Source organism: Enterobacter sp. 725m/11 (genome assembly GCF_011683705.1).
In the GTDB taxonomy this organism is placed as follows: domain Bacteria; phylum Pseudomonadota; class Gammaproteobacteria; order Enterobacterales; family Enterobacteriaceae; genus Enterobacter; species Enterobacter bugandensis.
Genome location: NZ_JAAQOK010000010.1, coordinates 1 through 56,410 on the forward strand (window position 1 = coordinate 1; position 56,410 = coordinate 56,410).

General features: G+C 57.2%; 56 protein-coding genes and 1 pseudogene (1 of these 57 cut by a window edge). 46 read left to right on the forward strand and 11 right to left on the reverse strand.

Features of this window, described 5'->3' with window-relative positions; translation table 11 throughout:
• The first annotated feature begins 264 nt into the window (after positions 1–264).
• The 8 genes from malK to HBA26_RS05940 all read left to right on the forward strand — a co-directional run bounded on the left by malK (position 265) and on the right by HBA26_RS05940 (position 8,408).
• Entirely contained in the window at positions 265–1,374 is a 1,110-nt protein-coding gene (gene malK / locus HBA26_RS05905) for a maltose/maltodextrin ABC transporter ATP-binding protein MalK (protein ID WP_028015130.1), read from the forward strand.
• A 71-nt stretch (positions 1,375–1,445) separates the two neighbouring features.
• Positions 1,446–2,789, forward strand: a complete 1,344-nt coding sequence (locus HBA26_RS05910) for a maltoporin (protein WP_048957455.1) — start codon at positions 1,446–1,448, stop codon at positions 2,787–2,789.
• 113 nt (positions 2,790–2,902) lie between these two features.
• On the forward strand, positions 2,903–3,856 hold the full coding sequence (gene malM / locus HBA26_RS05915) for a maltose operon protein MalM (RefSeq protein WP_126346029.1): 954 nt from the start codon (positions 2,903–2,905) through the stop codon (positions 3,854–3,856).
• A gap of 181 nt (positions 3,857–4,037) precedes the next feature.
• Positions 4,038–4,535, forward strand: a complete 498-nt coding sequence (ubiC, locus tag HBA26_RS05920) for a chorismate lyase (RefSeq protein ID WP_014882105.1) — start codon at positions 4,038–4,040, stop codon at positions 4,533–4,535.
• Positions 4,536–4,547: 12 nt separating this feature from the next.
• Positions 4,548–5,417, forward strand: coding sequence for a 4-hydroxybenzoate octaprenyltransferase (gene ubiA, locus HBA26_RS05925; protein ID WP_028015133.1), 870 nt, complete (start codon positions 4,548–4,550; stop codon positions 5,415–5,417).
• Between the two features lie 200 nt (positions 5,418–5,617).
• Complete coding sequence (locus HBA26_RS05930) at positions 5,618–6,589, forward strand: TRAP transporter substrate-binding protein (protein WP_028015134.1); 972 nt, start codon at positions 5,618–5,620, stop codon at positions 6,587–6,589.
• Positions 6,590–6,601: 12 nt separating this feature from the next.
• Entirely contained in the window at positions 6,602–7,111 is a 510-nt protein-coding gene (locus HBA26_RS05935; protein WP_045260961.1) for a TRAP transporter small permease, read from the forward strand.
• A 10-nt stretch (positions 7,112–7,121) separates the two neighbouring features.
• Positions 7,122–8,408: a TRAP transporter large permease gene (locus tag HBA26_RS05940; protein ID WP_028015136.1), complete on the forward strand. Its 1,287-nt coding sequence runs from the start codon at positions 7,122–7,124 to the stop codon at positions 8,406–8,408.
• A gap of 93 nt (positions 8,409–8,501) precedes the next feature.
• Here the strand turns inward: HBA26_RS05940 and zntA are convergent, their stop codons facing one another.
• Positions 8,502–10,673: a Zn(II)/Cd(II)/Pb(II) translocating P-type ATPase ZntA gene (gene zntA / locus HBA26_RS05945; RefSeq protein ID WP_126346028.1), complete on the reverse strand. Its 2,172-nt coding sequence runs from the start codon at positions 10,671–10,673 to the stop codon at positions 8,502–8,504.
• A 76-nt stretch (positions 10,674–10,749) separates the two neighbouring features.
• Positions 10,750–11,376 carry a lysoplasmalogenase gene (locus HBA26_RS05950; RefSeq protein WP_028015138.1) on the reverse strand — a complete coding sequence of 209 codons (627 nt, stop codon included), beginning with the start codon at positions 11,374–11,376 and terminating at the stop codon, positions 10,750–10,752.
• A 129-nt stretch (positions 11,377–11,505) separates the two neighbouring features.
• Here HBA26_RS05950 and HBA26_RS05955 point away from each other — a divergent pair, with 129 nt between their 5' ends.
• Positions 11,506–11,862, forward strand: coding sequence for a DUF2500 domain-containing protein (locus HBA26_RS05955; protein WP_126346027.1), 357 nt, complete (start codon positions 11,506–11,508; stop codon positions 11,860–11,862).
• Between the two features lie 59 nt (positions 11,863–11,921).
• On the opposite strand, the gene HBA26_RS05960 is transcribed toward HBA26_RS05955, so the two are convergent.
• Both HBA26_RS05960 and rsmD read right to left on the reverse strand, forming a co-directional pair.
• On the reverse strand, positions 11,922–12,203 hold the full coding sequence (locus HBA26_RS05960) for a DUF1145 family protein (RefSeq protein WP_014882110.1): 282 nt from the start codon (positions 12,201–12,203) through the stop codon (positions 11,922–11,924).
• Positions 12,187–12,789 carry a 16S rRNA (guanine(966)-N(2))-methyltransferase gene (gene rsmD / locus HBA26_RS05965; protein WP_028015140.1) on the reverse strand — a complete coding sequence of 201 codons (603 nt, stop codon included), beginning with the start codon at positions 12,787–12,789 and terminating at the stop codon, positions 12,187–12,189. Before rsmD ends, HBA26_RS05960 begins: the two co-directional genes overlap by 17 nt.
• 127 nt (positions 12,790–12,916) lie before the next feature.
• On the opposite strand from rsmD, the gene ftsY reads away from it, so the two are divergent.
• From ftsY to livJ, 6 genes are all read left to right on the forward strand, one after another.
• Complete coding sequence (ftsY, locus tag HBA26_RS05970) at positions 12,917–14,377, forward strand: signal recognition particle-docking protein FtsY (RefSeq protein WP_041911558.1); 1,461 nt, start codon at positions 12,917–12,919, stop codon at positions 14,375–14,377.
• A gap of 2 nt (positions 14,378–14,379) precedes the next feature.
• Positions 14,380–15,051 carry a cell division ATP-binding protein FtsE gene (gene ftsE / locus HBA26_RS05975; protein WP_003861525.1) on the forward strand — a complete coding sequence of 224 codons (672 nt, stop codon included), beginning with the start codon at positions 14,380–14,382 and terminating at the stop codon, positions 15,049–15,051.
• Positions 15,038–16,093, forward strand: a complete 1,056-nt coding sequence (ftsX, locus tag HBA26_RS05980; RefSeq protein WP_028015142.1) for a permease-like cell division protein FtsX — start codon at positions 15,038–15,040, stop codon at positions 16,091–16,093. The genes ftsE and ftsX overlap by 14 nt, the downstream gene beginning before the upstream one ends.
• Before the next feature lie 251 nt (positions 16,094–16,344).
• Complete coding sequence (rpoH, locus tag HBA26_RS05985; protein WP_028015143.1) at positions 16,345–17,202, forward strand: RNA polymerase sigma factor RpoH; 858 nt, start codon at positions 16,345–16,347, stop codon at positions 17,200–17,202.
• 136 nt (positions 17,203–17,338) lie between these two features.
• Positions 17,339–18,604: a 4-aminobutyrate--2-oxoglutarate transaminase gene (locus tag HBA26_RS05990; protein WP_126346026.1), complete on the forward strand. Its 1,266-nt coding sequence runs from the start codon at positions 17,339–17,341 to the stop codon at positions 18,602–18,604.
• A 197-nt stretch (positions 18,605–18,801) separates the two neighbouring features.
• Entirely contained in the window at positions 18,802–19,902 is a 1,101-nt protein-coding gene (gene livJ, locus HBA26_RS05995; protein ID WP_072201786.1) for a branched chain amino acid ABC transporter substrate-binding protein LivJ, read from the forward strand.
• A 177-nt stretch (positions 19,903–20,079) separates the two neighbouring features.
• Here livJ and panM read toward each other — a convergent pair whose 3' ends face one another.
• The gene (panM, locus tag HBA26_RS06000; protein WP_045631384.1) at positions 20,080–20,463 is read right to left on the reverse strand and encodes an aspartate 1-decarboxylase autocleavage activator PanM; all 384 of its coding nucleotides are present in this window, start codon (positions 20,461–20,463) and stop codon (positions 20,080–20,082) included.
• A 424-nt stretch (positions 20,464–20,887) separates the two neighbouring features.
• Here panM and livK point away from each other — a divergent pair, with 424 nt between their 5' ends.
• The 10 genes from livK to ugpQ all read left to right on the forward strand — a co-directional run bounded on the left by livK (position 20,888) and on the right by ugpQ (position 30,930).
• The gene (gene livK / locus HBA26_RS06005) at positions 20,888–21,997 is read left to right on the forward strand and encodes a high-affinity branched-chain amino acid ABC transporter substrate-binding protein LivK (RefSeq protein WP_028015146.1); all 1,110 of its coding nucleotides are present in this window, start codon (positions 20,888–20,890) and stop codon (positions 21,995–21,997) included.
• Between the two features lie 46 nt (positions 21,998–22,043).
• The gene (livH, locus tag HBA26_RS06010) at positions 22,044–22,970 is read left to right on the forward strand and encodes a high-affinity branched-chain amino acid ABC transporter permease LivH (protein WP_028015147.1); all 927 of its coding nucleotides are present in this window, start codon (positions 22,044–22,046) and stop codon (positions 22,968–22,970) included.
• The gene (locus HBA26_RS06015; protein WP_045631383.1) at positions 22,967–24,244 is read left to right on the forward strand and encodes a high-affinity branched-chain amino acid ABC transporter permease LivM; all 1,278 of its coding nucleotides are present in this window, start codon (positions 22,967–22,969) and stop codon (positions 24,242–24,244) included. Before livH ends, HBA26_RS06015 begins: the two co-directional genes overlap by 4 nt.
• Positions 24,241–25,008 (forward strand): high-affinity branched-chain amino acid ABC transporter ATP-binding protein LivG, encoded by a 768-nt coding sequence (livG, locus tag HBA26_RS06020; protein ID WP_028015149.1) that lies wholly within the window; start codon positions 24,241–24,243, stop codon positions 25,006–25,008. The genes HBA26_RS06015 and livG overlap by 4 nt, the downstream gene beginning before the upstream one ends.
• A 1-nt stretch (position 25,009) precedes the next feature.
• Complete coding sequence (gene livF, locus HBA26_RS06025; RefSeq protein WP_008500102.1) at positions 25,010–25,723, forward strand: high-affinity branched-chain amino acid ABC transporter ATP-binding protein LivF; 714 nt, start codon at positions 25,010–25,012, stop codon at positions 25,721–25,723.
• Between the two features lie 245 nt (positions 25,724–25,968).
• Entirely contained in the window at positions 25,969–27,285 is a 1,317-nt protein-coding gene (gene ugpB / locus HBA26_RS06030) for a sn-glycerol-3-phosphate ABC transporter substrate-binding protein UgpB (RefSeq protein WP_041911554.1), read from the forward strand.
• Positions 27,286–27,391: 106 nt separating this feature from the next.
• Positions 27,392–28,279 carry a sn-glycerol-3-phosphate ABC transporter permease UgpA gene (ugpA, locus tag HBA26_RS06035; RefSeq protein WP_047366851.1) on the forward strand — a complete coding sequence of 296 codons (888 nt, stop codon included), beginning with the start codon at positions 27,392–27,394 and terminating at the stop codon, positions 28,277–28,279.
• On the forward strand, positions 28,276–29,121 hold the full coding sequence (gene ugpE / locus HBA26_RS06040) for a sn-glycerol-3-phosphate ABC transporter permease UgpE (protein WP_166720823.1): 846 nt from the start codon (positions 28,276–28,278) through the stop codon (positions 29,119–29,121). The genes ugpA and ugpE overlap by 4 nt, the downstream gene beginning before the upstream one ends.
• Before the next feature lies 1 nt (position 29,122).
• On the forward strand, positions 29,123–30,193 hold the full coding sequence (locus tag HBA26_RS06045) for a sn-glycerol-3-phosphate import ATP-binding protein UgpC (protein WP_063155550.1): 1,071 nt from the start codon (positions 29,123–29,125) through the stop codon (positions 30,191–30,193).
• Positions 30,190–30,930 carry a glycerophosphodiester phosphodiesterase gene (gene ugpQ, locus HBA26_RS06050; protein WP_047366853.1) on the forward strand — a complete coding sequence of 247 codons (741 nt, stop codon included), beginning with the start codon at positions 30,190–30,192 and terminating at the stop codon, positions 30,928–30,930. Before HBA26_RS06045 ends, ugpQ begins: the two co-directional genes overlap by 4 nt.
• Here the strand turns inward: ugpQ and HBA26_RS06055 are convergent.
• A complete protein-coding gene (locus tag HBA26_RS06055; protein ID WP_126346025.1) occupies positions 30,920–31,291 on the reverse strand; it encodes a DUF2756 family protein in 372 nt (123 codons plus the stop codon). The two genes, ugpQ and HBA26_RS06055, sit on opposite strands and share 11 nt — an antisense overlap.
• A gap of 123 nt (positions 31,292–31,414) precedes the next feature.
• Between HBA26_RS06055 and ggt the strand changes: the two genes are divergently transcribed.
• Positions 31,415–33,160, forward strand: coding sequence for a gamma-glutamyltransferase (ggt, locus tag HBA26_RS06060; protein ID WP_072252101.1), 1,746 nt, complete (start codon positions 31,415–31,417; stop codon positions 33,158–33,160).
• A gap of 48 nt (positions 33,161–33,208) precedes the next feature.
• Here ggt and yhhY read toward each other — a convergent pair whose 3' ends face one another.
• A complete protein-coding gene (yhhY, locus tag HBA26_RS06065) occupies positions 33,209–33,697 on the reverse strand; it encodes an N-acetyltransferase (protein WP_028015158.1) in 489 nt (162 codons plus the stop codon).
• 256 nt (positions 33,698–33,953) lie between these two features.
• Here yhhY and HBA26_RS06070 point away from each other — a divergent pair, with 256 nt between their 5' ends.
• The 5 genes from HBA26_RS06070 (at position 33,954) to gntU (ending at position 38,895) form a co-directional block, all read left to right on the forward strand.
• The gene (locus HBA26_RS06070; protein ID WP_126346024.1) at positions 33,954–34,991 is read left to right on the forward strand and encodes an oxidoreductase; all 1,038 of its coding nucleotides are present in this window, start codon (positions 33,954–33,956) and stop codon (positions 34,989–34,991) included.
• Positions 34,992–35,114: 123 nt separating this feature from the next.
• Positions 35,115–35,810 (forward strand): pirin family protein, encoded by a 696-nt coding sequence (locus tag HBA26_RS06075; protein WP_003861565.1) that lies wholly within the window; start codon positions 35,115–35,117, stop codon positions 35,808–35,810.
• A gap of 91 nt (positions 35,811–35,901) precedes the next feature.
• A complete protein-coding gene (gene gntR, locus HBA26_RS06080) occupies positions 35,902–36,897 on the forward strand; it encodes a gluconate operon transcriptional repressor GntR (RefSeq protein ID WP_014882133.1) in 996 nt (331 codons plus the stop codon).
• Between the two features lie 126 nt (positions 36,898–37,023).
• Entirely contained in the window at positions 37,024–37,551 is a 528-nt protein-coding gene (gene gntK / locus HBA26_RS06085) for a gluconokinase (RefSeq protein WP_045260947.1), read from the forward strand.
• 3 nt (positions 37,552–37,554) lie between these two features.
• Positions 37,555–38,895: a gluconate transporter gene (gntU, locus tag HBA26_RS06090; RefSeq protein WP_126346023.1), complete on the forward strand. Its 1,341-nt coding sequence runs from the start codon at positions 37,555–37,557 to the stop codon at positions 38,893–38,895.
• A 106-nt stretch (positions 38,896–39,001) separates the two neighbouring features.
• Here the strand turns inward: gntU and plsB are convergent, their stop codons facing one another.
• Entirely contained in the window at positions 39,002–41,422 is a 2,421-nt protein-coding gene (gene plsB / locus HBA26_RS06095; protein WP_126327281.1) for a glycerol-3-phosphate 1-O-acyltransferase PlsB, read from the reverse strand.
• Positions 41,423–41,576: 154 nt separating this feature from the next.
• Between plsB and HBA26_RS06100 the strand changes: the two genes are divergently transcribed.
• The 5 genes and pseudogenes from HBA26_RS06100 to HBA26_RS06115 all read left to right on the forward strand — a co-directional run bounded on the left by HBA26_RS06100 (position 41,577) and on the right by HBA26_RS06115 (position 44,393).
• Complete coding sequence (locus tag HBA26_RS06100; RefSeq protein ID WP_014830281.1) at positions 41,577–41,945, forward strand: diacylglycerol kinase; 369 nt, start codon at positions 41,577–41,579, stop codon at positions 41,943–41,945.
• Between the two features lie 108 nt (positions 41,946–42,053).
• Positions 42,054–42,662: a transcriptional repressor LexA gene (gene lexA, locus HBA26_RS06105; protein ID WP_028015162.1), complete on the forward strand. Its 609-nt coding sequence runs from the start codon at positions 42,054–42,056 to the stop codon at positions 42,660–42,662.
• Between the two features lie 63 nt (positions 42,663–42,725).
• A complete protein-coding gene (dinF, locus tag HBA26_RS06110; RefSeq protein WP_028015163.1) occupies positions 42,726–44,063 on the forward strand; it encodes an MATE family efflux transporter DinF in 1,338 nt (445 codons plus the stop codon).
• Positions 44,060–44,134, forward strand: a pseudogene (locus HBA26_RS23090) (hypothetical protein); the annotation flags it as partial. The gene dinF and the pseudogene HBA26_RS23090, both read left to right, overlap by 4 nt.
• A gap of 49 nt (positions 44,135–44,183) precedes the next feature.
• Entirely contained in the window at positions 44,184–44,393 is a 210-nt protein-coding gene (locus HBA26_RS06115; protein ID WP_014882139.1) for a CsbD family protein, read from the forward strand.
• A gap of 24 nt (positions 44,394–44,417) precedes the next feature.
• Here HBA26_RS06115 and zur read toward each other — a convergent pair whose 3' ends face one another.
• A complete protein-coding gene (gene zur / locus HBA26_RS06120) occupies positions 44,418–44,954 on the reverse strand; it encodes a zinc uptake transcriptional repressor Zur (RefSeq protein WP_126346022.1) in 537 nt (178 codons plus the stop codon).
• A 115-nt stretch (positions 44,955–45,069) separates the two neighbouring features.
• Here zur and HBA26_RS06125 point away from each other — a divergent pair, with 115 nt between their 5' ends.
• From HBA26_RS06125 to pspG, 4 genes are all read left to right on the forward strand, one after another.
• Positions 45,070–45,558, forward strand: a complete 489-nt coding sequence (locus HBA26_RS06125) for a cupin domain-containing protein (RefSeq protein WP_126346021.1) — start codon at positions 45,070–45,072, stop codon at positions 45,556–45,558.
• A 174-nt stretch (positions 45,559–45,732) separates the two neighbouring features.
• On the forward strand, positions 45,733–47,043 hold the full coding sequence (gene traF / locus HBA26_RS06130) for a conjugal transfer protein TraF (protein WP_041911541.1): 1,311 nt from the start codon (positions 45,733–45,735) through the stop codon (positions 47,041–47,043).
• Between the two features lie 82 nt (positions 47,044–47,125).
• A complete protein-coding gene (gene dusA, locus HBA26_RS06135) occupies positions 47,126–48,121 on the forward strand; it encodes a tRNA dihydrouridine(20/20a) synthase DusA (RefSeq protein ID WP_048959355.1) in 996 nt (331 codons plus the stop codon).
• A gap of 135 nt (positions 48,122–48,256) precedes the next feature.
• Positions 48,257–48,499, forward strand: coding sequence for an envelope stress response protein PspG (gene pspG / locus HBA26_RS06140; RefSeq protein WP_028015168.1), 243 nt, complete (start codon positions 48,257–48,259; stop codon positions 48,497–48,499).
• A 184-nt stretch (positions 48,500–48,683) separates the two neighbouring features.
• On the opposite strand, the gene HBA26_RS06145 is transcribed toward pspG, so the two are convergent.
• Positions 48,684–49,667 carry a quinone oxidoreductase gene (locus HBA26_RS06145; protein WP_049137647.1) on the reverse strand — a complete coding sequence of 328 codons (984 nt, stop codon included), beginning with the start codon at positions 49,665–49,667 and terminating at the stop codon, positions 48,684–48,686.
• A gap of 66 nt (positions 49,668–49,733) precedes the next feature.
• On the opposite strand from HBA26_RS06145, the gene dnaB reads away from it, so the two are divergent.
• From dnaB to HBA26_RS06175, 6 genes are all read left to right on the forward strand, one after another.
• Positions 49,734–51,146: a replicative DNA helicase gene (gene dnaB, locus HBA26_RS06150; protein ID WP_008503375.1), complete on the forward strand. Its 1,413-nt coding sequence runs from the start codon at positions 49,734–49,736 to the stop codon at positions 51,144–51,146.
• 16 nt (positions 51,147–51,162) lie between these two features.
• On the forward strand, positions 51,163–52,242 hold the full coding sequence (gene alr, locus HBA26_RS06155; protein ID WP_028015170.1) for an alanine racemase: 1,080 nt from the start codon (positions 51,163–51,165) through the stop codon (positions 52,240–52,242).
• 109 nt (positions 52,243–52,351) lie between these two features.
• A complete protein-coding gene (gene tyrB, locus HBA26_RS06160; RefSeq protein ID WP_028015171.1) occupies positions 52,352–53,545 on the forward strand; it encodes an aromatic amino acid transaminase in 1,194 nt (397 codons plus the stop codon).
• Between the two features lie 218 nt (positions 53,546–53,763).
• Positions 53,764–54,477 (forward strand): acid phosphatase AphA, encoded by a 714-nt coding sequence (gene aphA / locus HBA26_RS06165; RefSeq protein ID WP_041911537.1) that lies wholly within the window; start codon positions 53,764–53,766, stop codon positions 54,475–54,477.
• A 112-nt stretch (positions 54,478–54,589) separates the two neighbouring features.
• Positions 54,590–55,006: a secondary thiamine-phosphate synthase enzyme YjbQ gene (locus HBA26_RS06170; protein ID WP_063943977.1), complete on the forward strand. Its 417-nt coding sequence runs from the start codon at positions 54,590–54,592 to the stop codon at positions 55,004–55,006.
• 2 nt (positions 55,007–55,008) lie between these two features.
• Complete coding sequence (locus tag HBA26_RS06175) at positions 55,009–55,362, forward strand: MmcQ/YjbR family DNA-binding protein (protein WP_028015174.1); 354 nt, start codon at positions 55,009–55,011, stop codon at positions 55,360–55,362.
• A 3-nt stretch (positions 55,363–55,365) separates the two neighbouring features.
• On the opposite strand, the gene uvrA is transcribed toward HBA26_RS06175, so the two are convergent.
• Positions 55,366–56,410, reverse strand: the end of a protein-coding gene (gene uvrA / locus HBA26_RS06180) for an excinuclease ABC subunit UvrA (protein ID WP_041911534.1). Its footprint extends 1,778 nt past the window's final position; only the last 1,045 of its 2,823 coding nucleotides appear in the window; its start codon lies beyond the right edge, outside the window — the gene reads right to left on this strand; it ends in the stop codon at positions 55,366–55,368.

Genomic DNA, 56,410 nt, shown 5'->3' on the forward strand with positions numbered 1-56,410 from the left:
TCCGTCGTCGGCAGCGTCAGATGTGTATAAGAGACAGAGTTATGAGTGCTGGCGCACATAAAAACCCACCGAATTTTGCAGGCGGCTTCACGAATTTCGCCTCAGCCCCCCGGCTGCGGTCGCAGAGCCTGTTCTCTCATCCTCCCGCCTCCTCCCCCATAAAAAAGGCGGGGGGTGGAGGATTCACGAAAGTAATGGATACCCCATAGTGAACTTATCTTGAATGTTTCTGTCGGTGACAGGTTGTAACGAAGGGAGAAGGGCATGGCGAGCGTACAGCTGCGTAATGTAACGAAAGCCTGGGGCGACGTAGTGGTGTCGAAAGACATCAATCTGGACATCACTGAAGGCGAGTTTGTGGTGTTTGTCGGCCCATCAGGCTGTGGTAAATCAACTTTGCTGCGTATGATTGCCGGTCTTGAAACTATCACCAGTGGCGACCTGTTGATCGGTGATACCCGAATGAATGACATCCCGCCAGCCGAACGCGGCGTAGGCATGGTGTTCCAGTCTTATGCGCTTTATCCCCATCTTTCCGTTGCCGAGAACATGTCCTTTGGCCTGAAGCTGGCCGGGGCGAAAAAAGAGGTCATTAACCAGCGCGTCACGCAGGTGGCTGAAGTGTTGCAGCTGGCGCACCTGCTGGAGCGTAAACCGAAAGCGCTTTCCGGCGGTCAGCGTCAGCGCGTGGCGATTGGCCGTACGCTGGTGGCCGAGCCGCGCGTGTTCCTGCTTGATGAACCTCTCTCTAACCTGGATGCCGCCCTGCGCGTCCAGATGCGTATTGAAATCTCCCGTCTGCACAAGCGCCTTGGCCGCACAATGATTTACGTCACCCACGATCAGGTCGAAGCGATGACCCTCGCCGACAAAATCGTGGTGCTGGACGCCGGTCGCGTGGCGCAGGTGGGCAAACCGCTGGAGCTGTATCACTACCCGGCAGACCGCTTTGTTGCGGGCTTCATTGGCTCGCCAAAGATGAACTTCCTGCCCGTCAAAGTGACGGCGACAGCCATTGAACAGGTACAGGTGGAACTGCCAAACCGCCAGCAGGTCTGGCTGCCGGTCGACAGCGCCAACGTACAGGTCGGGGCAAATATGTCCCTCGGTATCCGTCCTGAGCATCTACTGCCAAGCCACATTGCGGATGTGACGCTGGAAGGTGAAGTTCAGGTCGTCGAACAGCTTGGTCACGAAACACAGATTCATATCCAGATCCCCGCCATCCGTCAGAACCTGGTCTACCGCCAGAATGACGTGGTGTTGGTAGAAGAGGGTGCCACATTCGCTATCGGCTTGCCGCCAGAGCGTTGCCATCTGTTCCGTGAGGATGGCACCGCATGTCGTCGGCTGCACAAAGAGCCAGGCGTTTAAGCAATCCCAAAAGAAGACACGAAACCGACAGGTGAAGTGTTCAAAGAAAAGCAATGATCTCAGGAGATAGAATGATGATTACTCTGCGCAAACTTCCTCTGGCAGTTGCCGTCGCAGCGGGCGTAATGTCTGCTCAGGCGCTGGCCGTGGATTTCCATGGTTATGCTCGTTCCGGTATCGGCTGGACGGGTAGTGGCGGCGAACAACAGTGCTTCCAGGCAACCGGTGCCCAAAGTAAATACCGTCTTGGTAACGAATGTGAAACCTATGCGGAACTGAAGCTGGGCCAGGAAGTATGGAAAGAAGGTGACAAGAGCTTCTACTTCGACACCAACGTAGCGTACTCCGTGGCGCAGCAGAATGACTGGGAAGGTACTGACCCGGCGTTCCGCGAAGCTAACGTGCAGGGTAAAAACCTGATTGAATGGCTGCCAGGCTCTACCATTTGGGCCGGTAAGCGCTTCTATCAGCGTCATGACGTACACATGATCGACTTCTACTACTGGGATATCTCTGGTCCTGGTGCGGGTCTGGAAAACATCGATGTCGGTTTTGGTAAGCTCTCTCTGGCAGCAACCCGTTCTTCCGAAGCAGGCGGTTCATCCTCTTTCGCCAGCAATAGTATTTATGATTACACCACTCGTACAGCGAACGATGTCTTTGACGTGCGCCTGGCACAGATGGAAATCAACCCAGGCGGCACTCTGGAACTGGGTGTTGATTACGGTCGTGCTAACCCGCGTGATGATTATCGCCTGGTTGATGGTGCTTCAAAAGATGGTTGGATGTTCACCGCTGAGCACACCCAGAGCATGCTGAAGGGCTATAACAAGTTTGTGGTTCAGTATGCCACTGACTCAATGACGTCTCAGGGTAAAGGCTTGTCTCAAGGTTCTGGTGTAGGCATCGATTCTAACTCGGGTTATGCCTACGACATTAATAACAACGGCAGCCTGCTGCGTATTCTCGACCACGGTGCAATCTCTCTGGGCGATCGCTGGGACCTGATGTATGTCGGTATGTACCAGGACATCGACTGGGATAACAACAACGGGACCAAGTGGTGGACCGTGGGTGTACGTCCAATGTTCAAATGGACGCCTATCATGAGCACCTTACTGGAAGTGGGTTACGACAACGTGAAATCACAAAGCGCTGACGAAACCAACAACCAGTACAAAATCACCCTGGCACAACAGTGGCAGGCAGGCGACAGCATTTGGTCTCGCCCGGCAATCCGTGTATTCGCAACCTACGCCAAGTGGGATGAGAAGTGGGGTTATGACTACAACGGTAACCCATCTAACAACGCTAACTACGGTAAAGCGTTCAAAGATGGTTTCAATGGAAGCTCCTTCGGTCGTGGCGACAACGACGAGTGGTCCTTCGGCGCCCAGATGGAAATCTGGTGGTAATCCCGTCTTAACCTGACGTAATGACCAAACTGAGGGGCGCAAGCCCCTCAATCCTTGGGACGGCGCGCTATTGCCTGGCTACCGCTGAACCTGTGCATTTTGAGGTGATAACAATGAAAATGAACAAAACTCTCCTTGCCCTTTGTTTATCCGCAGGGCTGCTGGCAAGCGCGCCTGCCGTAACGCTCGCTAACGTCAACTTCGTTCCGCAAAACACAACATCTGCGCCAACTATTCCGACAGCGGCACTGCAACAGCTTGTCTGGACGCCTGTCGATCAGTCTAAAACCCAGACCACTCAGCTCTCAACGGGCGGCCAGTCGCTTAATGTTCCGGGTATAACCGGCCCGGTCGCTGCTTATAGCGTACCCGCCAATATCGGTGAGCTGGCCATTACCCTGACCAGTGAAGTTAACAAGCAGACGAGCGTATTTGCGCCAAACGTGCTGATTCTCGATCAGAACATGACGCCATCTGCTTTTTTCCCAAGCGAATACTTTACCTATCAGGAGCCTGGCGTGATGAGCGCCGATCGTCTGGAAGGCGTCATGCGCCTGACGCCTGCGCTGGGCCAGCAAAAACTCTACGTGCTGGTCTTTACCACCGAGCAGGATCTCCAGAAGACCACCACGCTGCTCGATCCGGCTAAAGCCTACGCAAAAGGCACCGGTAACGCGATTCCAGATATTCCGGACCCGATTGCTCGTCACGTCACCGACGGAACGTTAAAGCTGAAGGTGAAAACGAACAGCGGCTCCAGCGTGCTGGTCGGCCCGCTGTTTGGCTCCTCCGGTAACGGCCCTGTTACCGTGGGCAATACTGCTGCACCTGCTTACACCGCGCCTGCTGCCACGGTAGCCGCACCGGTCGCCGCCGCTGCGCCAGCCCCGGCGAAGAAAGCCGAGCCCGTACTGAACGACACCGAAGAGTACTTCAACAACGCCATTAAGCAGGCGGTGAAGCGCGGCGATGTCGATAAAGCGCTGAAACTGCTTGATGAAGCCGAACGTTTAGGTTCAACCACTGCCCGTTCCACCTTTATCAGCAGTGTAAAAGGCAAGGGGTAACTGTTCCCCACAGTGCTGATTTGTTAGTAGTTTAGTGCGCCTGAGTGGGCGCACTTTTTTTCGTATTCGCCAGGCTGTTGCGCCCATGTTGCGATAGTGATCGTTAAATAACGTTTGGCCCCCCCCTCATTGCCCGTTTCTGCGATACAATGCCATTACGTTATGTATCGGAGAGTCTGGCATGTCACACCCCGCGCTAACGCAACTGCGTGCGCTGCGCTATTTCGACCAAATACCTGCGCTTGATCCGCAGCAGCTGGACTGGTTGCTGCTGGAAGATTCCATGACAAAACGTTTTGAGCAACAGGGTAAAACGGTCACGGTAACCCTGATACAGGAAGGGTTTGTCTCCGGTGATGAGATCGCCAGCGAGCTGCCGCTGTTGCCGCAAGAGGAACGCTACTGGCTGCGTGAAATTTTACTCTGTGCCGATGGCGAACCCTGGCTTGCCGGGCGGACGGTGGTGCCCGAATCTACCCTATCCGGGCCTGAGCTGGCGCTGCAGCGGCTGGGGAAAACGCCGCTGGGGCGTTATCTTTTCACCTCATCTGAGCTGACCAGGGATTTCATTGAAATTGGGCGTGATGCCGAACTGTGGGGGCGCCGTTCCCGCCTTCGCCTGAGCGGTAAGCCGTTAATCCTGACGGAGCTATTTTTACCGGCATCACCGTTGTACTAAGAGGAAGAAAAAATGGAGTGGACCCTGACGCAGAATAAGCTGTTGGCGTATCACCGCTTAATGCGTACCGATAAACCCATTGGCGCGCTGCTGCTGCTGTGGCCGACCTTATGGGCGCTGTGGGTGGCCACGCCGGGCATGCCGCCGCTGTGGATCCTGGGCGTATTCGTTGCCGGCGTCTGGCTGATGCGCGCGGCGGGCTGCGTGGTGAATGACTATGCCGATCGTAAATTTGACGGCCACGTAAAGCGCACTGCCAACCGCCCGCTACCCAGCGGCCAGGTGACAGGGAAAGAAGCGCGCGTACTGTTCATCGTTCTGGTGCTGCTCTCTTTCCTGCTGGTATTAACCCTGAACACCATGACGATTCTGCTGTCCGTCGCGGCGCTCGCACTGGCCTGGGTTTATCCCTTTATGAAGCGCTACACCCATCTGCCTCAGGTGGTGCTGGGGGCGGCGTTTGGCTGGTCGATTCCGATGGCGTTTGCGGCGGTTAGTGAGTCCTTACCGCTTAGCTGCTGGCTGATGTTCCTGGCGAACATCCTCTGGGCCGTAGCGTATGACACGCAATATGCGATGGTTGACCGCGACGATGACCTGAAAATTGGCATTAAATCCACCGCCATTCTCTTTGGACGCCAGGACAAACTTATCATTGGCATTCTGCAGGTTGCGGTACTGGCGCTGATGGTCGCGATTGCGCGCCTGAACGGACTGAACTGGGAATTTTACTGGTCGATACTGGTAGCAGGGCTGCTGTTTGCCTACCAGCAGAAGCTGATTGCAAAACGCGAACGCGAAGCCTGCTTTAAAGCGTTTATGAACAATAACTATGTCGGTCTGGTGCTGTTTTTAGGCCTGGTCATGAGCTATTTTTCCTGATTGACGCGCGGTCATGCCCCGCCGGGTATGGCCGCGTCGTTACCCGGCATTACCGCCCTCACAAATTTAAACCATCGTTTCATAAATTCGCGCTTTTGTGAGGCGCTTCACCTACGCTTCTCCCGGGCTAGTCTATTTTCTAAGCGTAAAAAAATAAAACACTGTTTTAACGCTGACATCGCTACCCTGGAGCTGACTCAATGAATACGACCCTCAAGCCGTTACTGGCCGCGCTGTGCCTGTCTGCTTTTGCCTGCACCGTTTCTGCCCAAACCATCAAAGCCGCCGATGTGCATCCTGAAGGCTACCCGAACGTGGTCGCGGTTCAGCACATGGGTGAAAAACTCAAACAACAAACCGACGGCAAGCTGGAGATTAAGGTCTTCCCCGGCGGCGTGCTGGGGGATGAAAAGCAGATGATTGAGCAGGCGCAGATGGGGGCGATTGACATGATCCGCGTCTCCATGGCGCCGGTTGCCGCCATCCTGCCGGATATCGAAGTCTTCACCCTGCCGTACGTTTTCCGGGATGAGGATCATATGCATAAAGTGATCGACGGGGATATCGGCAAGCAGATCGGCGACAAGCTGACCGCGAACCCGAAATCCCGCCTGGTGTTCCTCGGCTGGATGGATTCCGGCACCCGCAACCTGATCACCAAAGAGCCGATCGTCAAACCTGAAGATCTGAAAGGGAAGAAAATCCGCGTGCAGGGCAGCCCGGTGGCACTCGCCACGCTGAAGGACATGGGGGCGAACTCGGTGGCGATGGGCGTTAGCGAAGTTTACAGCGGCATGCAGACCGGCGTGATCGACGGCGCGGAGAATAACCCGCCCACCTTTATCGCCCACAACTACATGCCGGTTGCTAAAAACTACACCCTCAGCGGCCACTTTATCACCCCGGAAATGCTGCTCTATTCAAAAGTGAAATGGGACAAGCTGAGCGCTGATGAACAGCAAAAAATCCTGACCCTGGCCCGTGAAGCGCAGTTCGAACAGCGCAAGCTGTGGAATGCGTATAACGACCAGGCGCTGGCGAAAATGAAGGCGGGCGGCGTGCAGTTCCACGATATCGATAAGACGGTATTCATCAAGGCCACAGAGCCGGTGCGCGCCCAGTATGGCGACAAGCATCAGGATCTGATGAAAGCCATCGCTGACGTCCAGTAATACGGAGCACGTATGTCCGAACTCTACCTGAAGTGGATGGACCGTCTGTACCTGCTCGCCATGGCGGTGGCGGGTGTTTCGCTGCTGGTGATGACGATTGTCATCCCCATCGGCATCTTCTCACGCTACGTGCTCAACCGCGGCGAATCCTGGCCGGAGCCCGTCGCCATTATCTGCATGGTAACGTTCACCTTCATCGGCGCGGCGGTGAGCTACCGCGCCGGGTCGCACATTGCGGTCAATATGCTCACCGACCGTCTGCCCGCGTCGCTGCAAAAGCTGTGTGTACGTGTGGTTGATCTGCTGATGCTGCTGATTTCCGGTCTGATGTGCTGGTACAGCTACTGGCTGTGCGTCGAGCTCTGGGAGCAGCCGGTGGCGGAGTTTCCGATCCTGACTTCCGGCGAAAGCTACCTGCCGCTGCCGATCGGGTCGGCGATTTTGATTCTGTTCGTGCTTGAACGCCTGCTGTTTGGCGCGCAGGAAAACCGTCCGGTCGTGCTGATCGGCAATCACAGTTAAGGGGTGAACAATGGATGCTTTTGTTTTGTTATTCACCCTCGCCATTTTGCTGGCGCTGGGGATGCCGGTGGCCTTCGCCGTGGGGCTGAGCGCCGTGGCAGGTGCGCTGTGGATTGATTTACCGCTGGAGGCGCTGATGATCCAGATCACCAGTGGGGTGAACAAATTTACCCTGCTGGCGATCCCGTTCTTCATCCTTGCCGGAGCGATCATGGCGGAAGGGGGCATTGCCCGACGGCTGGTTAACTTCGCCTATGTGTTTGTCGGCTTTATCCGCGGCGGGCTGTCGCTGGTGAACATCGTCGCCTCGACGTTCTTCGGCGCGATTTCTGGCTCGTCGGTGGCGGATACAGCGTCCATCGGCAGCGTGATGATCCCGGAGATGGAGAAGAAGGGCTATCCGCGCGAATACGCGGCGGCGGTCACGGCGAGCGGGTCGGTGCAGGCGATTCTGATCCCGCCCAGCCACAACTCGGTGATTTATTCCCTGGCGGCGGGGGGAACGGTCTCCATCGCCACGCTGTTTATCGCCGGCGTGCTGCCGGGGCTGCTGCTGGGGCTGTGCCTGATGATCCTCTGTCTCGGATTCGCCCACAAGCGCGGTTACCCGAAGGGTGAGAAAATCCCGTTTAAGCAGGCGGTGAAGATTTTACTTGATGCCCTGTGGGGGCTGATGACGGTGGTGATTATCCTCGGCGGGATCTTGTCCGGGATATTTACGGCGACGGAATCCGCCGCCGTGGCCTGCCTGTGGGCGTTTTTCGTCACTATGTTTATCTACCGCGACTACAAATGGAGCGAACTGCCGAAGCTGATGTGCCGCACGGTGAAAACCGTCACCATCGTGATGATTTTAATCGGCTTTGCCGCGGCGTTTGGCGCGGTGATGACCTACATGCAGCTGCCGATGCGCATCACCGAGTTCTTCACGTCGCTCTCTGATAATAAGTACGTGATCCTGATGTATCTCAACATCATGCTGCTGCTGATCGGCACGCTGATGGACATGGCGCCGATCATCCTGATCCTGACGCCGGTGCTGCTGCCGGTGACCAACTCTTTGGGGATCGACCCGGTGCACTTCGGGATGATCATGATGGTTAACCTGGGGATCGGGCTGATCACCCCGCCGGTCGGGTCGGTGCTGTTTGTGGCGAGCGCGGTGAGCAAGCAGAAGATTGAAACCGTGGTACGGGCGATGCTGCCGTTTTACGGTATGTTGCTGGTGGTGCTGGGGATGGTGACGTACATCCCGGCTATATCATTGTGGCTGCCGAGGATGTTGGGGATGCAGTAACGCCGTTTTTTGCCGGGTGGCGGCTGCGCCTTCCCCGGCCTACGGTTCAGAGTTGTTATTGGCCCGGTAAGGCGCAGCCGCCACCGGGCGTTTTTATTTCCGCCGTAATAATCTCAACGCGTTCGCCGTGACCAGCACCGTCGCCCCGGTGTCCGCCAGCACCGCCAGCCACAGGCCAGTCATGCCGAGCAGCGTGGTGACGAGAAATATCCCCTTCAGACCCAGCGCAATGCCGATGTTCTGGCGAATATTGACGCGCGTCGCCCGCGCAAGAGCGATCATCTGCGCCAGCCCGGTCAGACGGTTATGCGTCAGCGCCGCATCCGCCGTCTCCAGCGCCACGTCGGTGCCGCTGCCCATTGCAATACCGAGGGTGGCGGCCTTCATCGCCGGGGCATCGTTAATTCCGTCACCGACCATCGCCAGCGGCGCGCGGCTGTTCAGTTCGGTTACCGCGCTGACCTTATCCGCTGGCAGTAATCCGGCCTTAAACGCCAGCCCCAGCTCGTCGGCAATCGCGGCCGCCGCGCGCGGGTTATCGCCGGTGAGGATCACGCCCTGTACGCCCAGCTGATGCAGCGCCGCCACGGCGTCTTTGGCGTCATCGCGCAGAGTGTCGCGCAGTGCCAGCATGCCCTTCGACACGCCGTCCTGCATCACGGCAACGACCGTCTGCCCGGCCTGCTCTAACGCCTCAACCTGTGGATGAGAGAACGCGCCTGCCGCAACAATCAGCACCTTTTTGCCGTCGACGACGGCCTCAATCCCTGACCCGACCAGCGCCCGTTGGGCGGTTGCCGAAGGGATAGCCAGCCCGCGCCTTTGCGCTTCACGCACTATCGCCTGCGCCAGCGGGTGAGTGGAGCCCTGCTCAACGGCGGCGGCCATGATCAGCAGTTCGTCCTCACTGATGTCCTGCGGATAGACGCCGGTGACCTGCGGCTTGCCAACCGTCAGCGTGCCGGTTTTATCGAAGGCGATATGCTGAACCTGGCTCAGCTGTTCCAGCGCCGCGCCGCCCTTAATCAGCGCCCCGCGACGTGCCGCTGCCGCCAGCCCCGAGGTAATCGCCGCGGGCGTAGAGATCACCAGCGCGCACGGGCAGCCAATCAGCAGCAGGGTCAGCCCTTTATAAATCCAGCCCTCCCACGGCGCGCCGAAGAACAGCGGTGGAACGACGGTGACCAGCAGGGCGACCAGCATGATGGCGGGGGTGTAAATCCGGCTGAAGCGGTCAATAAAGCGTTCGACTGGCGCGCGGCGCTCCTCGGCCTCTTCAATCAGCTTCAGGATACGGTCGATGGCGCTGTCGCCCGGCTCGGACAGGACTTTGAGCTGCACCAGGCGGTCGACGCTGGTGGCACCGGCAGGGACTTTTTCGCCTGCCGCACGCTCAACCGGAATGGATTCCCCGGTCAGGGCGCTTTCGTCAAAGCTCGCGGTGGCGGTAACGAGAGCCCCATCGGCAGGCAGACGCCCGCCCGCGGCGACTTCAATCACGTCGCCCGGGCGCAGCGTGTTGATGGCGACCGTTTCACGTTTGCCTTCATTAACCCGCGTGGCGGTTTCTGGCTTCAGCGCCATCAGCGCGCTCACCCCTTTGCGCGCCCGGCTCGCTGCCCAGCCCTCAAGCCGTTCGCCGATCAGGAACAGCAGCAGCACCATCGCCGCTTCCGCCGTCGCGCCAATGAGCAGCGCGCCAATGGCCGCCACGCTCATCAACGTTTCAATGGCAAACCAGCTGCCGCTTCTCATCAGGCGCAGTGCCTGACGGGCAATGGGGAACAGGCCGACCAGTGTGGTGGCGATAAACGCCAGGTTGCCGAACGGGTGGTTAATCTGCTCAAGACCCCAGCTCAGGGCCATCATGATGATGAGGGTAATAAGCGGCAGGTTTTCTTTCAGGGGAGAGGTTTTTTCGGCAGGTGCCGTTTCGCTGCGCAGGGTATAGCCCGCCTTGCTGACGGCGGCTTCAACCTGCTTGCTGACGTCTTTTTCGGCGCTGACCAGTAGCTTTTCGGTGGCGAACAGGACCTGAACGTGGTTCACGCCCGGTACCTGCCTCACCGCGTTTTCCACTTTGCGGGCGCAGGCCGCGCAGTCCATGCCGTTGACGACCCAGCTGTAGCGGTTGCCGTTTTCAGGCAGCGCGTCGACCTGCGTTTCGCACGCGCCCTCGCAGCAGCAGTCGTCTTTCGGCGGAACCGGGCTGAGCTTAAGCGCCGAGAATTGTGGGACTTTTTTTGGAATTTCTGGAGTCGACATGGCAGTCTCCGGTAATGATAATTTTCTCATTAACCGCAGCATACACTCTGGAGTCGACTCCAGAGTCAAGCGTTATTTAGATATACAATGAACGCACGATCAGGAAGTGCCCGGCAAAGTAGCAGGCGGACGAAATCGCGTTGTCCGCGCGGAAGCGGCGGCGATAGTGGCTGCCCAGCCAGACGATATTGCCGATTAACAGCAGCGCCGCGCCGAAGAACGCGGACATCGCCTGAGATGTCGGGCGGAAGAACCACAGTTCACCGGCCAGCCACACCATCACCAGCGTCATGGCGATAAACGTGCATACCGGCAGACGCATCTCTTCCAGACGCGACCAGATCACCGCAATCAGCAGCGCGCCAATCACCAGCAGCACCAGCGGCAGCGGCCAGAAGAAGGAGAGCGTCATCTGGCTGGCAAAGTAGATGGTATACAGCAGATGGGAGAGGAAAAATGCCCCCACGGCATACAGCAGGCGCTGACGCGGCAGCAGGGTTAAGGCATCACCAATCAGGGAGGCACACAGCCCGGCGAGCACCAGATAGCTGATGGCGTTAAACATCGGAGCCTGCCAGGCGAGCAGCAGAAGCAACAGCAGCGTGACGGGTTTAAACAACCAGCGCTGCCAGGCTGGACCGCGATAGGACGCATCGACATAAAGCCATGCGGAAAAACAGACAGCGATAAATGACCAAAGCATATTAACTCCCTGTAACTGTTGAGGCTGAATAATCAGTTTCTGATCCAGTGTAGTGACGCGAGCGGGCGTTTGGCAATGCCGGGGCAGGCGAGGTATCCTGAATTCCGCATAATCTGATGGGATGTTTCAATGAGCAAGATGCCGCTGTTTTTCATTATCGTGGTGGCGATTATCGTCATTGCCGCCTCGTTTCGGTTCGTGCAGCAGCGCCGCGAAAAGGCGGACAACGACGCCGCGCCGCTGATGCAAAAGCGCGTAGTGGTGGCGAACAAACGCGAGAAACCGCTTAATGACCGCCGCTCTCGCCAGCAGCAGGTGACGCCTGCGGGCACCGGCATGCGCTATGAAGCCAGCTTTAAGCCGGAAACCGGTGGTCTGGAGATGACCTTCCGCCTGGAGGCGCAGCAGTACCATCAGCTGACGGTGGGAGAGAAAGGCACGCTGAGCTATAAAGGGTCGCGTTTTTTAGGTTTTAGGGCTGAATAATGCGCGATCGGTCCCCTCTCCCGTGGGAGAGGGTTAGGGTGAGGGCATCACACCGCACCTTACTTCTTGACCTGCGCCTTAAACTTCTTCATCCACACCAGCAGTTCAAACACGCCGAAAATAAACACCCGCAGCTGCTGCCAGCCGGTCATCGGCGGGCCATCTTTCGGCAGGCCGTTTTTCAGCATCACCATCTGCAGGGCGTGCATGAACGAGGTGAAAATCAGCGCCACGTTAACAAAGATGTTCAACGGGCGCGGGAACGGGTGCACCAGATTCAAAATCAAAAATGCCCAGACGCCCAGCATCAGCAAGCGTCCCAGGTTAATCAGTACCGGCATCGGATCCTCCTTGTGCCTGACGGTGATACAGACGATAAGCCACCTGGCCTGCGACCTTCTCGCGGTGCAGATCCCAGTGAACGGGAACGGGTGGCAGGCCGTTTTCCACTTCGCTTTCTACATAAATCAGCGCGTCATCCGCCAGCCAGCCATTGTGCTCCAGCAGGGATAACGTCTCTTCCAGCAACCCCTTGCGGAACGGCGGGTCGACAAAGACCACGTTATGCGGCGTACCCTGCTGCGCGAGGAAACTCAGCGTATTGGTGTTGACCACTTTCGCATTCGTCGCCTTCAGCGTCGCCAGATTTTGCTGCAGCGTCTGCGCAACGCCGCGCTCCATCTCCAGCAGCGTGGCGCTGGCGGCGTAGCGCGACAGCGCCTCCAGCCCTAAGGCACCGCTTCCGGCGAAGCAGTCCAGGCAGTGGGCGTCTACCATTGATGGGGCAAGCCAGTTAAACAGCGTCTCGCGAACGCGGTCGGTTGTAGGACGTAAACCGGGGCTGTCCGGCACCGGTAATTTCCGGCCTCGCCACTGACCGCCGATAATGCGAATTTGACCGGCCGGGGCGCGGGTGGGTTTCTTCATCTCTGGAAAGCTCTGTTAACCATAGCCCTGCGATTGCGGGCGGTGATGTCAATTAAGTAAAGTGTTAGACTATTTCATCATTTTTTTAGCTTCCCTGTATATAGCGCCGCGAGGAGTGTAGTCGCAGATGGCAAAACAAAAAAAACGTGGCTTCTTTTCCTGGTTGGGTTTCGGTGAAAAAGAGCAAGAAACAGAACAGAAAACCGAAGAGCAACAGGTTGTAGAAGAGCAGTCACAGCCTGAAACGCCTGTCGAAACCGCTGCGATTGTCGAAGCGGAAGAACCAGCGCACAGCAAAGAAGAGATTGAATCCTTTGCTGAAGAGGTGGTTGAGGTCACTGAGCAGGTTCAGGAGAGCGAGAAGCCAGAGCCGGTTATCGTAGAAACCCTTACCGAAGCGCCGCAGGCCGCTATCGAACACGAAGCGCTGCCGCTGCCCGAAGAGGTTAAAGCTGAAGAGGTTTCTGCCGAAGAGTGGCAGGCCGAAGCGGAAACCGTTGAAATCGTTGAGGCGGTGGAAGAAGAGGCGGCACTTGAGCCAGAGCTGACCGACGAAGAGCTGGAAGCTCAGGCGCTGGCGGCGGAAGCGGCTGAAGAAGCGGTAATCGTCGTGCCGGTGGAAGAGCAGGCCGAAGAAGAGATCGTTCAGGAGCAGGAAAAACCGACCAAAGAAGGTTTCTTCGCGCGCCTGAAGCGCAGCCTGCTCAAAACCAAAGAAAACTTAGGTTCCGGATTTATCAGTCTTTTCCGCGGCAAGAAGATCGACGACGATCTGTTTGAAGAGCTGGAAGAGCAGCTGCTGATTGCGGACGTGGGCGTGGAAACTACCCGTAAGATCATCGCCAACCTGACCGAAGGGGCGAGCCGCAAACAGCTGCGCGACGCCGAGGCGCTGTACGGCCTGCTGAAAGACGAGATGGGTGAAATTCTCGCAAAAGTTGACGAACCGCTTAATATTGAAGGCAAAACGCCATTTGTTATTCTGATGGTTGGCGTTAACGGCGTGGGTAAAACCACCACCATCGGCAAGCTGGCGCGCCAGTTTGAGCAGCAGGGCAAATCGGTGATGCTGGCGGCGGGCGATACCTTCCGTGCGGCAGCGGTTGAGCAGCTCCAGGTGTGGGGCCAGCGCAACAACATTCCGGTGATTGCCCAGCACACCGGCGCAGATTCCGCATCCGTGATTTTCGATGCCATCCAGGCGGCGAAGTCGCGTAACGTGGACGTACTGATTGCCGACACCGCAGGGCGTTTGCAAAACAAATCGCACCTGATGGAAGAGCTGAAGAAAATCGTTCGCGTCATGAAGAAGCTGGACGAAGATGCACCGCATGAAATTATGCTGACTATCGACGCCAGCACCGGGCAGAACGCCATTAGCCAGGCGAAGCTGTTCCATGAAGCGGTAGGGCTGACGGGGATCACGCTGACCAAACTGGACGGCACCGCGAAAGGCGGGGTGATCTTCTCCGTGGCCGACCAGTTCGGCATTCCTATCCGCTACATCGGTGTGGGCGAGCGTATTGAGGATTTGCGTCCGTTTAAGGCGGACGACTTTATTGAGGCATTATTTGCCCGAGAGGACTAACAATGATTCGCTTTGAACACGTCAGCAAGGCCTATCTCGGTGGGAGACAAGCGCTGCAGGGGGTGACGTTCCACCTGCAGCCAGGCGAGATGGCATTCCTGACCGGCCATTCCGGCGCGGGGAAAAGTACCCTGCTCAAGCTTATCTGTGGGATCGAACGGCCAAGCGCCGGGAAAATCTGGTTCAGCGGCCACGAAATTAGCCGTCTGAAAAACCGTGAAGTGCCGTTTCTGCGTCGTCAGATCGGCATGATTTTCCAGGATCACCACCTGCTGATGGATCGCACCGTTTTCGATAACGTGGCGATCCCGCTGATTATTGCCGGCGCCAGCTATGACGATATCCGCCGTCGCGTCTCTGCGGCGCTGGACAAGGTCGGGCTGCTGGACAAAGCGAAGAACTTCCCGATCCAGCTTTCCGGCGGTGAACAGCAGCGCGTGGGCATCGCCCGCGCGGTGGTGAACAAGCCTGCCGTACTGCTGGCGGATGAACCGACCGGTAACCTGGACGATGCCCTGTCCGAAGGGATTTTGCGTCTGTTTGAGGAATTCAACCGCGTAGGGGTAACGGTACTGATGGCGACGCACGACATGGGGCTGATTTCCCGTCGTTCGTACCGCATGCTGACCCTGAGCGACGGGCATTTGCACGGAGGCCACGGTGAACAAGCGTGATGCAATGAACCAGATTCGGCAGTTCGGGAACCGGTTCGACCGTTTCCGTAAGCCGCAGGGCGGCGGTGACGGCAATCGTAATGCGCCTAAGCGCCAGAAAGCGGCGCCGAAACCGGCCTCCCGCAAGACCAACGTGTTTAACGAACAGGTGCGCTACGCCTTCCACGGCGCGCTGCAGGATCTGAAAAGCAAACCGCTGGCGACGTTCCTGACGGTGATGGTGATCGCCATCTCCCTGACGCTGCCAAGCGTCTGCTACATGGTCTATAAGAACGTCAACCAGGCGGCGTCGCAGTATTACCCGTCACCGCAGATCACCGTTTATCTGGATAAAGCGCTCGACGATAACGCGGCGGCGCAGGTGGTCGGGCAAATCCAGGCCGAGCAGGGCGTGGAGAAGGTGAATTATCTCTCCCGTGAAGAAGCGTTGGGCGAGTTCCGTAACTGGTCAGGCTTTGGCGGCGCGCTGGACATGCTGGAAGAGAACCCGCTGCCCGCCGTGGCGGTGGTGATCCCGAAGCTGGATTTCCAGGGTACCGATTCGCTGAATACCCTGCGCGACCGCATCACACGCATCAACGGGATTGATGAAGTGCGCATGGACGACAGCTGGTTTGCCCGTCTTGCGGCGCTGACCGGGCTGGTGGGGCGCGTGTCGGCGATGATCGGCGTGCTGATGGTGGCGGCGGTGTTCCTCGTCATCGGTAACAGCGTGCGTCTGAGCATCTTTGCGCGTCGCGATACCATCAACGTGCAAAAACTGATTGGCGCAACGGATGGTTTCATCCTGCGTCCGTTCCTCTACGGTGGCGCACTGCTCGGTTTCTCCGGCGCATTTCTTTCACTGATATTGTCAGAAATTTTGGTGATGCGGCTTTCGTCTGCCGTCACAGAAGTGGCGCAGGTTTTCGGAACTAAGTTTGATATCAGTGGTTTAGGCTTCGATGAGTGCCTTCTGTTGCTGCTGGTGTGCTCCATGATCGGCTGGATTGCCGCATGGCTGGCAACGGTTCAACATTTACGCCACTTTACTCCCGACTAATAAAAGCGTGATATAATCTTTCCCTGCACCGAGATGTTCGCTCTGCAGGGAAAGCGTCCCTGTTGTCTCTTCCCCTGTTATCATCTCCATGTCACATTTTGTGCGTAATTTATTCACTGTTGCACCTGGAACTTGTGGATAAAATCACTGTCTGATAAAAGAGTGAATGCTAATCTCGTTGCTCAAACGCTTTGGCATGGTTGTTGCCTGACGGGGACAGCCTGGACCAGAAGAAACATTGAGAGGAATGAATGACCAAAGAAATGCAAACTTTAGCTTTAGCCCCTGTTGGTAACCTGGAATCTTACATCCGGGCTGCGAACACCTGGCCGATGTTAACGGCCGAGGAAGAAAAGGAGCTTGCTGAAAAGCTGCATTACCAGGGCGATCTGGAAGCAGCGAAAAAGCTGATCCTGTCTCACCTGCGCTTTGTTGTTCACATTGCTCGTAACTATGCGGGCTATGGCCTGCCGCAGGCGGACTTGATTCAGGAAGGTAACATCGGCCTGATGAAGGCTGTACGTCGCTTTAACCCGGAAGTGGGCGTGCGACTGGTCTCCTTCGCCGTACACTGGATCAAAGCAGAAATTCATGAATACGTGCTGCGCAACTGGCGTATCGTGAAAGTCGCCACGACAAAAGCGCAACGTAAGCTGTTCTTCAACCTGCGTAAAACCAAGCAGCGTCTGGGCTGGTTCAATCAGGATGAAGTGGAAATGGTGGCGCGCGAGCTGGGTGTATCCAGCAAAGACGTCCGTGAGATGGAATCCCGTATGGCCGCGCAGGACATGACCTTTGATATGTCCTCCGACGACGACGCATCTGACAGCCAGCCGATGGCACCGGTTCTGTATCTGCAGGATAAAACCTCTAACTTTGCCGACGGCATTGAAGAGGACAACTGGGAAGATCAGGCCGCGAACAAGCTGACCCATGCGATGGAAGGCCTCGACGAGCGTAGCCAGGACATTATCCGCGCCCGCTGGCTGGACGAAGACAACAAGTCCACCTTGCAGGAGCTGGCCGACCGCTACGGCGTTTCTGCGGAACGTGTCCGTCAGCTTGAAAAGAACGCCATGAAAAAACTTCGCGCCGCTATCGAAGCGTAATTACCGCGAAGTACACCGAGAGCCCTTGAATGCAAATTCGGGGGTTTTGTTTTTTTAGCGCCCGCTCTGGCGAATTTCTCCCCCCTGGCAAACACTTACTGATGCGCTAAGCAGGCGATTTTCTCAGGGGGTCAGGGTGAAAAATAACGAACTGAACGACCGGCGTTTACAGGCAACGCCGCGCGGCATCGGCGTGATGTGTAACTTCTATGCTGATAAAGCCGAAAACGCCACGGTGTGGGACGTGGAAGGCAATGAGTACATCGACTTCGCCGCCGGGATCGCGGTGCTGAATACCGGCCATCGCCATCCCAAAGTTATCTCCGCTATCGAAAAACAACTCCACGCTTTTACCCACACGGCCTACCAGATTGTGCCGTATGAGGGCTATGTGGCGCTTGCCGAGCGCATCAACCAGCGCGTGCCGATTAACGGCCCGGCCAAAACCGCCTTCTTCTCGACGGGTGCTGAAGCGGTCGAAAACGCGGTCAAAATTGCCCGCGCGTATACCAGACGCCCCGGCCTTATCACCTTCGGCGGCGCGTTCCACGGGCGCACCTTTATGACCATGGCGCTGACCGGTAAGGTCGCGCCGTACAAGCTAGGTTTTGGCCCGTTTCCCGGTTCGGTATACCACGCTCAATTCCCTGACGGTCTGCACGGCATCAGCACGGCGGAAGCATTAAAAAGCCTGGAGCGCATCTTTAAGGCCGATATCGCCCCAGACCAGGTGGCGGCCATTATTCTCGAACCGGTTCAGGGGGAGGGCGGGTTCAACATTGCGCCCGCTGATTTTATGCAGGCGCTGCGCGCCCTGTGCGATACCCACGGGATTTTGCTGATTGCCGACGAGGTGCAAAGCGGCTTCGCCCGCACCGGCAAGCTGTTCTCGATGGAACACCACTGCGTGAAGCCGGACCTGATCACCATGGCAAAAAGCCTCGCGGGCGGGATGCCGCTCTCAGCGGTATCGGGCCGCGCCGAGGTGATGGACGCGCCTGCACCTGGCGGTCTGGGCGGTACCTACGCAGGTAACCCGCTGGCGATTGCCGCGGCGCACGCGGTGCTGGACGTGATTGATGAGGAAGATCTCTGCACGCGCTCGGCGCACCTCGGCCATCATCTGGTAGAAGTGCTCAACAAAGCGAAGGAAAACTGCCCGTTCATCGCCGACATCCGTGCCCAGGGCTCGATGGTCGCGGTAGAGTTTAACGATCCGCAATCCGGACAACCGTCGCCGGAATTCACCCGGCAGGTGCAGGAGCGCGCGTTGAACGAAGGGCTGCTGCTCCTGAGCTGCGGCGTTTACGGCAATGTGATCCGCTTCCTTTATCCGCTTACCATCCCCGAAGCGCAGTTCCGCAAAGCGCTGGACATTATCTTCGCGTCGCTGACACGTTAAAGCCACCAGCCCGGCGGTAAATCCTGTCGGGCTTATCATATATTCATTTCAAATTAGCTATTCCAAAATCATAAAAATGGGGTATGTTTTAGCAGAGTATGCTGAAAAAGCGCGAACAGCACACCAATAACTGAAATAAAGCGCTGCACAACAACATCACAACAATCGTAATAACCATAATAATGGGGAATCTCAGGATGAACATGAAGGGTAAAGCGTTACTGGCAGGATGTATCGCGTTGGCATTCAGCACCATGGCGCAGGCAGATATTAAAGTGGCCGTGGTGGGCGCAATGTCCGGTCCGGTAGCACAGTACGGCGACCAGGAATTTACGGGCGCAGAACAGGCGGTTGCAGACATTAATGCTAAGGGCGGCATCAAGGGTGAAAAACTGCAGATCGTAAAATACGACGATGCCTGTGACCCGAAGCAAGCGGTCGCGGTGGCGAACAAAGTGGTCAACGACGGCATCAAATACGTTATCGGTCACCTGTGCTCCTCTTCTACTCAGCCCGCGTCTGACATCTACGAAGACGAAGGTATTCTGATGATCACCCCGGCTGCGACCGCACCGGAGCTGACCGCGCGCGGCTACAAGCTGACCCTGCGTACCACCGGTCTGGACTCCGATCAGGGCCCAACGGCGGCTAAGTACATTCTGGAAAAAGTGAAGCCGCAGCGTATCGCGATTGTTCACGACAAACAGCAGTATGGTGAAGGTCTGGCCCGTGCGGTACAGGACGGTCTGAAAAAAGGCAATGCCAACGTGGTCTTCTTTGACGGGATCACCGCCGGCGAGAAAGACTTCTCCACCCTGGTGGCGCGTCTGAAGAAAGAGAATATCGATTTCGTTTACTACGGCGGCTACCACCCGGAAATGGGCCAGATCCTGCGCCAGGCGCGCGCGGCGGGTCTGAAAACCCAGTTCATGGGCCCGGAAGGCGTGGCGAACGTTTCCTTGTCTAACATCGCGGGTGAATCTGCCGAAGGTCTGCTGGTGACCAAGCCGAAGAACTACGACCAGGTGCCAGCGAACAAACCTATCGTAGATGCCATCAAGGCGAAGAAGCAGGATCCAAGCGGCGCGTTCGTCTGGACCACCTACGCAGCGCTGCAGTCTCTGCAGGCGGGTCTGAACCAGTCAGCCGATCCGGCTGAGATTGCCACCTGGCTGAAAGCCAACACGGTGGAAACCGTGATGGGGCCGCTCTCCTGGGACGCAAAAGGCGATCTGAAGGGCTTTGAGTTCGGCGTGTTTGACTGGCATGCGAACGGAACGGCAACTGACGCCAAATAATTTTCCCGTCGCCTTTCGCGCCGCAGGTGCGTTGGCTGCGTTATTCAACCCCGGTCACTTACTTATGTAAGCTCCCGGGGATTTCATAACTTGCCGCCTTCCTGCAACACGAAATGCTTGGGAAAATGCGGTAGAAATTGTAGGCCGGGTAAGGCGCAACCGCCACCCGGCTTTCTTTTAGCGCTTCTCCCACCCGCTCTCCTGCGCCGTAAACCCTAACGCCTGCATAAACGCTGCCATCACGCCGCGGTCTTCCACGCCCACGTCGGCCATCCACCATGAGTTTACGTTCGGGTTTTCGCGGATCACTTCTTCAATTAAATACTGTCCCACACCGCGACGACGGGTCACGTCACGCACGCGCAGCGAGTCCAGCGCTCCCTCCGTGCCGCTCAGGGTCACGCGAACCGCGGCCAGCAGGCGCTCGTTGAAGCGCGCGGCATAAATGCGATGATTCTCGTCGACATGCAGCGACGAAGGGGAATATTCCGGCCAGATCTTGCCCAGGTCGATATGATCCTGGTCGCTAAAGGTCACCAGACGCACGATAGTCAGTTTCATTAGCAGCTTGTCCAAATCAAATTGAGTAGAGGCAGTGTACTCAATTTATTCACTCAGCGGCTTCCTCTTTTTATTCTCATTAACCAGGTTATTAGTTTTTTAGCAATGCAATGGGCAGTGTGAAAAAACATGGATCGAAAAATAAGCAGAATTTTAACCTGAATGGCAGCGATTTATTCGGCGCTTTGTACCGTTATTTTATGCTGCAAACTGCACTTTTATTTGTTTATCTCTGCCTGATTTCAGAATATTATCTTTCCTTAATCGCCTGAAAAATAGAGATTTTAGTCTGGTTTTTGACATAAAACTGCGCTAAACCATTAAAGGCACTGGTAAAAATAGCGTTGTTCATTAAAAGTACAGAATGCTTTTTAACCATAATAAAACAAAATATAAACACGACATCACGAATGGGGATTCTGAGATGAAAAGGAACGCGAAGACATTTATCGCGGGAATGGTTGCACTGGCGATCTCGCATGCGGCCATGGCGGAAGAGATTAAAGTTGCGGTAGTCGGTGCGATGTCCGGCCCTGTAGCCCAGTGGGGTGACATGGAGTTTAACGGCGCGCGTCAGGCCATCAAAGACATCAACGCCAAAGGCGGCATCAAGGGCGACAAGCTGGTAGGCGTGGAGTATGACGACGCCTGCGATCCGAAACAGGCCGTTGCGGTCGCCAACAAAATCGTCAACGACGGGATTCAGTACGTCATCGGCCACCTGTGCTCATCCTCCACCCAGCCCGCGTCCGATATCTACGAAGACGAAGGCATTTTGATGATCACTCCGGGCGCCACCAACCCGGAGCTGACCCAGCGCGGTTACCAGCACATCATGCGTACCGCCGGTCTGGACTCCTCCCAGGGGCCAACCGCGGCCAAATACATCCTCGAGACCGTTAAGCCACAGCGTATCGCCATCATTCATGACAAGCAGCAGTACGGCGAAGGCCTGGCGCGCTCCGTGCAGGACGGCCTGAAAAAAGGCGGCGCGAACATCGTCTTCTTCGACGGCATTACCGCAGGCGAAAAAGACTTCTCCGCGCTGATCGCCCGTCTGCAAAAAGAGAACATCGACTTCGTCTACTACGGCGGCTACTACCCCGAAATGGGCCAGATGCTGCGCCAGGCGCGCGCCACCGGTCTGAAAACCCAGTTTATGGGGCCAGAGGGCGTGGGCAACGCCTCCCTGTCAAACATCGCAGGGGATTCTGCCGAAGGCATGCTGGTGACGATGCCAAAACGTTATGACCAGGATCCGGCCAACAAGGCTATCGTGGATGCGCTCAAGGCGCAGAAGAAAGATCCGAGTGGTCCATACGTCTGGATCACCTACGCGGCTGTGCAGTCTCTGGCAACCGCATTGGAGCGTACCGGCAGCAAAGAGCCGCTGGATCTGGTGAAAGATTTAAAAGCACACGGGGCGAACACCGTGATTGGGCCGCTGAACTGGGATGAGAAAGGCGATCTGAAGGGATTTGAGTTTGGTGTCTTTAAGTGGCACGCCGACGGTTCGTCCTCGGTCGCCAAATAATTATCCCACCGCCCGGCTCACCGGGCGGGTATAAAAAGGTTTGCATATGTCCGAGCAGTTTCTCTACTTTTTGCAGCAGATGTTTAACGGCGTCACGCTGGGAAGCACCTACGCGCTGATCGCCATCGGCTATACGATGGTTTACGGCATTATCGGCATGATCAACTTCGCCCACGGCGAGGTGTACATGATCGGTAGCTACGTCTCCTTTATGATTATCGCCGCGCTGATGATGATGGGCATCGACAGCAGCTGGCTGCTGGTCGCCGCCGGGTTTGTTGGCGCGATCGTGATCGCCAGCGCCTACGGCTGGAGCATCGAGCGCGTGGCCTACCGGCCGGTGCGCAGCTCCAAGCGTCTTATTGCGCTGATTTCCGCGATTGGGATGTCGATCTTCCTGCAAAACTACGTCAGCCTGACCGAAGGTTCGCGCGACGTGGCGCTGCCTAGCCTGTTTAACGGCCAGTGGATTGTGGGGGCCAGCGAAAACTTCTCTGCCTCTATTACCACGATGCAGCTGGTGATCTGGGTCGTGACCTTTGTCGCCATGCTCGCCCTGACCCTGTTCATCCGCTACTCCCGCATGGGACGCGCCTGCCGCGCGTGCGCGGAAGACCTGAAGATGGCGAGCCTGCTCGGCATCAACACCGACCGCGTAATCGCCCTGACCTTCGTGATTGGCGCGGCGATGGCGGCGGTGGCTGGCGTGCTGCTCGGCCAGTTCTACGGCGTAATTAACCCGTACATCGGCTTTATGGCCGGGATGAAAGCCTTCACCGCGGCGGTACTGGGCGGCATCGGCAGTATTCCTGGCGCGATGATTGGCGGCCTGATCCTGGGCGTGGCGGAAGCGCTCTCCTCGGCGTACCTGAGCACCGAATATAAAGACGTGGTGTCGTTTGCCCTGCTGATTCTGGTTCTGCTGGTGATGCCTACCGGTATTCTGGGCCGTCCGGAGGTAGAGAAAGTATGAAACCGATGCATTTTGCAATGGCGCTGCTCTCTGCCGCCATGTTTTTCGTGCTGGCCAGCGTCTTTATGGGCGTCCAGCTTGAGCTGAATGGCACCAAACTCGTTGTCGATACTGCAGCTGATATTCGCTGGCAGTGGGTCTTTATCGGCACCGCCGTGGTGTTCCTGTTCCAGCTGCTGCGCCCGCTGTTCCAGAAAACGCTGAAAAATGTCTCCGGACCGAAATTCGTCCTGCCGGCGATCGACGGTACAACGGTCAAACAGAAGCTGTTCCTCGTGGCGCTGCTGGTGGCTGCCGTGGCGTGGCCGTTTATGGTGTCGCGCGGCACTGTGGACATCGCCACCCTGACCATGATTTACGTGATCCTCGGCCTCGGTCTGAACGTGGTGGTCGGTCTCTCTGGCCTGCTGGTGCTGGGCTACGGCGGTTTCTACGCTATCGGCGCGTACACCTTTGCGCTGCTGAACCACTATTACGGCCTGGGCTTCTGGACCTGCCTGCCGCTGGCGGGGCTGGTCTCTGCCGCCGCAGGCTTCCTGCTCGGCTTCCCGGTGCTGCGCCTGCGCGGTGACTACCTGGCGATTGTGACCTTAGGCTTCGGTGAAATCGTCCGTATCCTGCTGCTCAACAACACCGAAGTGACCGGCGGCCCGAACGGCATCAGCCAGATCCCGAAGCCGACCTTCTTCGGCCTGGAGTTCAGCCGTACCGCCCGCGAAGGCGGCTGGGATACCTTCAGCAACTTCTTCGGCATCAAATATGACCCCTCTGACCGCGTGATCTGGCTCTACCTGGTGGCGCTGCTGCTGGTGGTCATCACCCTGTTCGTGATCAACCGCCTGCTGCGCATGCCGCTGGGCCGAGCGTGGGAAGCGCTGCGCGAAGATGAGATCGCCTGCCGCTCTCTGGGCCTGAACCCGACCCGCATCAAACTGACCGCGTTCACCATCAGCGCCGCGTTTGCCGGTTTCGCCGGCACGCTGTTCGCCGCGCGTCAGGGCTTCGTCAGCCCCGAGTCGTTCACCTTTGCCGAATCGGCCTTTGTGCTGGCGATTGTGGTACTCGGCGGGATGGGCTCGCAGTTCGCCGTTATCCTCGCGGCCATCCTGCTGGTGGTCTCCCGCGAGCTGATGCGCGACTTTAACGAATACAGCATGCTGATGCTGGGTGGTTTGATGGTGCTGATGATGATCTGGCGTCCGCAGGGTCTGCTGCCGATGACGCGTCCACAGCTGAAGCTTAAGAATGTGGAAGCGAAAGGAGAGCAGGCATGAGTCAGCCATTATTATCCGTAAACGGTCTGATGATGCGTTTTGGCGGCCTGCTGGCGGTCAACAACGTGAACCTGGACCTGCATAAAAAAGAGATCGTCTCCCTGATTGGCCCGAACGGCGCGGGGAAAACCACGGTCTTTAACTGTCTGACCGGTTTCTACAAGCCGACGGGCGGCACCATCATGCTGCGCGACCAGCACCTGGAAGGGCTGCCGGGCCAGCAGATTGCCCGCATGGGCGTGGTGCGTACCTTCCAGCACGTGCGCCTGTTCCGCGAGATGACGGTGATTGAGAACCTGCTGGTGGCACAGCATCAGCAGCTGAAAACCGGCCTGTTCTCCGGCCTGCTGAAAACCCCGGCCTTCCGCCGCGCGCAGGAGGAGGCGCTCGATCGCGCCGCCACCTGGCTCGACCGTATCGGCCTGCTGCAGCACGCCAACCGTCAGGCGAGCAACCTGGCCTATGGCGACCAGCGTCGACTGGAGATCGTGCGCTGCATGGTGACCCAGCCGGAGATCCTGATGCTCGACGAACCGGCGGCGGGCCTCAACCCGAAAGAGACCAAAGAGCTGGACGAGCTGATTGCCGAGCTGCGCGATCATCACGACACCACCATCCTGCTGATTGAGCACGACATGAAGCTGGTGATGGGCATTTCGGACCGTATCTACGTGGTAAACCAGGGCACGCCGCTGGCAAACGGCACGCCGGAAGAGATCCGCAACAACCCGGACGTGATCCGCGCATACCTTGGTGAGGCATAAGATGGAAAAAGCGATGTTAACGTTCGACAAGGTCAATGCGCACTACGGCAAGATCCAGGCGCTGCACGACGTCAGCCTGCACATCAATCAGGGTGAAATCGTCACCCTGATTGGCGCCAACGGAGCGGGTAAAACCACGCTGCTCGGCACCCTGTGCGGCGACCCGCGCGCCACCAGCGGGCGGATTGTGTTCGATGGTAAAGACATTACCGACTGGCAGACCGCCAGAATCATGCGTGAGGCGGTGGCGATTGTCCCGGAAGGGCGTCGCGTCTTCTCGCGTATGACGGTGGAAGAGAACCTGGCGATGGGCGGGTTCTTCGCTCACCGCGATGAATACCAGACCCGCATCAAGTGGGTGTACGAACTCTTCCCGCGTCTGTGGGAGCGCCGCATTCAGCGTGCGGGCACCATGTCCGGCGGTGAACAGCAGATGCTGGCGATTGGCCGCGCGCTGATGAGCCAGCCGCGTCTGCTGCTTCTGGATGAACCGTCGCTCGGTCTGGCACCGATCATCATCCAGCAGATATTCGACACCATCGAGCAGCTGCGCAAAGAGGGGATGACCATCTTCCTCGTCGAGCAGAACGCCAACCAGGCGCTGAAGCTTGCTGACCGCGGCTACGTGCTGGAGAACGGCCGCGTGGTGCTGGAAGACACCGGCGACGCGCTGCTGGCGAACGAAGCGGTGCGGAGCGCTTACCTGGGCGGCTGAGCCGTCTGTATCGCCCGGTGGCGCTGCGCTTACCGGGCCTACAGGGATCGAGTAGGCCGGGTAAGGCGTAGCCGCCACCCGGCTTTTTCACATAAACCCCCTTCACACAACCATCATCCCCCTGACCCTTTACTGTCACTTATCTGTAAACAAACAGTTATTTTTCTGTCATTCGAGCATGTCATGTTACCTCGCGAGCATAAAACGCGTGATATCGCGCATCCGGCACAATAAGAGAGATGACAATGACATCGTTACGACACACAGCTTTGGGTCTGGCACTGGGTCTGGCTTTTGCGACGAACGCAATGGCTGTGACCACCATTCCGTTCTGGCATTCCATGGAAGGGGAGTTGGGTAAAGAAGTTGACTCCCTGGCGCAGCGTTTCAACGACACCCATCCGGATTACAAAATTGTGCCGGTGTACAAAGGTAACTACGAGCAGAGCCTGAGCGCGGGCATTGCCGCCTTCCGTACCGGCAACGCGCCTGCGCTGTTACAGGTGTATGAAGTGGGCACCGCCACCATGATGGCCTCCAAAGCCATCAAGCCGGTGTATGAAGTGTTCAAAGAGGCGGGTATCAACTTCGATGAATCCCGGTTCGTGCCGACCGTAGCGGGTTACTATACCGATTCCAAAACCGGTCACCTGCTGTCCCAGCCGTTTAACAGCTCCACGCCGGTGCTGTACTACAACAAAGACGCCTTCAAAAAAGCCGGTTTAGATCCGGAGCAGCCGCCAAAAACCTGGCAGGACCTGGCCGAATACACCGCGAAGCTGAAAGCGGCGGGCATGAAGTGCGGCTACGCCAGCGGCTGGCAGGGCTGGATCCAGATTGAAAACTTCAGCGCCTGGCACGGCCTGCCGGTGGCGACCAAAAATAACGGCTTCGACGGCACCGATGCGGTACTCGAGTTCAACAAGCCGGAGCAGGTGAAGCACATTGCACTGCTTGCCGATCTGAACAAGAAGGGCGACTTCAGCTACTTCGGGCGTAAAGACGAATCCACCGAGAAGTTCTACAACGGCGACTGCGCCATTACCACCGCCTCGTCCGGCTCGCTGGCGGATATTCGTCACTACGCCAAATTTAACTACGGCGTGGGCATGATGCCGTACGACGCTGACGTGAAGGGCGCGCCGCAGAACGCCATCATCGGCGGGGCGAGCCTGTGGGTGATGCAGGGTAAAGACAAGGGCACCTATAAAGGCGTGGCCGAATTCCTCGACTTCCTGGCGAAGCCGGAAAACGCGGCCGAATGGCACCAGAAGACCGGCTACTTGCCGATCACCAAGGCCGCGTACGACCTGACCCGCGAGCAGGGCTTCTACAGCAAAAACCCGGGCGCGGATATCGCGACGCGTCAGATGCTGAACAAGCCGCCGCTGCCGTTCACCAAAGGCCTGCGTCTGGGCAACATGCCACAGATCCGCACCATCGTGGATGAAGAGCTGGAAAGCGTGTGGACCGGGAAGAAAACCCCGCAGCAGGCGCTGGACTCTGCGGTAGAGCGCGGCAATCAGCTGCTGCGCCGCTTTGAGCAGTCGACTAAATCGTAATTTGTGATTCGCCCGGTGGCGCTGCGCTTACCGGGCCTACGATGTGCCCCATCCAGGCCGGGTAAGGCGTAGCCGCCACCCGGCATTGTTCAGGAACCCAATCTCCATGTCCTCATCCCGTCCGGTGTTTCGCTCCCGCTGGCTGCCGTACCTGTTGGTCGCGCCTCAGCTGGTCATCACCGTTATCTTCTTTATCTGGCCTGCGGGCGAAGCGCTGTGGTACTCGGTACAAAGCGTCGATCCGTTCGGGCTCTCCAGCCAGTTCGTCGGGCTGGACAACTTTACCGCGCTATTCCATGACAGCTACTACCTGGACTCCTTCTGGACGACGATCAGGTTCAGCGCGCTGGTGACCGTCAGCGGCCTTGTTGCCTCGCTGTTTTTCGCCGCGCTGGTGGACTACGTGGTGCGCGGCAGCCGCCTGTATCAGACCCTGATGCTGCTGCCTTACGCCGTGGCCCCCGCCGTTGCCGCTGTGCTGTGGATCTTCCTGTTTAACCCCGGACGCGGGCTGATTACTCACTTCCTGGCAGAGTTCGGCTACGACTGGAACCACGCCCAGAACAGCGGTCAGGCGATGTTCCTGGTGGTGTTCGCCTCGGTGTGGAAGCAGATCAGCTATAACTTCCTGTTCTTCTTTGCCGCGCTGCAGTCCATCCCGCGCTCGCTGGTGGAGGCCGCCGCGATTGACGGCGCAGGGCCGATTCGTCGCTTCTTCAGGCTGTCCCTGCCGCTGATCGCCCCGGTGAGCTTCTTCCTGCTGGTGGTTAACCTCGTCTACGCCTTCTTCGACACCTTCCCGGTGATCGACGCGGCCACCGCAGGCGGCCCGGTGCAGGCGACCACCACGCTGATTTACAAAATCTACCGCGAAGGTTTTGCGGGGCTGGATCTCTCTGCTTCTGCCGCCCAGTCCGTCGTGCTGATGTTCCTCGTCATCATCCTCACGGTGGTGCAGTTCCGCTATGTTGAAAGTAAGGTGCGCTACCAATGATTGAGAACCGTCGCGGGCTGACGATTTTCAGCCATACCATGCTGATTTTAGGGATTATCGTCATCCTGTTCCCGCTGTACGTGGCCTTTGTCGCCGCCACGCTGGACACCAAAGCGGTGTTCGACACGCCGATGACGCTGATCCCGGGCGGGCATCTTTTCGAGAACATGAAAACCATCTGGACCCAGGGCGTGGGCGCCAATAGCGCGCCGTTCTGGCTGATGATGCTCAACAGCTTCATCATGGCGTTCGGCATTACGGTGGGCAAAATTACGGTGTCGATGCTCTCGGCCTTCGCCATCGTCTGGTTTCGCTTTCCGCTGCGTAACCTGTTCTTCTGGATGATTTTCATCACCCTGATGCTGCCGGTGGAGGTGCGTATCTTCCCGACGGTGGAGGTGATTGCCAGCCTGAAGATGCTGGACAGCTACGCGGGCTTAACCCTGCCGCTGATGGCCTCGGCGACCGCCACCTTCCTGTTCCGCCAGTTCTTTATGACCCTGCCGGACGAGCTGATTGAGGCCGCGCGCATCGACGGTGCCTCCCCGATGCGCTTCTTCCGCGACATCGTGCTGCCGCTGTCGAAAACCAACCTTGCGGCGCTGTTTGTGATCACCTTTATCTACGGCTGGAACCAGTACCTGTGGCCGCTGCTGATTATTCAGGACGTCAACCTCGGCACCGCCGTGGCGGGCATCAAAGGCATGATTGCCACCGGTGAAGGCACCACCCTCTGGAACCAGGTGATGGCGGCGATGCTGCTCACCCTAATCCCACCCGTAGTCATTGTTTTAGCCATGCAGCGCGCGTTTGTCCGCGGCCTGGTCGATAGCGAGAAATAAGATGGCAGGTTTAAAACTTCAGGCAGTTACCAAAAGCTGGGACGGTAAAACCCAGGTCATTCAGCCGCTGACGCTCGACGTGGCGGACGGCGAATTTATCGTGATGGTCGGCCCATCCGGCTGCGGGAAGTCCACGCTGCTGCGCATGGTGGCGGGGCTGGAGCGCGTGACCTCGGGGGACATCTGGATTGACCGCCAGCGCGTCACCGAGATGGAGCCGAAAGACAGGGGCATCGCGATGGTGTTCCAGAACTACGCCCTCTATCCGCACATGAGCGTGGAGGAGAACATGGCCTGGGGGCTGAAAATTCGCGGCATGGGCAAAGGCCATATCGAGGAGCGCGTGAAAGAAGCCGCCCGCATTCTGGAACTCGACGGCCTGCTGAAGCGCCGCCCGCGCGAGCTTTCCGGCGGCCAGCGCCAGCGCGTGGCAATGGGGCGCGCCATCGTGCGTGACCCGGCGGTATTCCTGTTCGACGAGCCGCTGTCTAACCTCGACGCCAAGCTGCGCGTACAGATGCGCCTTGAGCTGCAGCAGCTGCACCGTCGTCTGAAAACCACGTCACTGTACGTGACTCACGATCAGGTCGAAGCCATGACTCTCGCCCAGCGCGTGATGGTAATGAACAAAGGCGTTGCCGAGCAGATTGGCACCCCGGTGGAAGTGTACGAAAAACCGGCCACCCGCTTTGTGGCGAGCTTTATCGGCAGCCCGGCGATGAACCTGCTGGAAGGGCGCATCAGCAACGCGGGCACCCACTTTGAACTGGAAAGCGGGATGGCGTTGCCGATCAACTGGTACTATCGTGGCTACGCCGGGCGTAAGATGACGCTCGGTATCCGCCCTGAGCATATTGGTTTAACCTCTCAGGCGGACGGCGGCGTGCCGCTGGTGATGGACACGCTGGAGATGTTGGGTGCAGATAACCTGGCGCACGGGCGCTGGGGCGAGCAAAAAATGGTGGTGCGCCTGGCGCATCAGGAGCGCCCGAAAGCGGGCAGCACGCTGTGGCTCCACCTGCCGGAAAACCATCTGCACCTTTTTGACGGTGAAACAGGACAACGAGTATGAGCAACTGGCCTTACCCCCACGTCGTCGCCCACCGTGGCGGCGGTAAGCTGGCCCCGGAAAACACCCTGGCGGCGATCGATGTCGGCGCGCGCTACGGCCACACGATGATCGAGTTCGACGCCAAGCTGTCGAAGGACGGCGAAATTTTCCTGCTGCATGACGACAATCTTGAACGCACCAGCAACGGCTGGGGCGTGGCGGGTGAACTGCCGTGGCGCGATCTGCTGAAGGTGGACGCCGGAAGCTGGTACAGCGGCGAGTTCAAAGGCGAACCGCTGCCCCTGCTGGCGGAAGTGGCCGATCGCTGTCGGCAGCACGGCATGATGGCGAACATCGAAATCAAACCGACCACCGGCACCGGGCCGCTGACGGGCAAAGTAATTGCCCTTGCCGCGCGCGAGCTGTGGGAAGGCATGACCGCGCCGCTGCTGTCGTCGTTTGACACCGACGCGCTGGAGGCCGCACAGGCAGCTGTACCTGAGCTGCCGCGCGGGCTGCTGCTGGACGAGTGGCGTGAGGACTGGCGTGAACTGACGGGCCGCTTAGGCTGCGTCTCTATCCATCTGAACCACAAGCTGCTGGATGAGGCGCGGGTGAAAATGCTGAAAGACGCGGGTCTGCATATTCTGGTCTACACCGTTAACAAACCCCAGCGCGCAGCCGAGCTGCTGCGCTGGGGCGTGGACAGTATCTGTACCGATGCGATTGACCAGATCGGCCCGAAATTTATTTATTGAGCATACTGCCGTTCTGCTGGATCGGCAGCATATGCTGCTGACCGCTGCTTTGCGACATCCCGCCCCCTAACATCCCGCCGTTTTTATTTGGCAGCGGCTGCTCGCGCACCTGTCCCTGCTGCACGCGCTGGGTGTTGGCGTTCATCTGGTTTTGCAGGCTCTGCTGCTGCATTTGGGTCTGCGTTCTCAGCTGCTGATTGAGCATCCCTTTCTGCTGCTGTTGCTGGCTCATCATCTCGGTCTGCATGCGCTGCTGGCTCGGGATAACGTAACCCTGCTGGTTCGGGTTATTCATGGTGTTGAGTGGCTGTGCGAGCGCGGCAAACGGGATCAGCGCCGCAATAATCATCAAGCGTTTCATTGTCATTTCCTCCTCTTGAGGCCTCTCTTAAGTTTACCCTGATTTCACCATGACGATGATTTTTTAGGAGTTGTGAACCAGGCTTAAGCGGGGAATATGGATCCCTTCACCTGGAGAACAATAATGATGAAACCAACCTTTTTGCGCTGGGTCGCCATCGCCGCGCTGATGGCAGGCGGTACTTTTAGCGTGGCGGCCAACCCGCCCGCGGCGCCTCCGGTCTCTTACGGCGTGGAGGAAGATGTTTTTCATCCCGTGCGGGCAACCCACGGCATGGTGGCCTCGGTTGACGCGCTGGCGACCCAAGTGGGCGTCGATATTCTCAAGCAGGGCGGTAACGCGGTGGATGCAGCGGTCGCGGTCGGCTATGCGCTGGCGGTAACGCATCCTCAGGCGGGGAATCTGGGCGGCGGCGGTTTTATGATGCTGCGCACCAAAGACGGCAAAACCACGGCCATCGATTTCCGTGAAATGGCGCCTTCTCAGGCGTCTCGGGACATGTTCCTCGACGACCAGGGGAACCCGGACAGCAAAAAATCCCTGACCTCGCATCTCGCGTCCGGCACGCCGGGCACCGTTGCGGGCTTCTCGCTGGCGCTTGAAAAATACGGCACGATGCCGCTGAACAAGGTGGTGCAGCCTGCCATCAGGCTGGCGCGGGAGGGATTTGTGGTCAATGACGCCCTGGCGGACGACCTCAAGACCTACGGCAGTGAAGTCATTCCCAATCACGAAAACAGCAAGGCGATTTTCTGGAAGGACGGCGAGCCGCTGAAGAAGGGCGATAAGCTGGTGCAGAAGAATCTCGCCAAAAGCCTGGAGCTGATTGCGGAGCACGGCCCGGACGCGTTCTACAAAGGGGCGATTGCCGACCAGATTGCGGAAGAGATGCAGAAGAACGGGGGGCTTATCACCAAAGCGGACCTGGCGGAATACAGGGCGGTGGAGCGCGAGCCGATTAGCGGCACCTACCGCGGCTACGAGGTGTTCTCCATGCCGCCGCCGTCCTCCGGGGGCATTCACATCGTGCAGATCCTCAATATTCTTGAAAACTTTGATATGCACAAGTTCGGCTTCGGCAGCGCGGATGCCATGCAGGTGATGGCGGAGGCGGAAAAACGCGCCTACGCCGACCGCTCGGAATATCTCGGCGATCCGGACTTCGTGAAGGTGCCGTGGCAGGCGCTGACCAACAAGGCGTATGCAAAATCCATTGCCGATCAGATCGACATCAACAAGGCTAAGCCGTCGAGCGAGATCCGCCCCGGCAAGCTGGCACCGTATGAAAGCAACCAGACGACGCACTTCTCGGTGGTGGATAAAGACGGCAATGCGGTGGCGGTGACCTACACGCTCAACACTACCTTTGGTACCGGGATTGTAGCGGGTAACAGCGGCATTCTGCTGAACAACGAGATGGATGACTTCTCCGCCAAGCCGGGCGTGCCGAACGTTTACGGGCTGGTCGGCGGCGATGCGAATGCGGTGGGGCCGAAGAAGCGTCCGCTGTCGTCCATGTCGCCAACCATCGTGGTGAAAGACGGGAAAACCTGGCTGGTGACCGGCAGCCCTGGCGGGAGCCGCATCATAACTACCGTGCTACAGATGGTGGTGAACAGCATCGACTTTGGCATGAACGTCGCCGAGGCGACCAATGCGCCGCGTTTCCATCATCAGTGGCTGCCGGACGAGCTGCGCGTGGAGAAGGGCTTTAGCCCGGACACCATCAAGCTTCTGGAGCAGCGCGGACAGAAGGTTGCGGTGAAAGAGGCGATGGGCAGCACCCAGAGCATTATGGTGGGGCCAGACGGCGCGCTGTTTGGCGCGTCGGATCCGCGTTCGGTGGATGATTTGACGGCGGGGTATTGATTATTCCCCTCACTCTAACCCTCTCCCCATAGGGGAGAGGGGAGTGTGTCACTTCATTCTCGCCATGAAGTACGCGTCCACATATTCGCCGTTGCGCAGGGCGTAGCGCTTGCCGGTGCCTTCAATTTCGAACCCGTGCTTTTTGTACACCGCGATTGCCGGTTCGTTATCAACAAATACCGTTAACTCAATGCGATCGACGCGCAGCCAGTTGTCGCACATATCAATCATGGTTCGCATCAGCGCGCTGGCAACGCCCCGATTTTGCCATTGCGCACCCACACAAATACCGAAATCGGCAACGTGGCTGCGACGCGGGCGTTGTGCGACGGCAATGCACAGGTGCCCGGCGACGGTCCCGTCGATACAAGCCACCAGCTGTTTAATGCCGGGCTGATCGGTTAGCCGGTCATGCCACATCTGCTCTGAGGGATGAGGAACCTGTAGCGTGTTGTGGTACACCTCCGGCTGGGCGTGGATCTGACGAATGGCATCGTAATCTCTCGGTTCAGCGTGGCGTATCACTATCTCACTCATTCCTTGTTCCTCAGTCGGTTAAAAGTCCCCTCCAACATCAATGACTTTAAAATTTGAGTCAACCGCTATTTTTTGCAAAAAGTATTGGACAAGTGCGAATGAGAATGATTATTATTGCTTTGCATTCAGGAGGACCCCTACGGGAACCTGAAAGCACGACATTGCTCACATTGCTTCCAGTATTACTTTAGCCAGCTTCTCGCTGGCTTTTTTTTTGTTATGGTTAAACTCAGTAACCTTCTAAAAGGACTGAGCCATGACACTACATTGCGCATTTATTGGATTTGGCAAAAGCACCACGCGTTACCACCTTCCGTATGTCCTCCACCGTAAAGACACCTGGCATGTGGCCCATATTTACCGCCGCCGCGCGAAGCCGGAAGAGCAATCCCCGCAGTATTCCCACATTCACTTCACCAGCGATCTCGATGAAGTATTGAATGACCCGCAGGTAAAGCTGGTGGTTGTCTGCACCCATGCCGACAGCCATTTTGACTATGCGAAATGCGCGCTCGAAGCGGGCAAGAACGTGCTGGTGGAAAAGCCGTTCACCCCGACCATTGCCGAAGCGAAAGCGCTGTTTACGCTGGCGAAAAGCAAAGGGCTAACCGTTACCCCGTATCAGAACCGTCGCTTTGACAGCTGTTTCCTGACGGCGAAAAAGGCGATTGAGAGCGGCAAGCTTGGCGACATTGTGGAAATCGAAAGCCACTTCGATTACTACCGCCCGGTGGCGGAAACCCAGCCCGGCCTGCCGCAGGACGGCTCGTTCTATGGTCTGGGCGTGCACACCATGGACCAGATCATCTCCCTGTTTGGCCGCCCGGACCACGTGGCTTACGACATCCGCAGCCTGCGCAATAAAGCCAACCCGGACGATACCTTCGAGGCGCAGCTGTTCTACGGCGACCTTAAGGCTACCGTTAAAACCAGTCATCTGGTGAAAATCGACTACCCGAAATTTATCGTTCACGGTACCAAAGGTTCGTTCATTAAGTACGGCATTGACCAGCAGGAGACCAGCCTGAAGGCCAACATCATGCCGGGCGAACCGGGCTTTGCGGCGGACGATTCCGTAGGCGTGCTGGAGTACGTGAACGACGAGGGGGTGACGGTCAAAGAAGAGCTGAAACCGGAAACCGGCGACTATGGCCGCGTCTACGATGCGCTGTATGAAACCCTCACCAACGGCGCGCCGAATTACGTCAAGGAATCTGACGTTCTGACCAACCTTGAAATCCTTGAACGGGCCTTCGAGCAGGCTTCTCCTGCCACGGTAACCCTCGCGAAATAAGCAAAAACGGCTCCTCTGGGCTTGTTCATAATTTTTGAACAGAGGAGTCAATTTTCACCCTCTATGATCCCCGACCGTTTGAGTCCACACTTACTCCATCGAAACGAACTGAGGGTGAAAACAATGATCTACTTACGCAAAGCAAACGAACGCGGTCACGCAAATCATGGCTGGCTGGACTCATGGCATTCATTCTCGTTTGCCGACTACTACGACCCGAACTTCATGGGCTTCTCCGCGCTGCGCGTGATTAACGACGACGTGATTGATGCAGGCCAGGGCTTCGGTACCCACCCGCACAAAGACATGGAAATCCTGACCTATGTGCTGGAAGGGGCGGTTGAGCACCAGGACAGCATGGGCAACAAAGAGCAGGTGCCGGCGGGCGAGTTCCAGATTATGAGCGCGGGTACCGGGGTGCGTCACTCTGAGTACAACCCGAGCAAAACGGAAAAACTGCACCTGTATCAAATCTGGATCATTCCAGAAGAGACCGGCATCACGCCACGCTACGAGCAGCGCCGCTTCGACGCGAAACAGGGCAAACAGCTGGTGCTGTCCCCGGACGCGCGTGAAGGTTCCCTGAAAGTGCATCAGGATATGGAACTGTACCGCTGGGCGCTGGCGAAAGACGAACAGTCCGTGCACCAGATTGCCGCCAACCGCCGCGTCTGGATCCAGGTGGTGAAAGGGGAAGTGTCTATCAACGGCACCAAAGCCACCACCGCCGATGGTCTGGCCGTCTGGGATGAGCAGGCGCTCTCCGTGCACGCCGACAGCGAAAGCGAAATCCTGCTGTTTGACCTGCCTCCGGTCTAAATAATTTCTCAACCTTCCCTTTAAACGGGGAAGGTTGAGCTTTGTCCGTGATAAACTGAGCAAATCTCTCACTTCAAGATTTCTCAGGACGATGAAAAAGAAACGCCCCGTACTTCAGGATGTCGCCGATCGCGTCGGTGTGACCAAAATGACGGTCAGCCGTTTTTTACGTAACCCGGAACAGGTTTCCGTGGCGTTGCGTGGCAAGATTGCCGCCGCCCTTGATGAACTGGGTTATATCCCCAACCGCGCACCCGATATTCTCTCCAATGCGACCAGCCGTGCGGTGGGCGTTCTGCTTCCTTCTCTGACCAACCAGGTTTTCGCTGAAGTTCTGCGCGGCATTGAAAGCGTCACCGATGCTTTTGGCTACCAGACCATGCTTGCTCACTATGGGTACAAGCCGGAACTGGAAGAGGAACGTCTTGAATCAATGCTTTCCTGGAACATTGACGGCCTGATTTTAACCGAACGTACCCACACTGCCCGCACGCTCAAAATGATTGAAGTCGCCGGTATTCCGGTGGTGGAGCTCATGGACAGCCAGTCGCCATGCCTCGACATCGCCGTTGGGTTCGATAACTTTGAAGCGGCTCGTCAGATGACAGCGGCGATCATCGCCCGCGGTCATCGTCATATTGCCTATCTGGGTGCGCGTCTTGATGAACGTACTATCATCAAACAGAAGGGATACGAGCAGGCGATGCTCGACGCAAATTTAACCCCGTACAGCGTGATGGTGGAGCAGTCCTCATCTTACACCTCGGGTATTGAGCTGATGCGTCAGGCACGACGCGAGTATCCGCAACTGGACGGTATTTTCTGTACCAACGATGACCTTGCGGTCGGTGCTGCGTTCGAATGCCAGCGTCTGGGGTTGAAGATCCCTGAGGATATGGCGATTGCCGGCTTCCACGGCCACGATATTGGTCAGGTGATGGAGCCGCGTCTGGCGAGCGTTCTGACACCGCGTGAACGCATGGGCCGCATTGGCGCAGAACGCCTGCTGGCGCGCATTCGTGGAGAGACGGTTACCCCTAAAATGTTAGATTTAGGTTTCACCTTGTCACCGGGTGGATCTATTTGAACTGACAAATTTGAAGTAGCTCACACTTATTCACTTCGCGCACGTTTGGATATTGCTTCTCTTTTGCCCCAGCAGGACAATGTTACCGATAACTGTTACCCGTAACAATTGACTGAGGGACACCCTTTGAGCACGACTAATCACGATCACCACGTTTACGTCCTGATGGGCGTGTCCGGTAGCGGTAAATCTGCCGTGGCGAGCGAAGTGGCGCATCAACTTCAGGCTGCGTTTCTTGATGGTGACTTCCTCCATCCGCGCAGCAACATCATGAAAATGGCCTCCGGCGAACCGCTGAACGATGACGACCGCAAACCGTGGTTGCAGGCGCTGAATGACGCCGCGTTCGCGATGCAGCGCACCAACAAAGTTTCCCTGATCGTCTGTTCCGCGCTGAAAAAAACCTACCGCGACCTGCTGCGCGACGGCAATCCGAACCTCTCGTTCATCTACCTGAAAGGCGATTTCGGGGTGATTGAAAGCCGTCTGAAAGCGCGTAAAGGCCACTTCTTTAAAACCCAGATGCTGGTGACGCAGTTCGAAGCGCTTCAGGAGCCGGGTGAAGATGAAAAAGACGTCTTAGTGGTTGATATCGATCAGCCGCTGGAAGGTGTTGTAGCCAGCACCATCGAGGTCATTAACAAAAGGCAGTAAGTTTTGAGTACATTAACGCTAGTTTTGACAGCAGTGGGTTCGGTATTGCTGCTGCTGTTTTTAGTGATGAAGGCGCGTATGCACGCCTTCGTTGCTTTGATGGTGGTTTCTATTGGTGCAGGTCTCTTTTCCGGTATGCCGCTCGACAAGATCGCCGCGACGATGGAAAAAGGGATGGGAGGCACGCTGGGCTTCCTGGCGATTGTGGTCGCGCTGGGCGCGATGTTTGGCAAGATTCTGCATGAGACGGGCGCGGTCGACCAGATTGCCGTCAAAATGCTCAAATCCTTCGGGCACAGCCGCGCGCATTACGCGATTGGCCTGGCCGGTCTGATTTGCGCACTGCCGCTGTTCTTTGAAGTGGCGGTGGTGCTGCTCATCAGCGTCGCCTTCTCCATGGCGCGCCATACCGGCACTAACCTCGTGAAGCTGGTCATTCCGCTGTTTGCGGGCGTGGCGGCGGCTGCGGCGTTTCTGCTGCCAGGGCCGGCGCCGATGCTGCTGGCCTCCCAGATGCACGCCGATTTTGGCTGGATGATCCTGATTGGCCTGTGTGCGGCCATCCCGGGGATGATTATTGCCGGGCCGCTGTGGGGCAACTTCATCAGCCGCTACGTCGAGTTGCACATCCCGGACGACATCTCCGAGCCGCACCTGGGCGAAGGCAAAATGCCGTCCTTCGGCTTTAGTCTTTCTTTGATCCTGCTCCCGCTGGTGCTGGTGGGCCTGAAAACCATCGCCGCGCGCTTTGTGCCGGTCGGTTCTGCCGCGTACGAATGGTTTGAGTTCATCGGTCACCCGTTCACGGCGATTCTGGTGGCGTGTCTGGTGGCGATTTACGGCCTGGCGATGCGCCAGGGAATGCCAAAAGACCGCGTGATGGAGATCTGTGGTGCGGCGTTGCAGCCTGCGGGTATTATCCTGCTGGTGATCGGTGCCGGCGGCGTGTTCAAGCAGGTGCTGGTGGATTCCGGCGTGGGCCCGGCTCTGGGTGAAGCACTGACCGGAATGGGCCTGCCGATTGCGGTAACCTGCTTCGTGCTGGCTGCGGCGGTGCGTATCATTCAGGGTTCCGCCACCGTGGCGTGTTTAACCGCCGTGGGTCTGGTGATGCCGGTGATTGAACAGCTGAACTACTCCGGTGCCCAGATGGCCGCGCTGTCTATCTGCATCGCGGGCGGTTCGATTGTCGTCTCGCACGTTAACGACGCCGGCTTCTGGCTGTTCGGCAAGTTTACCGGTGCGACCGAAGCGCAAACCCTGAAAACCTGGACGCTGATGGAAACCATCCTCGGCACCACCGGGGCCATTGTCGGGATGATTGCCTTTACGCTGCTGAGTTGAATGCGGTGATTTAACAAGGCTCAAAACTAAGGCCCGGTAGCGTTAGCGCTTACCGGGCCTTTTTTATTATCCAGGGCATCAGGCCGGGCCATAACCCGGCATTGTGTTACTCGCCCTGCGTCGCGCTCTCAATCGTCAAGCGCACATCCGACGTAATCAGTTCAGCCAGCATCTGGTAAACCTTCAGCGTCTCTTCCGGCTCGGCATCGCCCGTATCGCTGATGAAGCCTTCGTCACGCAGCGTCAGCACCAGCGAGCTGAATACCGCCTTGTCGAAGAATTCCGGGGCGTTAATGCCGTGCAGAACGGACAGCCGCTGCGCCAGCGTCCGGCTCTCTTTCTCCAGCGTGCCGCGGTTGATGGACGGGTTCGCGCTCAGCAGCCAGAACGTAATGGCGTAGCGCTGCAGCGTTTCGCGCGCACCGGCCGCCAGCAGTTGCAGGGTACGGGAGCGTGACGGATTGATGTGCAGCTCGTCGTTCGCAACGGTGATCAGCCCCTGACGGCGCAGCTCTTCCGTCAGTTTATCCAGCTCAACGGCCAGCTCTTCCTTGCTCCAGCGCAGGAATAGCTCCGCTTTAAGCATCGGGTAGAGCGTCTCAACGTGGCGCAACAGCTCCTGACGTGTAATACGGCGATGCTGGGTGATAATGGCCGCCATGAGCGATGGAAGCATCAGCATATGAGCGATGTTGTTGCGGTAGTACGTCATCAGTACAGCCTGCTCGCGCGGCAGAATGATGATATCGCCGATCGTATCTTTTTCGACTTCGAACTTGTTCATCTGCAGCGCGTGATCGATAAGCTCGCTGGCGGTAGCAGAAGGAGCTGTCGAATCAACCGAGTATGGCACGTTGCGCATCATGTCCAGATAGCAGTCCAGCTGCTCCGTGAGCTGTTCACGGGTCAGGGAACGCTGACGTGAAGCCAGCAGCGCCGTACAGCACAGGTTCATCGCATTGGCCGCACCGGCGTTGTTAATGCGCACCATCAGCTCGGACGCGATACCGTTCACCGTTGGCGTCAGCCAGGCCGGACGCACCGCTTCGATAGGATCGATAGACTCGCGCCAATCCGGAACATGATGGTTCAGATACGTCATCAGCGGCATCGGCTCGCCAAAGTTTACGTAGCCCTGACCCAGGTTGCGTAACTTGCTCAGGCCGCGCAGCATCTGCGGCAGGCTCTCTTTCTCTTTGGTCGCACCGCGCAGCTCTTTCGCGTAGGTGCCCACTTCCATCACGTGCTCATAGCCAATGTAAATTGGCACGAGCGTGATTGGACGCGTACCGCCGCGCAGCATCGCCTGAATGGTCATCGACAGCGTGCCGGTCTTCGGATCGAGCAGACGACCGGTACGGGAGCGCCCGCCCTCCACGAAGTACTCTACGGAGTAGCCACGGCTGAACAACTCGCCGAGATACTCGCGGAACACGGTGGAGTAGAGCTTGTTGCCCTTGAAGGTACGACGAATAAAGAACGCACCCAGGCGGCGGAAAATCGGGCCTGCTGGCCAGAAGTTCAGGTTAATACCGGCGGCAATGTGCGGCGGTACCAGTCCCTGGTGATAGAGCACGTAGGAGAGAAGCAGGTAGTCCATGTGGCTGCGGTGGCAGGGGACATAGACAATCTCATGACCATCGTGCGCCAGCTGACGAACACGCTCAGCGTTATGCACGTTGATGCCCTGATACAGGCGGTTCCAGGTAAAGCCGAGAATACGATCGGACAGGCGAATCATCTCGTAGGAGAAGTTCGCTGCGATCTCTTCCATCAGCGCAATGGCGTTCTGCTGGGCTTTCTCATGGGAAATTTTCTTGCTGCGCGCTTCGTCTTCAACGGCGCGGGCGATCGCTTTGGAGGCCAGCAGCTTGTTGAACAGGTCCTGACGCGCCGGAAGACGTGGCCCTACGGCCGCCAGGCGCTGACGGGCGAAGTGCATACGTGCCACGCGCGCCAGTTTTTGCGCGATGATCTTGTCAGTGCCGTGCTCGTCCGCCATTCGGCGAAGGGAGACGGAAGGGGAGAAGCGCACAAAGCTGTCGCGTCCCAGCCAGGAGACCGCGAAGAATTTCTGGATGCCGTTAAGCATGCGCAGCGGCGGGTTCTCTTCGCCTTTTTCGCGGCCCGGACGGCGACCAAACATCACCGATACCGGCACCATCTGCACATCCAGGTCAGGATTGCTGCGGTGCAGGTCGAGATAGTCGTGGAACAGCTTGATGGACTCTTCTTTCGGTGTGTAATAGGTAAACACGCGCGGCCCGCCGTGAATGAACACGTAGCGCGGCAGCAAAGTACCGTCAACTTCCAGTGGTTCAAGCGGATCGGGTAAATCATGCGCCAGACACTGGGCACGGAGCGTTAGCAGGTCTGCCTTAGAGTTATAAGGCAAAACGTACATAATAGGGCGCGACGTATCGAGCCCCAGTTCCAGCGCGGGTTCTGCTGGGATAGACTTGCTTTTTACCAGTATGCTTAATGGTAAATTAAGTAATTTGTAGTAAATTCGTGGCCAGCCGGACATAAACGATGTAAAGCCTCTGGTTAATAATGCAATTGCGGCGCAAGGATAACAGAAAGCGCGCAAAATTTCTGTTGTTACCCGTCATACTTCAGGCGGCAGCGAAACGCGCTGCAGCTCCTGTTACTGACGCTCTTTTTTAAAAAAGGTTCTTTTAATGGCCAATAATACCACTGGGTTGACGCGTATCATCAAAGCCGCCGGCTATTCATGGAAAGGTTTCCGTGCCGCGTGGGTCAATGAAGCTGCTTTTCGCCAGGAAGGTGTCGCCGCTATCGTCGCGGTTATCATCGCCTGTTTCCTTGATGTAGATGCCATTACCCGCGTGCTTCTCATCGGTTCCGTACTTCTGGTGATGATAGTGGAAATTCTCAATAGCGCTATTGAGGCCGTGGTCGACCGGATCGGCTCTGATTTTCACGAGCTCTCTGGCCGCGCGAAAGATATGGGCTCCGCCGCTGTCCTGCTGGCGATTATCACCGCAGCCATTACCTGGGTCACGCTGCTTTGGTCACATTTCCGATGATGCTCGAGGAATAATTAAGTCCCTGGTTTTTTGTGCAGTTTTTGGTTCCAAAATCGCCTTTGACTGTATATACTCACAGCATAACTGTATATACACCCAGGGGGCGGAATGAAAGCATTAACGACCAGGCAGCAAGAGGTGTTTGATCTCATTCGGGATCATATCGGCCAGACGGGTATGCCACCCACGCGTGCGGAAATCGCACAGCGTCTGGGTTTCCGTTCTCCGAATGCTGCCGAGGAACACCTGAAAGCGCTGGCGCGTAAGGGTGTGATTGAGATTGTGTCAGGCGCGTCGCGTGGTATCCGCCTGCTGGTGGAAGAAGAGACGGGCATTCCGCTGATAGGCCGCGTTGCCGCAGGTGAACCGCTGCTGGCACAACAGCATATAGAAGGTCACTACCAGGTCGATCCTGGTATGTTCAAGCCGAGCGCTGATTTTCTGCTGCGCGTTAGCGGGATGTCGATGAAAGACATCGGCATTCTTGATGGCGACCTTCTGGCCGTTCACAAAACGCAGGATGTGCGAAACGGCCAGGTGGTGGTTGCGCGCATTGATGACGAAGTGACCGTTAAGCGCCTGAAAAAACAGGGTAACACTGTTCAGCTGTTGCCCGAAAACAACGAGTTCACCCCGATTGTGGTCGACCTCCGCGAACAGAGCTTCTCTATTGAAGGTCTGGCTGTTGGCGTGATTCGTAACGGCGAATGGCTGTAATCTCTTCCTGACAGGCTACGCTTCCGCTGTAGCCTGCTTCATTTACCCTTCCCGGTATCTCTCATGTCACTGCTGACGGCATCTGATAAGGCATTGTGGCGTCTTGCCCTGCCGATGATTTTCTCCAATATCACCGTGCCCTTGCTGGGTCTGGTCGATACGGCCGTTATTGGTCATCTCGATTCCCCTGTTTATCTTGGCGGCGTGGCGATTGGCGCGACGGCAACCAGCTTTCTGTTTATGCTGCTGCTCTTTTTGCGTATGAGCACCACCGGGCTCACCGCACAGGCGTATGGTGCGAAAGATCCGTTACGTCTGGCGCGTGCGCTGGTGCAGCCGCTGATCCTGGCGCTTGGCGCGGGGGTACTCATTGTTTTACTGCGCACGCCCCTGATAGACCTTGCGCTCCATGTTGTTGGTGGCAGCGAGGCGGTACTGGAGCAGGCGCGTCGCTTCCTGGAAATCCGCTGGCTCAGCGCGCCCGCTTCGCTGGCAAACCTGGTTCTGCTGGGTTGGTTACTGGGTGTGCAATACGCCCGTGCGCCAGTGATTTTGCTGGTCGTGGGAAACCTTCTCAACATTGTGCTCGATCTCTGGCTGGTGATGGGCCTGCATATGGACGTGCGCGGGGCGGCACTGGCAACGGCGATTGCCGAATACGGAACCTTACTCATTGGGCTGTGGATGGTCTGGCGCGTGCTGGCCCTGCGCGGGATATCCCTCGTAATGCTGAAAACCGCATGGCGCGGCAATATCCGTAAACTGCTGGCGCTCAACCGTGACATCATGCTGCGCTCGCTTCTGCTACAACTCTGTTTTGGCGCATTGACGGTTTTTGGTGCCCGTCTTGGGCCTGAGATCGTCGCGGTGAATGCGGTCCTGATGACATTGCTGACGTTTACCGCCTACGCGCTGGACGGCTTCGCCTACGCCGTTGAGTCGCATTCCGGGCAGGCGTACGGCGCTCGGGAAAGTGGGCAGCTTAGGGATGTCTGGCGGGCAGCCTGTCGACAAGCGGGACTGGTCGCGCTGGCGTTTGCACTGATTTATGCCTGTTTTGGCCGTGACATTATTGCATTACTAACTTCGATCCCGGCTTTACGCGAGCTGGCGAGCCACTATCTCATCTGGCATGTCGTCTTACCGGTGGTCGGCGTCTGGTGTTATCTGCTGGACGGCATGTTTATCGGTGCGACGCGCGGAGCGGAAATGCGCAACAGTATGGCGGTTGCGGCGGCGGGGTTTGGTTTGACGCTGCTGACGCTTCCGTGGCTGGGGAATCACGGTTTGTGGCTGGCGCTTGCGGTCTTTCTCTCGCTGCGCGGCCTCTCGCTTGCCTTTATCTGGCATCGCCACTGGCAAAATAATACCTGGCTTCCTTCCCGTCACGATATATCGTGACGGTTAAAGATTCCGAATATGAAATCAACCGCCGAATCCTTAGCTACAATTATTATCACGTCCAGCAGAAAAGAACGTAACGGACGTTACGACCCGACGCTTAACTAAGAGGACACGATGATGAATAAAGACGAAATCGGCGGCAACTGGAAGCAGTTCAAAGGTAAAGCGAAAGAACAGTGGGGTAAGCTGACTGATGACGATATGACCGTCATTGAAGGCAAGCGCGATCAGCTTGTCGGTAAAATTCAGGAACGTTACGGCTACGCGAAAGATCAGGCGGAAAACGAAGTCAAAGACTGGGAAACCCGTAACGACTACCGCTGGTAGCGCTGAATAACCCACAGAGGCGGCTTAAGAGCCGCCTTTCTTTTGCTGCTGACGCGGCTTTTTCTTTATCAGAATTGAGTGGTCGTGCTGACACGCATCCTGATGTCGACAGGCTTCCACCTCAACGCATGCAGAACACAGCCCGTGCGCTTCAATCACGTTATGACGCAGGGCAAAACCCATTTTTGCCGCCAGCGTGTGCATAATGTCCTCTACGCCTTCCGCTCCCTCTTCTTTCACTACGCCGCAACGATCGCAGATAAACATGGCCGATGTATGCGTTGGCTGATCGAAAAGATGGCACAGGACATAGCTGTTTGTGGATTCGACTTTATGCACAAACCCTTGTTCCAGCAGGAAATCCAGCGCGCGATACACCGTGGGCGGTTTAGCCTGCGGCTCGCTTTCGCGGAGCAGGTCGAGCAGATCGTAGGCGCTGATCGCCCCCTGTTGCAGGCTCATCAGGCGCAAGACTTCAAGGCGCTGCGGGGTCAGGCGCACATTGCGTTGCGCGCACAGCTTTTCGGCCTGCGCTAACAGCTCTTTTGTGGACTTATCCATTTAGCACCTCGGATGTTCTGGGAGATAAAACCCTCACTTTATCATGTTCTGGCAAAAACACCGATATCCGCCAGGCTGTGCTATACCTGACGCATCGCAAACCGGGAATGTAACAATGAAAAAACCAGACTGTATCAAGCACTGGCGCGACGTAGAAGGGGCAGATGACGCCACCTACCCCGACAGTAACGAGCTTTTTTCCATCGGATCGCCGCTGGCGCGCAGCCTGGGCCTCAGGCGTATAGGCATTCATCATGAACGTTTACCGCCGGGGCGTCGGACGTCCTATCCCCATGCGGAAAGTGACGAAGAAGAGTTTATCTACGTGCTTGAGGGCTATCCTGAAGCCTGGATTAATGGTTATTTGTGGAAACTCGAACCCGGAGACAGCGTGGGCTTTCCCGCCGGAACGGGGGTGTGCCACACCTTTATCAACAACACAGAGGAAGAGGTTCGGCTACTGGTGGTGGGGGAGGCCAACAAGAAGCACAACCGCATCTACTATCCGTTCAATCCGGTTTATGCCGCCACGCGGGAAGATCGCTGGGTAGACCATCCGCCACAGTTTTTTGGGCCGCACGATGGAAAACCTGGGAAAAAATAATTTCCTCTTCTATAAATATTGAGGGCCGTCACAAATTACAACAGGCCGTAAGGAAGTTTTACTTAGGGAATGAATTAGCGGGTCTTTTTATCTTTATTCACAGCAATAGTTCGCGCCTGTTTGGGGGATAACAGACAGGGGTTATTTCATAACAGACTATAAGACGGGCATACTGTGAAAAAACATTTTAAATTTTCGGTGGTTAGCATCGCTGTCTCCTTGTTTATGGCAAATCAGGCGGGAGCAGCCAATACCTGGACAGAATCACGTAGTGACGCGATGGGGGGCACCGGCGTTGCTTCGGGCAATTATGGTAGCGGGGCGTTAATTAACCCCGCGCTGCTGGCAAAGGCAAAACCGGACGATGACGTGACGGTCATTTTGCCGTCCGTTGGGGTGCAGGTAACGGATGAGGACAATCTTCAGGATGAAATTGATACCATCAACGATAAAATCAATCACTATAAGGATGTGGTTGATAATCTTACGCCAATCGAGGTTATTACTAATCCGTTAGGCTCCATCAACCAGTTCCAGGGCGCGGCCAAAGATCTGGCCGATGAGCTGGACTATCTCAAGGGCAAAACCGCTCGCGCGACGGCAGGAGCAGGCCTTGCCGTGAGTATCCCTAACGATGTGCTTTCCGTGGCCTTTATGGCGAAAGGGTACGCCCATGGCCGGGTAAGTTCGTCTATCGACCAGCAGGATATTGATTATCTGCGCGGTATTCAAAGAAGCAATCTGGTGGCTGCCGGCGTTGCCCTGGACGCTGCGCTGAATGGCACGGACCAGATCACTAAAAACCTCAACTCAACGGCGTCCGGTCGGGCGGCGATTATCTCCGACTACGGTATTGCCGTTGCCCGCCAGTTTGACCTTGGCGGCGTTCCGGTTTCCGTGGGCGTGACGCCAAAACTGCAAAAAAGCTGGATCTATAACTACACCACCTCGATCTACGATTACGACAGTAATAAGTGGAACGATAGCCGCTACCGTACAGACGATACCGGCTTTAACGTCGATGCCGGTATTGCCGCTGATTTTGGCGAAAACTGGACGGTCGGCGTGAGCGGGCAAAACCTGATGTCGCGCGATATCGACACCAAAGATATCCGCATCCGCAACGGGCGTACGGGGGAAGTGGTGAGCTATAAAGACACCTACCAGATCCGTCCGCTGGTGACCGCGGGCGCTGCCTGGCACAACGATCTGGTGACCCTGACCGCCGATGGCGATCTGACCGAAACCAAAGGCTTTAAGAGCGAAGATACGTCGCAGTATGTTGGGGTCGGTGCTGAAGTGACTCCGCTGAGCTGGCTGGCGGTGCGTGCCGGTTATCGTGCGGATATGAAAGGGAACGACAGCAACGTCTTTACCGGCGGTGTCGGTTTCGCGCCGTTCAATACCGTTCATGTTGACCTGATGGGTCTGTATGGCGAGGACGAAACCTGGGGCGCAGGAGCTCAGCTGAGCATGACGTTCTAAAGTACACCGGAGGCGCTGCGCCTCCGGCTTTTCTTTGTGCTATAGTAGCGCCCCTTTTCCACCAGATGCTTAAAACTTCGCCATGTCGTCAGAACACCAGACCGCTTTTCCTGCACACCGTTTCTCTATTGCGCCAATGCTCGACTGGACGGACAGACACTGCCGCTATTTCCTGCGCCAGCTCTCCCGCCATACGCTGCTGTACACCGAAATGGTGACCACGGGCGCAATTATTCACGGTAAGGGCGACTACCTGGCATACAGTGAAGAAGAGCATCCGGTTGCGCTGCAGCTGGGGGGCAGCGATCCGGTCGCGCTGGCCCAGTGTGCAAAGCTGGCGGAAGAACGCGGCTACGACGAGATCAACCTGAACGTCGGCTGCCCTTCCGACCGCGTGCAAAACGGCATGTTCGGCGCCTGTCTGATGGGCAACGCACAGCTGGTGGCGGACTGCATTAAAGCGATGCGCGATGTGGTCTCCATTCCGGTGACGGTCAAAACCCGTATCGGCATCGACGACCAGGACAGCTACGAATTCCTGTGCGATTTCATCAATACGGTGTCAGGGAAAGGCGAGTGTGAGATGTTTATCATCCACGCCCGCAAAGCCTGGCTTTCAGGCCTTAGCCCGAAAGAGAACCGTGAGATCCCGCCGCTGGACTACCCGCGCGTGTACCAGCTGAAACGTGATTTCCCGCACCTGACGATGTCAATCAACGGCGGTATTACGTCGCTGGAAGAGGCGAAAGCGCACCTTGAGCATATGGATGGCGTGATGGTTGGGCGCGAGGCGTATCAAAATCCGGGCATTCTGGCGACGGTCGATCGCGAAATCTTTGGCGTTGCAGGCGCAGACACCGATCCGGTTACCGTCGTGCGTGCCATGTACCCTTACATTGAGCGCGAGTTGAGCAATGGCACCTATCTTGGCCACATCACCCGCCATATGCTTGGCCTGTTCCAGGGTATTCCGGGCGCGCGCCAGTGGCGTCGCTACCTCAGTGAGAACGCGCATAAAGCCGGTGCCGATATTGAGGTGCTGGAGCATGCGCTGCGGCTGGTGGCGGATAAGCGATAATTTCGCTAAAAGATCGTCAAATTCACCACGCCCTGCGGATCCTAGCGGGGCGTTTTTCTTTAAGAACAATATGTTAGCTTTGGCATGATTCTTGTAATGATTGCAGCATCATTCGGGAACTCGTGGGAGAGCACCATGCTTGAACTACTTTTTGTGATTGGCTTTTTTGTCATGCTGATGGTCACGGGCGTGTCGCTGCTCGGCATTCTGGCCGCGCTCGTTGTGGCTACGGTAGTTATGTTTATCGGTGGATTATTTGCCCTGACGATCAAACTGCTGCCGTGGCTGCTGCTGGCTATCGCCGTGGTGTGGGTAATACGGGCGATTAAAGCGCCAAAACTGCCGACTTATCAGCGCAATAACCGCTTCCGTTACTAAGGTATTGAGGGGTTCGTCACATACTTGTAACTTTTCCGGCAGCATGGCTTAGAACAGAATAGGATTTACTTATCGAATCTGTCACTATGGCTGCCGCTACAGAATTCATCGAGCTGTACCCTACATACAGCCGAACTAAAAAAAGAAAGGGCTTCCCACGGGAAGCCCAATTTCTTTTTGGGGGTCAGGGAATTAGCAAACTTGAACCCTGCGTCGCCCGGCTTTCCAGCACCTCATGCGCGCGCTGCGCATCGGTTAGCGGGTATTTCTGCGCATCCGCCACATCCACCTTAATCACGCCGCTGGCTATTAGCGAGAACAGCTCGTTGCTGGCTTCCTCCAGTTCTTCCCGGTTGGTGATGTAACCCTGCAAAGAAGGGCGCGTCACGTACAGCGACCCTTTCTGATTCAGAATGCCGAGATTGACGCCGGTGACAGCGCCTGAGGCGTTACCAAAGCTCACCATCAGCCCGCGACGCTGCAGGCAGTCCAGCGACGCTTCCCAGGTGTCTTTCCCCACCGAGTCATACACGACGCGTACTTTTTTGCCGCCGGTGATCTCTTTTAGCCGCTCGACGATGCTCTCTTCCCGATAGTTGATCACCTGCCACGCGCCCGCGTCCAGCGCACGCTGGGCTTTTTGCGCACTGCCTGTGGTGCCGATCAGCTTCGCGCCTAAGGCTTTCGCCCACTGGCAGGCAATCAGCCCCACGCCACCGGCGGCAGCATGAAACAGGAACTGCTCATCGGGCTTAATTTCGTAGGTTTTGCGCAGCAGGTAATAGACCGTCAGCCCTTTCAGGAAGGAGGCCGCCGCCTGCTCAAAGGAGATGGCGTTAGGCAGCAGGGCGGCTTTATCCGCCGGGACGTTGTGGATGGAGCTGTAAGCGCCCAGGGCAGACTGTGCATACACCACACGATCGCCTTCTTTAATGTGCTTAACCGCACTGCCCACTTTGCTGACGATGCCGGCCGCTTCAGTGCCCAGGCCGCTCGGCATTGACGGAGGCGGGTAGAGCCCGCCGCGAATATAGGTATCAATGTAGTTAATGCCGATGGCTTTGTTTTCAACCTGAATTTCGTTCTCGCCAGGCGCAGCGGGGGTAAACTCCACCGCTTTCAGCACTTCAGGACCGCCGTGTTTCTGGAACTCAATGCGCGTTGCCATGCTCCCTCCGTAAGAAAAATATGGTAATCTTTCGACCCACTCTTTATCTCGGTAACTCCATTCACTATGGCAGGAAACAAACCCTTCAACAAACAGACTGAACCTCGCGAGCGTGATTTCCAGGTCGCAGGGTTAAAAGTCCCGCCGCACTCGATTGAAGCGGAACAGTCGGTGTTGGGCGGTTTAATGCTGGATAACGAACGCTGGGACGACGTCGCCGAGCGTGTAGTGTCTGAAGATTTCTACACCCGTCCGCACCGCCATATCTTTACCGAAATGGCGCGCCTGCAGGAGTCCGGCAGCCCGATTGACCTGATCACGCTCGCGGAATCGCTGGAGCGTCAGGGGCAGCTGGACAGCGTCGGCGGCTTTGCCTACCTGGCAGAGCTGTCAAAAAACACGCCAAGTGCGGCGAACATCAGCGCTTACGCCGACATCGTGCGCGAACGTGCCGTCGTCCGCGAGATGATCTCGGTAGCGAACGAAATCGCCGAAGCCGGATTCGACCCGCAGGGCCGCACCAGCGAAGACCTGCTCGACCTTGCTGAGTCCCGCGTCTTTAAAATCGCCGAAAGCCGTGCCAACAAAGATGAAGGCCCGAAAAACATCGCCGACGTGCTCGACGCCACCGTTGCGCGTATAGAGCAGCTTTTCCAGCAGCCGCACGACGGCGTGACCGGGGTGAACACAGGCTATGACGATCTGAACAAAAAAACTGCCGGTTTACAGCCGTCGGATTTAATTATCGTCGCGGCGCGTCCGTCGATGGGTAAAACGACATTTGCGATGAACCTCGTCGAAAACGCGGCGATGTTGCAGGATAAGCCGGTGCTTATTTTCAGTCTCGAGATGCCCTCGGAGCAGATTATGATGCGTTCTCTGGCATCCCTGTCGCGCGTGGATCAGACCCGCATCCGTACCGGCCAGCTCGACGACGAGGACTGGGCGCGCATCTCCGGCACCATGGGCATTCTGCTGGAAAAACGGAACATCTACATCGATGACTCCTCCGGCCTTACGCCGACGGAAGTGCGCTCCCGCGCGCGCCGCATCGCCCGTGAACACGGCGGCATCGGCCTTATCATGATCGACTACCTTCAGCTGATGCGCGTCCCGTCGCTCTCCGACAACCGTACGCTGGAAATTGCAGAGATTTCCCGCTCGCTCAAGGCGTTAGCTAAAGAGCTGCACGTGCCGGTAGTGGCGCTGTCGCAGCTTAACCGCTCCCTGGAACAGCGTGCAGACAAACGCCCGGTCAACTCCGACCTGCGTGAATCCGGCTCCATTGAGCAGGATGCCGACTTAATCATGTTCATATACCGTGATGAGGTCTATCACGAGAACAGCGACCTGAAAGGGATCGCCGAAATTATTATTGGTAAGCAACGTAACGGCCCCATCGGTACGGTACGTCTGACCTTTAACGGACAGTGGTCGCGTTTCGACAACTATGCCGGTCCTCAATATGATGATGAGTAATTTCTAAGGAATTCAAATGCAAGCGGCAACTGTTGTTATTAACCGCCGCGCTCTGCGACACAACCTGCAACGTCTGCGTGAACTGGCGCCCGCCAGCAGGCTCGTTGCAGTCGTGAAAGCGAACGCTTACGGACACGGTCTTCTTGAGACCGCGCGAACGCTCCCCGATGCCGACGCCTTTGGCGTCGCCCGTCTCGAAGAAGCTCTCCGCCTGCGCGCAGGCGGCATTACGCAACCGATTCTGCTCCTCGAAGGCTTTTTTGAAGCCTCGGATCTGCCGACCATTGCAGACCAGCAGCTGCATACGGCTGTCCATAACGAAGAACAGCTGGCCGCGCTGGAAACGGCTGAACTGAGCGAGCCGGTCACCGTCTGGATGAAGCTCGACACGGGCATGCACAGGCTGGGCGTGCGTCCGGAAAACGCGGAGGCGTTTTATCAGCGTTTGTGCCAGTGCAAAAATGTGCGTCAGCCGGTCAATATCGTCAGCCACTTTGCCCGTGCCGATGAGCCCGAATGCGGCGCAACCGAGCAGCAGCTTGATATCTTCAACACCTTCTGCGAAGGCAAGCCGGGAATGCGCTCCATTGCGGCATCCGGCGGCATTCTGCTGTGGCCGCAGTCCCACTTCGACTGGGCGCGTCCGGGGATTATCCTGTATGGCGTTTCCCCGCTTGAGAATAAGCCCTGGGGGCCGGACTTAGGCTTTAAGCCGGTAATGTCGCTGGTATCAAAGCTGATTGCCGTGCGGGAGCACAAAGCGGGCGAGCCGGTGGGTTACGGCGGTACCTGGACCAGCGAGCGCGACACGCGGCTTGGCGTGGTGGCGATGGGCTACGGCGACGGCTATCCGCGCGCGGCACCAACGGGCACGCCGGTGCTGGTCAATGGTCGTGAAGTGAAAATTGTCGGCCGCGTGGCGATGGACATGATTTGCGTGGATCTTGGGCCTGGCGCGCAGGATAAAGCGGGCGACGATGCGGTGATGTGGGGTGAAGGTCTGCCCGTCGAGCGCATTGCTGAGATTACAAAAGTAAGTGCTTACGAACTTATTACGCGTCTGACGTCGCGGGTGGCGATGAAATACATCGACTGAGCTTTAACGGGATGCGATGCATCCCGCTTCTGTTAACATCCCCTCGATCTTATTCCGCTTCCGGTTTATTGTTGAAAACCCTGCCTCATAATAATCCGGAGAACATCGCGTGTTTCAGAAAGTAGACGCCTACGCCGGCGACCCTATTCTCTCCTTGATGGAGCGTTTCAAAGAAGATCCTCGCAGCGATAAAGTGAACCTCAGCATTGGTCTTTATTACAACGAGGACGGCATCATTCCTCAACTGAAAGCCGTTGCCGAAGCCGAAGCACGTCTTAACGCAACCCCGCACGGTGCTTCGCTTTATTTGCCGATGGAAGGGTTAAACACCTACCGTAATACGATTGCGCCGCTGCTGTTTGGTGCGGACCACGCGGTGCTCGCGCAAAAGCGCGTGGCGACTATCCAGACGCTGGGCGGCTCGGGTGCGCTGAAGGTAGGCGCAGATTTCCTGAAAAAATATTTCCCGGATTCCGGCGTGTGGGTCAGCGACCCGACGTGGGAAAACCACGTGGCCATCTTTGAAGGTGCGGGCTTTAAGGTCGAGACCTATCCGTGGTTCGACAGCGAAACCAACGGCGTGCGCGTCGAAGCGCTGCTGGAAAAACTGAACACCCTGCCGGCGCGCAGCATCGTGCTGCTGCACCCATGCTGCCATAACCCGACCGGGGCGGACCTCACCAATGCCCAGTGGGATGCGGTGATCGAGGTGCTGAAGGCACGTAACCTGATCCCGTTCCTCGACATCGCCTATCAGGGCTTTGGCGCGGGCATGGAAGAAGATGCTTACGCCATCCGCGCCGTTGCCAGCGCCGGGCTGCCAGCGCTGGTCAGCAACTCCTTCTCAAAAATCTTCTCTCTCTACGGCGAGCGCGTTGGCGGTCTGTCCGTGGTGTGTGAAGACGCCGAAGCCGCGGGGCGCGTTCTCGGCCAACTGAAAGCGACGGTCCGCCGTATTTACTCCAGCCCGCCGAACTTTGGTGCGCAGGTGGTGGCGACCGTTCTGGGCGACGAACAGCTGAAAGCCACCTGGCTTGCGGAAGTGGAAGCGATGCGCAAGCGCATTCTGTCGATGCGTCAGGAACTTGTTAACGTGCTGAAAGAGGCGGTGCCGGGGTATAACTTCGACTATCTGCTCAAGCAGCGCGGGATGTTCAGCTATACCGGACTGAGCGCGGCACAGGTCGATCGCCTGCGTGACGAGTTCGGCGTCTACCTGATCGCCAGCGGCCGTATGTGCGTGGCGGGCCTGAATGCCGGCAACGTCCAGCGCGTGGCGCAGGCGTTTGCTGCTGTAATGTAAATGCTCACTAACCCAGCCCTCTCCCCGTGGGAGAGGGCTGGGGTGAGGGCATCAGACCGCATAAACACGTCCCCCGGCACTTTGTGATCGTCTTCTTTTTATTCATCTTTATAAGTAAAAACTCCTTTCCTTCCCCTCCCGCCGGGGTTATGGTCGGATAGATTTTTGACCATCCACTCAAAATATAAAGATAACAAACTGAATATTCAGGGGAAAATATGCGCAAGATCACACTGGCGCTCAGCGCCGCCTGCTTATTGTTCTCGCTTAATAGCGCCGTCGTCGCGCGAGCTTCCGCACCGACGCCGCTTTACACCGGCACCACCGCCGCCATCCTTGCCGAGCAGGCACCCATTCACTGGGTTTCCGTGGCCCAAATCGAAAACAGCCTGATGGGCCGCCCGCCAATGGCCGTGGGCTTCGACATTGACGATACCGTGCTGTTCTCAAGCCCTGGCTTCTGGCGTGGCAAGAAAACATATTCTCCGGACAGCGAAGCGTATCTGAAGAACCCGGAGTTCTGGGAAAAAATGAATAACGGCTGGGATGAGTTCAGCATTCCGAAAGAGGTGGCCCGCGCGCTGATCGCCATGCACGTTAAGCGCGGCGACAGCATTTACTTTGTCACCGGCCGTAGCCAGACCAAAACGGAGACCGTCTCCAAAACCCTGCAGGACGATTTTCAGATCCCGGCAGCCAGTATGAATCCGGTCATTTTTGCCGGTGATAAAGAGGGACAAAACACCAAAACCCAGTGGCTGGAGCAGAAAAACATCAAAGTGTTCTACGGTGATTCGGATAACGACATTACCGCGGCGCAGGATGTGGGGGCCAGAGCGATCCGGGTGCTGCGTGCCTCTAACTCTACCTATCGACCGCTGCCGATGGCAGGCAAGTTTGGCGAGGAGGTGATTGTTAACTCCGAGTATTAGTTCTTGATCGGCGGTTTTGATTCTTTTTTGAACAAATCCGCCGCTGCGGGTTTTACCTTTCGCCTTCTTGCTGCACACTTAGAAAGATTCATCTTTCAGAACGGAGCAGCTCATGTGGTATCAACAGACCCTGACCTTAAGCGCTAAACCCCGCGGGTTTCACCTTGTGACGGACGAAGTCATCGGGCAACTCCGCGACCTGTCGCGCGTCAAAACGGGTTTACTGCATCTGCTGCTTCAGCACACGTCAGCCTCCCTCACGCTTAATGAAAATTGCGACCCTACCGTCCGGTCTGATATGGAACACCATTTCCTGAAGACGGTTCCGGACAACGCCCCCTACGAGCACGATTATGAAGGCGCAGATGACATGCCTTCGCATATCAAATCTTCTCTGCTGGGCGTATCGCTGATGCTGCCGGTTCATAACGGGCGGCTAATGCTGGGAACGTGGCAAGGGATCTGGCTGGGAGAACATCGCGTTCACGGTGGTTCGCGTAAAATTATCGCAACGCTACAAGGGGAATAAAGATGACAATTTCGGAGATACTTCAGTACTGCATGAGCAAGCCTGGCGCGGAACAAAGCGTTCACAGCGACTGGAAAGCCACGCAAATCAAAGTGGGAGACGTGCTGTTTGCGATGGTGAAAGAGGTTGAAGGGCGCCCGGCGGCGTCGCTGAAAACCAGCCCGGAACTGGCGGACCTATTACGTCAGCAGCATGATGATGTGAGGCCGAGCCAGCACCTCAATAAGGCGCACTGGAGTACCGTTTATCTGGACGGCTCACTGCCCGGCTCGCAAATTTACTATCTGGTGGATGCGTCCTACAAGCAGGCGGTTGAGCTGCTGCCGGAAGCGACCCGACAGCAGCTCTCCGTGTAACAATTACAGCAACGGTTTAAGGAAGCGCGCGGTGTGCGAGGCTTCGCACTCTGCAACGGTCTCTGGCGTACCGGAGACGAGGATTTCACCCCCGCCGCTGCCGCCTTCCGGGCCGAGATCGACAATCCAGTCCGCGGTTTTAATCACGTCCAGATTATGTTCGATGACCACAATCGTGTTGCCCTGATCGCGCAGCTGATGCAGCACCTCAAGCAACTGCTGGATATCCGCAAAGTGCAGGCCGGTGGTCGGCTCATCCAGAATGTAGAGCGTCTGGCCGGTACCACGCTTGGACAGCTCGCGCGCCAGCTTCACGCGCTGCGCCTCACCGCCGGACAGGGTTGTTGCTGACTGCCCCAGGCGAATGTAGGTCAGGCCTACGTCCATCAGCGTCTGCAGCTTACGCGCCAGCGCAGGGACGGCGTCAAAGAACTCACGCGCCTCTTCGATGGTCATGTCCAGCACTTCGTGGATGGTCTTGCCTTTGTACTTAATCTCCAGCGTTTCGCGGTTATAGCGCTTGCCTTTGCACTGGTCGCACGGCACGTAGATATCCGGCAGGAAGTGCATCTCAACCTTGATCACGCCGTCGCCCTGACACGCTTCACAGCGGCCGCCGCGCACGTTAAAGCTGAAACGTCCTGGCGTATACCCGCGCGAACGCGCTTCCGGTACGCCGGCGAAGAGTTCACGTACGGGCGTGAAGACGCCGGTATAGGTCGCCGGGTTGGAACGCGGCGTACGGCCAATCGGGCTCTGGTCGATGTCGATAACCTTGTCGAAATGCTCCAGCCCCTGAATATCGCGGTACGGTGCAGGCTCGGCCAGCGTCGCGCCGTTCAGCGCCGTCTGCGCAATCGGGAACAGCGTATCGTTGATCAGCGTCGATTTACCGGAACCGGACACGCCGGTAATGCAGGTAAACAGGCCAACCGGCAGCGTCAGGGTGACGTCCTTCAGGTTGTTGCCGCGCGCCCCTGTGAGCTTCAGCACTTTTTCCGGGTTCGCCGCGACGCGCTGTTTTGGCACTTCAATTTTGCGCTTGCCG

Excerpts from the sequence above, each read along its gene's own strand:
- ugpQ (WP_047366853.1), top strand. The coding sequence starts at position 30,190 with ATGAGCAACTGGCCTTACCCCCACGTCGTCGCCCACCGTGGCGGCGGT.
- rpoH (WP_028015143.1), top strand. The coding sequence starts at position 16,345 with ATGACCAAAGAAATGCAAACTTTAGCTTTAGCCCCTGTTGGTAACCTG.
- ugpE (WP_166720823.1), top strand. The coding sequence starts at position 28,276 with ATGATTGAGAACCGTCGCGGGCTGACGATTTTCAGCCATACCATGCTG.
- dinF (WP_028015163.1), top strand. The coding sequence starts at position 42,726 with ATGTCACTGCTGACGGCATCTGATAAGGCATTGTGGCGTCTTGCCCTG.
- HBA26_RS06145 (WP_049137647.1), bottom strand. The coding sequence starts at position 49,667 with ATGGCAACGCGCATTGAGTTCCAGAAACACGGCGGTCCTGAAGTGCTG.
- ggt (WP_072252101.1), top strand. The coding sequence starts at position 31,415 with ATGATGAAACCAACCTTTTTGCGCTGGGTCGCCATCGCCGCGCTGATG.
- zntA (WP_126346028.1), bottom strand. The coding sequence starts at position 10,673 with ATGTCGACTCCAGAAATTCCAAAAAAAGTCCCACAATTCTCGGCGCTT.
- HBA26_RS05960 (WP_014882110.1), bottom strand. The coding sequence starts at position 12,203 with ATGCCGGTACTGATTAACCTGGGACGCTTGCTGATGCTGGGCGTCTGG.
- ftsE (WP_003861525.1), top strand. The coding sequence starts at position 14,380 with ATGATTCGCTTTGAACACGTCAGCAAGGCCTATCTCGGTGGGAGACAA.
- HBA26_RS06125 (WP_126346021.1), top strand. The coding sequence starts at position 45,070 with ATGAAAAAACCAGACTGTATCAAGCACTGGCGCGACGTAGAAGGGGCA.
- malM (WP_126346029.1), top strand. The coding sequence starts at position 2,903 with ATGAAAATGAACAAAACTCTCCTTGCCCTTTGTTTATCCGCAGGGCTG.
- livF (WP_008500102.1), top strand. The coding sequence starts at position 25,010 with ATGGAAAAAGCGATGTTAACGTTCGACAAGGTCAATGCGCACTACGGC.
- malK (WP_028015130.1), top strand. The coding sequence starts at position 265 with ATGGCGAGCGTACAGCTGCGTAATGTAACGAAAGCCTGGGGCGACGTA.
- HBA26_RS06115 (WP_014882139.1), top strand. The coding sequence starts at position 44,184 with ATGAATAAAGACGAAATCGGCGGCAACTGGAAGCAGTTCAAAGGTAAA.
- ubiA (WP_028015133.1), top strand. The coding sequence starts at position 4,548 with ATGGAGTGGACCCTGACGCAGAATAAGCTGTTGGCGTATCACCGCTTA.
- ugpB (WP_041911554.1), top strand. The coding sequence starts at position 25,969 with ATGACATCGTTACGACACACAGCTTTGGGTCTGGCACTGGGTCTGGCT.
- HBA26_RS05955 (WP_126346027.1), top strand. The coding sequence starts at position 11,506 with ATGAGCAAGATGCCGCTGTTTTTCATTATCGTGGTGGCGATTATCGTC.
- aphA (WP_041911537.1), top strand. The coding sequence starts at position 53,764 with ATGCGCAAGATCACACTGGCGCTCAGCGCCGCCTGCTTATTGTTCTCG.
- HBA26_RS06170 (WP_063943977.1), top strand. The coding sequence starts at position 54,590 with ATGTGGTATCAACAGACCCTGACCTTAAGCGCTAAACCCCGCGGGTTT.
- HBA26_RS05940 (WP_028015136.1), top strand. The coding sequence starts at position 7,122 with ATGGATGCTTTTGTTTTGTTATTCACCCTCGCCATTTTGCTGGCGCTG.
- zur (WP_126346022.1), bottom strand. The coding sequence starts at position 44,954 with ATGGATAAGTCCACAAAAGAGCTGTTAGCGCAGGCCGAAAAGCTGTGC.
- dnaB (WP_008503375.1), top strand. The coding sequence starts at position 49,734 with ATGGCAGGAAACAAACCCTTCAACAAACAGACTGAACCTCGCGAGCGT.
- HBA26_RS05935 (WP_045260961.1), top strand. The coding sequence starts at position 6,602 with ATGTCCGAACTCTACCTGAAGTGGATGGACCGTCTGTACCTGCTCGCC.
- HBA26_RS05950 (WP_028015138.1), bottom strand. The coding sequence starts at position 11,376 with ATGCTTTGGTCATTTATCGCTGTCTGTTTTTCCGCATGGCTTTATGTC.
- plsB (WP_126327281.1), bottom strand. The coding sequence starts at position 41,422 with ATGTCCGGCTGGCCACGAATTTACTACAAATTACTTAATTTACCATTA.
- dusA (WP_048959355.1), top strand. The coding sequence starts at position 47,126 with ATGTCGTCAGAACACCAGACCGCTTTTCCTGCACACCGTTTCTCTATT.
- yhhY (WP_028015158.1), bottom strand. The coding sequence starts at position 33,697 with ATGAGTGAGATAGTGATACGCCACGCTGAACCGAGAGATTACGATGCC.
- HBA26_RS05910 (WP_048957455.1), top strand. The coding sequence starts at position 1,446 with ATGATGATTACTCTGCGCAAACTTCCTCTGGCAGTTGCCGTCGCAGCG.
- alr (WP_028015170.1), top strand. The coding sequence starts at position 51,163 with ATGCAAGCGGCAACTGTTGTTATTAACCGCCGCGCTCTGCGACACAAC.
- HBA26_RS05930 (WP_028015134.1), top strand. The coding sequence starts at position 5,618 with ATGAATACGACCCTCAAGCCGTTACTGGCCGCGCTGTGCCTGTCTGCT.
- panM (WP_045631384.1), bottom strand. The coding sequence starts at position 20,463 with ATGAAACTGACTATCGTGCGTCTGGTGACCTTTAGCGACCAGGATCAT.
- HBA26_RS06045 (WP_063155550.1), top strand. The coding sequence starts at position 29,123 with ATGGCAGGTTTAAAACTTCAGGCAGTTACCAAAAGCTGGGACGGTAAA.
- ftsY (WP_041911558.1), top strand. The coding sequence starts at position 12,917 with ATGGCAAAACAAAAAAAACGTGGCTTCTTTTCCTGGTTGGGTTTCGGT.
- ugpA (WP_047366851.1), top strand. The coding sequence starts at position 27,392 with ATGTCCTCATCCCGTCCGGTGTTTCGCTCCCGCTGGCTGCCGTACCTG.
- HBA26_RS06055 (WP_126346025.1), bottom strand. The coding sequence starts at position 31,291 with ATGAAACGCTTGATGATTATTGCGGCGCTGATCCCGTTTGCCGCGCTC.
- gntR (WP_014882133.1), top strand. The coding sequence starts at position 35,902 with ATGAAAAAGAAACGCCCCGTACTTCAGGATGTCGCCGATCGCGTCGGT.
- HBA26_RS06075 (WP_003861565.1), top strand. The coding sequence starts at position 35,115 with ATGATCTACTTACGCAAAGCAAACGAACGCGGTCACGCAAATCATGGC.
- HBA26_RS06175 (WP_028015174.1), top strand. The coding sequence starts at position 55,009 with ATGACAATTTCGGAGATACTTCAGTACTGCATGAGCAAGCCTGGCGCG.
- livJ (WP_072201786.1), top strand. The coding sequence starts at position 18,802 with ATGAACATGAAGGGTAAAGCGTTACTGGCAGGATGTATCGCGTTGGCA.
- livK (WP_028015146.1), top strand. The coding sequence starts at position 20,888 with ATGAAAAGGAACGCGAAGACATTTATCGCGGGAATGGTTGCACTGGCG.
- HBA26_RS06070 (WP_126346024.1), top strand. The coding sequence starts at position 33,954 with ATGACACTACATTGCGCATTTATTGGATTTGGCAAAAGCACCACGCGT.
- livH (WP_028015147.1), top strand. The coding sequence starts at position 22,044 with ATGTCCGAGCAGTTTCTCTACTTTTTGCAGCAGATGTTTAACGGCGTC.
- pspG (WP_028015168.1), top strand. The coding sequence starts at position 48,257 with ATGCTTGAACTACTTTTTGTGATTGGCTTTTTTGTCATGCTGATGGTC.
- HBA26_RS06015 (WP_045631383.1), top strand. The coding sequence starts at position 22,967 with ATGAAACCGATGCATTTTGCAATGGCGCTGCTCTCTGCCGCCATGTTT.
- HBA26_RS06100 (WP_014830281.1), top strand. The coding sequence starts at position 41,577 with ATGGCCAATAATACCACTGGGTTGACGCGTATCATCAAAGCCGCCGGC.
- ubiC (WP_014882105.1), top strand. The coding sequence starts at position 4,038 with ATGTCACACCCCGCGCTAACGCAACTGCGTGCGCTGCGCTATTTCGAC.
- rsmD (WP_028015140.1), bottom strand. The coding sequence starts at position 12,789 with ATGAAGAAACCCACCCGCGCCCCGGCCGGTCAAATTCGCATTATCGGC.
- lexA (WP_028015162.1), top strand. The coding sequence starts at position 42,054 with ATGAAAGCATTAACGACCAGGCAGCAAGAGGTGTTTGATCTCATTCGG.
- livG (WP_028015149.1), top strand. The coding sequence starts at position 24,241 with ATGAGTCAGCCATTATTATCCGTAAACGGTCTGATGATGCGTTTTGGC.